The organism is Shewanella sp. SG44-2 (assembly GCF_014164215.1).
GTDB classification, from domain to species: Bacteria; Pseudomonadota; Gammaproteobacteria; order Enterobacterales; family Shewanellaceae; genus Shewanella; species Shewanella frigidimarina.
This window is the reverse complement of sequence record NZ_JACJEU010000031.1, coordinates 1-49,029: the sequence shown is the minus strand read 5'-3', so window position 1 is coordinate 49,029 and position 49,029 is coordinate 1. Positions and strand designations below refer to the sequence as shown.

Sequence of the window (49,029 nt, the reverse complement as noted above, 5' to 3'; positions counted from 1 at the left end):
GTTAGTGCTTATAGTTAGCGATATGGCATCCACAAGATAACTGATTTTATTCCCAAGCAAATTGAATTGCTAACCTTGAATGAGTTGATGAATGGCCGATAGCACCCAGCAACTATTGAAAAGTGTTTTTACAAATGGACCTATTGAGGGTAATGATACTTCGGTGTTATCACTGCTTAATCAAGCATTAGAATTAGTCTGTCAAAGGCTAGAATGCAGCGCTGCATTTGTGTTGACTAGTCAATATGATAAATTATTTGCCGTTGATACTGATATTATCGACACTTCAGAGCAACAATGTGTCAGTCATTTTGGTGCTTCACCTGCATCAGAAGCGCTGTTTAACCAGCATTTACAAGATAATTTGTCACTGTGCGAATCATTATTTAACAGCCATCAATCAATCATTTATCCCCATTCCCCAGAGCAATCATTTACCGCTGATGAAAATCGACTCCTTACACCGCTTTTAGACATCTTTAATCAACTCGATATTGATTGTAAGCATCTTGCTCTGAGTCCTGTTTTGCACGTTGGTAATGTCAAAGTTGTTTTAGGCACTATGTGTGCATCCGATGCTAATCCCGTTGTGAGTCAGCAAGACGATCCTTGTGCGTTTGTGCAAAAGTTACTCGATGACACCGCATACCAATTAGCCTCTTCACTTGAACTTCGTCGTTTATCCGTGCTTTTAGACAGTAAAGATAAACAGTATCAAGAGCTTTTTCAGTTACTGCCGATGCCATGTGCGCTGATTGATTTACACAATAATGTTGTATTGCAAAATGATGCGAGTAAACAAAATTTGCCCATTACAGTCGGGCAGAGTTTATTTTCGTTGTTACGAGAAGAAGATCATCCCTTGTTACTCGATACCTTACATATCGTTCGAGAAGGTATTTTACGCCAAGCCTGGTGTGAAGTACCGTTACGAAATGGGGTTCAAATTTACTGGTATAAATTCAGCTTTTGTCATGCGCTTAATAAGCAGCAACAGTTATTGTTAATGATTGAAGATGTCACCGAGCGTTATCGACTTGCCGATGAGTTATCGTTTCATTCAAATTATGATGTGCTAACCGGATTACCAAATCGATTGCAGTTCGAAAACATGCTTGAAGAGTTATTAAAAGATGAAGAGCATATACCTGCTTGTATTGCCTTTCTCGATCTCGATCAATTTCAAGTGGTAAATGATCTTAGCGGCCATCAAGCGGGTGATGTGTTGCTGCAACAAGTGGCTGTGCGATTAAAACAATTATTACGAAAAGACGATGTGGTTGCGCGTTTAGGCGGCGATGAGTTTGGCCTATTGATGCACTATTCAGATACCGCATCGGCGCAACAAGTGGCAAAAAGAATTTGCCAACAGTTGTTTGATCATGAATTTACTTGGAAAGGTATCAAGCACAATATTAGTGCCAGTATTGGTATTGCCAAAGTCGATTATGTTGACTCAGATATTTACGGCGTGATGAGTAAAGCTGATGCCGCTTGCCGCCTAGCCAAAGAAGAAGGCCGTAACCGTTGGCATTTTTATAATCCTGACGATCCACAAATGCACATGATGTATAACCAAATGTTGGCATCTGTGGATATTACAGGCGCACTGGCGTTAAATCAGTTTGAGTTATTTTATCAATTAATCGAGCCGCTCGATAAACCCGACACTGGTATCCACATGGAAATTCTACTTCGCATGGTACAAAGCGATGGCCAGTATGTATCGCCAGGGGTGTTTTTACCTGCTGCTGAGCGTTACAACTTAGCGCCTCGAGTAGACCGTTGGGTTATCGATAATTTATTGAAGTGGGGTGGTAATAATTTAGCCATATGGGAACAACTTTCAATGGTGTCGGTGAATTTGTCTGCGATGTCACTTGCCGACAATAAGTTCATGACTTGGCTCGAAATGCGCTTAATGGTTGAACCTGAACTGGTGAGTAAATTATGTTTTGAAATTACCGAAACCGCAGCGGTAAGCCAATTAGACCAAGCTACTGGGTTAATTGAGTTGTTACGGCCATTTGGTTGTAAGATTGCATTAGATGATTTTGGTTCTGGCTTTTCCAGCTTTGCTTATTTAAAGTGTCTTGATGTTGATTACGTTAAAATTGACGGCCAATTTGTGGTGAACTTATGCGAAAACCGCAGTGATAAAGCTATTGTTTCGGCGATATGTCAGCTCGGTAAAGACATGGGTTTTGAAGTTATCGCAGAGTTTGTTGAAAACACCGACATTGGTGTATATCTGAAAAATATTGGTGTCGATTATGCGCAAGGCTATGCCATTAATAAACCGACACGATTAGCTGAATTACAACACGGTTTACGGACTCCTTGGTTAACATAAGTTGAGTGAGTAAAGTAACTCAATAACTGAGAGCGGTTAATTGCTTTGTTAAAAAGGTAGTGAAATAGACAGTGAAATAGGCAATTAATGACACCTTGATACAATGTGGGTAAAATGAGCCGCAGAAAATAGCCGTAAAAGTTAATCGCGTTGACCTCAAAACAAGTTTTGCAGCAGCACCCATCATTGATGACCACGACATTGCCGATTCACGCGGTACTCGACTCGTTGCGTGTGCAGTTTTCGGCCCATTCACACATCATTATCGAAGCGCCAACCGGTGCAGGTAAATCCACTGCATTACCATTAGCGATGTTAGCCTGGCCCGAAATTCGTGGCAAAATTCTGATGTTAGAACCCCGTCGAGTCGCCGCCCGCAATGTCGCCAAGTTTATTGCCCAACAATTGGGCCAAAATGTTGGCCAGCAAGTGGGTTATCGTGTTCGCGGTGAGTCAAAAGTCAGTGCAGATACTCGATTAGAAATTGTCACCGAAGGTATTCTGACCCGCATGATCCAACAAGACCCTGAGCTTAGTGGGATTGATGTGATTATTTTTGATGAAATACATGAACGTCATCTTACGACTGATTTAGGCTTGGCTTTAGCATTGGAAGTGCAGCAATCATTACGTGACGATTTACACATTATTGCTATGTCTGCCACCTTGTCTGGCTTACCGCTAGACACGTTAATGCCCGATGCTGCGCAAATACACAGTGATGGCCGCAGTTTTGAGGTTGAGATTGCTTATCAGCCTTGCCCTGGACAACAGTTGTGGCTAACACACATGTCCCGCGTGATTATCGATACCATTTCAGATCCCAATCTAGCGCAATATCAACAAGGCAGCGTTTTGGCGTTTTTACCCGGTAAAGGTGAGATCCGTAAATTAGCTGGATTATTGCGTGAGCGTTTAGATGCATCATGGCTTATTTGTCCTATGTATGGCGACTTGTCGTCAGCGGAGCAAGATCAAGCCATTCGTGCAGCAGAACCGGGTAAACGTAAAATAGTTCTCGCGACTAATGTGGCAGAATCGAGTTTAACGATTGAAGGCATCACCCTTGTTATAGACAGCGGTTATCGACGTGAAGCGAGTTTTAACCCTAAAACCGGCGTGACACGCTTAGGGCTTAAGCGCATTAGCCAGGCATCGGCTATTCAGCGTAGTGGCCGAGCTGGGCGCTTAGCAGCGGGTTATTGTGTGCGTTTGTGGAGCCAAGAAGAACAAGGGCGAATGCGTAAAGTCGATGAGCCTGAAATTACGCAAGCAGAACTGACTTCGATGGCGCTTGATTGTGCTAATTGGGGTGCTAAATCATTTGCTGAATTATCACTGCTCACACCACCACCGCAGATCCATGAACAAGTCGCTTGGCGATTACTTATTCAACTGGAATTAATTGACCAGCAACATAAGTTAACGCCACTTGGCCGAGAGGCTTATGCATTAGGTTGCCATCCACGCTTAGCGCATATGCTGCTTAAAGCTAAGCAACTTGCCTTGCACGACAATCAGCCGCAACTTTGCCTACTGGCTTGCGTATTAGCAGGCATTATTGAAGCCCGTGGATTACCGAAAAAAGGCGCTGATATTCATCATTATTTGACCGAGGCTTTGCAGGGGCAGATTAAACAGCAAGTAAGGCAATGGCAACAATCTTTGGCGATATCGGGACAGGTCAATGAAGCAATACGGAATGCTTCTACTCGTGATATTAGTTATTTGTTAGCACTTGCTTACCCTGATCGTATTGCCAAAGCTCGTGGTCATGAAGGCTTTTTGTTAAGTAATGGTACGGGTGTGGTGATCAATGCCGAAGACAGTTTGGCTCATGAACCTTGGTTAGTGGTTGCTGACTTTCAAGAGACTCAAGGTCGTAATGCTGGGCAAATTTACCTTGCGGCAAGGTTAGATGAACGCTTGTTTACTGCAGAACTTGCCTCGTTAGTGACCACTCATATTCACGGTGGTTGGGATGAAGCAAAAGGGCGTTTCTTTGCTGAAAAACACACCAAAATCGGTGAGGTTATCATTAAAGTCGACACCGGTATTACACCTGAACGAGCACACATTACCGCCGCATTATTAGCGCAAATCCGTATAAAAGGGTTAACAATCCTTAATCGTGATGATCTATTAATCCAGTTACAATATCGGGTTGAATTAGCTCGATACTTTGCGCCAGAGCATGATTGGCCTTGTTTAAGCGATGAGTACTTGCTGGCTACATTAGAAGATTGGCTTGGGCCGCATTTAGACAACATTCGTTCATTGGCCGCATTGGCTAAAGTAGGCGCTTATGGATTGGTGAAAAATTTACTCAATTGGCAACAGCAGCAGCTATTAGATCAATTAGTGCCAACACATTGGCCGATGGCTACAGGCACTCGTGCCCCCATCCGTTACCAGATGCCACTTGATACAGACGGACATTTTTATCATAACAACGAACAGCAAGGCCGTGCGTTGCTTAGTGTACGATTACAAGAAGCATTAGGAATGGCGCAAAGCCCGACAATATTACACGGCAAAATGACGGTTACTATGGAGTTGTTGTCGCCAGCACAACGACCATTAGCCGCCACTGCAGATTTAGCCAGCTTTTGGCAAGGGCCATATATTGATGTAAAAAAAGAAATGCGCGGTCGTTATCCTAGGCATTTATGGCCTGATGATCCAGTGAATACAGTGGCAACAAAATTTACTAAAAAGAAAACTCCAGGCGTGTAAATAAGCCATCTAGCTTATTAATAACATGTAATTATTTCAGTGTTATATGGAAAACGAAACCATTATTTATGAGTAAAAAAACCAAAAAGTCTTCAGCCAGCACAAAAAAAAATGGCTCATCTTGGTGGCAAAAGCTGTGGTCGCTCACATGGAAATTATCAATCGTTGGTATCGCTGTTGTGAGCTTTTATGCCATTTATTTAGACCAAATTATTGCGCAGAAATTTGAAGGCCAAAAGTGGCATTTACCTGCCCAGGTGTTTAGTCGTTCTATGGCATTATACCCAGGGGCTGCGGTAAACCATCCGCAGTTAATGGCTGAGCTTAAGTTACTCGGTTATCGTAAAGTGTCTAATCCACGACAAGTTGGCGAATTTTCTGCTTCAAGTACTCGTATCGAATTATGGCGTCGACCATTTTTGCATCCCGAAGGCAATCAAGCCGAGCAACGAGTGATGATTAGTTTTGACTCTGAAGGCGTTAGCTCAGTTAAGCGGATGTCAGATAAACGGGAATTAGCGGTATTTCATTTAGAACCGGTATTACTTGACCGTATTATTGCCGGCGATGGCGAAGACCGTTTATTTGTGCGAACGCCAGAGATGCCTTCGATGATCATCGACGCACTTATTTTGGTTGAAGACCGCAGCTTTTATGATCACTTTGGGGTTAACCCATTGGCGATTGCACGCGCTGCCGTAGTCAACATTACTGCCGGTCGGACGGTACAAGGTGGTTCAACCTTAACCCAGCAGTTAGCCAAAAACTTCTTTTTAAGCAGTGAACGTTCAATTGTGCGTAAAGTGCGTGAAGCGATAATGGCATTGATTATCGATTTTCGTTATAGCAAAGATGAAATTCTAGAAGCTTATCTCAATGAAGTTTACATGGGCCAAGACAAGGCGCGTGGTGTACATGGTATGGGGTTAGCGTCACAATTCTATTTTGGTCGCCCCATTGGTGAGTTGACCGTGTCGCAACAAGCTTTTTTAGTTGCGGTCATTAAAGGACCTTCTTATTACAACCCGTGGCGTTATCCGGAACGAGCCCAAGAACGCCGTGATTTAGTGTTACGTTTGCTTATGGAAAACGATAAATTAACCGTTGCCCAATATAAGGCTGCAGCAGAGTCACCTATCGGTTTACGCAGCGCTAAAAAATCGGTACATCAGAAGTTACCAGCGTTTTTTGCTGTGGTAAAACAAGAGTTGCGCGACCGATATGGCGATTCGTTACTGAAGCAGTCGGGCGTAAAAGTGTATACCACACTCGATCCAATGGCCCAAGAAGCCGCAGAAAAAGCCGTGTTGTCTACCATGGCATCACTTGATAAACGGGCTAAAAACGTTCAAGTCGGCATGGTTGTCACCGACAAATATACCGGCGGCATTGCTGCGATGGTGGGTGATAAACAACCGAGTTATGAAGGATTTAACCGTGCCGTTGAAATTAGACGTCCAATTGGGTCGTTAATCAAACCATTCGTGTATGCCAGTGCATTACGCCAAGCAGATAGATTTACTCTAGCCACTCCCGTAGAGGACAAACCGATCACCCTTAAAAATGAGCAAGGGAAAACATGGTCACCTAAAAACGTTGATAAAAAGTTCAGTGGTCAAGTGCCTTTGTTAAACGCATTTAAAGATTCAATGAACGTTCCAACGGTTAACGTTGGTTTGGCTGTCGGCGTTGAAAAGGTTGCTGCCACATTGAAAAAATCGGGTTGGGAGGATGATATATCCCCTTATCCATCGATGTTGTTGGGTGCGGTGAATGGCTCACCATTAATGGTGGCTCAAGTTTATCAAACCATTGCTGATGAAGGACGCTATCGTAAGTTATCATCAATTACCGCGGTATTAGACAGTCAAAACCAAGCGTTGGAGGTGAGCCGGGTGCCATCGTCGATGGCGATCGATCCGGCGACCGATTACTTAGTTCAATATGCAATGAACCAGGTAGTACGTAATGGTACGGCTAAGCGTTTAGGCGCAGCATTTCCTGGGGTTCGTCTAGCGGGTAAAACCGGCACCAGTAATGATAGTCGTGACTCGTGGTTTGCTGGATTTGATGAACGTAACGTAGCGGCTATTTGGGTTGGTCAAGACGATAACAGTAAAACGGGCCTGTATGGCAGCAGCGGCGCAATGGCAGTGTATCAAGCCTTTTTACATCAACGTCCACCGCTCAGTTTACGTATGATGCCGGTTAATGGCGTAATTAATGGCTATTTTGATCGTACAACGGGTGTGGCTAAGAAAGGTAATTGTGACAATATTATCGGTCTACCAGCATTAGACGCAAGCTATCATCCGGTAGCTAATTGTGGTGAGTCATTATCTTGGTGGCAGAAGCTGGTGGGAGAGTAACGCGTTAGCTTAACCATTATGTAGTTGCCAACAATAAGCCCAAAGTAAGTGATTACTTTGGGCTTATTGTTTCATCTCATCGGGATAATAAACGTTTTTAAACAATTCATTGTCCCACAAACTATGCTGCATTAGCTTGCAGTAGGCTGGCCGTTGACGCTTCTAGTGATAAGAAACTATTCCTTGGTCGTCACTAAAATGGCTGTGAGATACTGCAGAGGCTATTTACGCTGATCGAGTTGATTGCGTAAAGTGGCAATTTCTTCGATCATTTGCTGCTGATTTTGTTCCATGCGCTCAAGTGCTTGTTCTAGCTTGGTATTGATTTCCGCTTTATGCGCTGCTTGAGCCTCTTGTGCTTCGTTACGTTCTTGCTCATCTGGTGCGACGAAAACAGATGCCATATAACCAGATATCACCCCGAAAAAGCTGACACCACTAATGATCACTAATCCACCAATGATATGTCCTACAGTACTGACGGGATAGAAGTCACCGTAACCGACGGTTGATATGGTCACTAATGCCCACCAAATGGCTTGCTCTGCTGTTTGGATATTTGCGCTAGGCTCTGTGCTTTCTACCAATAAAATAAGTACAGATGCCGTGGCTAAAATTAATACCATCGCCACCAGTAAACTGGCTAATGTAGATTGTTTTCGCTGACGTAATAACGGGATTAATAATGACCGGCTCATGCGGATTAATCGAATAACCCTTAATATTTGGAATATACGGGCGATACGCAGTGCTTCAATGGCCGGAATGCTGGCAACAAAGTCTATCCAATGGTGCCTAAAGTAAAAGGCTTTATTACGTGCTTTGAATAAACCATGGAAAAACTTGGTCATAAAAATAATGCAGATAGTCGTGTCGATATACAGCAACACTTTGTTGGTTTCAGCATCTAATTTACCAAACGTAATGGTGAGTACAATCACCACGGAGACCAATGATAACACCATCATTGCGAGTTCAAATGGGCTTGGACCATCGACATTTTTGATCGACCAACGTTTAGATTCGAGCATATATTAAGTCCGCTTACATTCGTTCGCCGAGAGGCTTTGGTAAGATATTGAGTTTATCATAACAAAAAACGCACAAGACAAGTGTCTAGTGCGTTGTTTTTAGTTGATGTACTGTGCTGACAAAGGTGTTTATTTTGACGATTTAGTATCTACGAAGTGAACCAAATCATCTAATACGCGCTTTTTGATTTCCAGCTGCGACTCTGATTCTAAGCCGTATTTCTGGGCTAAAATAACATAATCTTCAGCATTTAATGACACAGTTAAACGAGGGCGCTTAGGACGTTTGGATACAGATAGTCCAAGTATGGTCCTGATTTGGTCTGAAGGACTTACGCCTTTGTCTAAGGCTTCTTTTCGGATTGAGTATTGAAACTTCTCATCCAGATCAAAAGCCACTTGGGTTGCTTTTGCTGCTTGTTGGTTTTTAAGCCACTTATCTGGTAACGGTTTGCCTGAACTCATTAGAAAATCGTCTCCTACCTGTATCAGCTTGCTGGCCAGTACTCTCTAATATCGGTCAGTGGGCGATATAAAGTCAACATCACTTCAGTGTCTCCACTTTCGTAAACTTCAACATCAAGTGCGTGAGTATCATCCGAATTGGCTAAACTGTAACCTTCAAAACCTTCACCGCGAGTATCATCGTCGTTTTGAGGCGGCTTTAGATCGCGATAATCTTGACGGTGGAAGTAACCAAAAGCTGCAAATTCAACTTGATGATATTCATCACTGAGCCATTTATCGAACTCAGCCGCTAACTCGGCTGGAAGCGCCTGCAATGTCAGCGTTGCTTTGCCTGGTTCTTCAAATATTTCAGCAAATGCATCAAGATCAAACAATTGTTCAACCACAGCGCGATTGATTTTCATTGAAATACTTAAGTAAGATTCGTCTTCTTGCACGTAGGATAAATAGATTGCGGTGCCGCTATGGCCACGTAATAAGAATTCACAAAGCTGCGAGCGTTGGTATTCATAGGTATGAATAGCTTCAACCTTAAGCTGTTGCCCACGCAATTGCGTAGGCAAAGCAAAACTGTCATCAAAGGTGATCATATCACCCTTGAGCAGTTTATTAGGATGGTCAAGCTGACGCTTCGGGGCTTCTTTTTTGCCGAATAGGCCGCTAAGAAATCCCATAATAGCTTAACCTTTACGTGCTTTAATGCGATCTAGCACAGCATTAGCATTCGATTTTTGCTCGCCAATACCTGCTTCAGCTAACTTGGCATGTAATGACTTATCGCTATTCTCTTCTGCTAATGTTTCTGACGCTTTTAGGCGGTCATCAAACTGCTGTTGACGTGCTTTAATGCGCTCTAGTGAATCTTTAGCGTTAAGCAGTTTTGAATTGCTTGATGCAAATGAGTCTGTGATAGTCGCAGTGGCTTTTTGCACGCTTTCAGTGGTTTTAACCATAGTAAGTTGACGTTGATAATCATTTAATTGACGCTCAGTCTTCTTCACTAAATCTTTTAAACGCACTGCATGTGAGCTAAAGCTGTCATTGGCAGTTTGTTGTTCAGCTAATTCTTCGTCTAGCTGAGCAATCTTTTCAGCAATTTCAATCGCTAAAGCTTCATTACCTTTATCTAACGCTTGGGTTACATAACCTTCGTGCTCAACAACGCTACGCTTTAGGCGATCAATTTCGCGGCTTGCCTGCATTTCTTTGGCCATCACGTCAGTTAATTCACGTTTAGCGCGGGTTAAATGTTTTTCTGCATCACGAATTTCTTGTTCAAAAATTCGGGTTGAGTTTGCGTCAACGATATTTTGGCCAACTTCAGTTGCACCACCACGAAACGCTGTAAGAATCTTGTTTAGAATGCCCATAATTGGCTCCTTAAATTAAAAATTCGACGAGTTCGTCGATGACTTCCAGACAGTTGTCTGACAGTACTGCTAATTCTTGTTCAATTTCTTCCATGCTTGATTGCACAGACAATGCACCGTAAACCACATATTTATCATCGATTTTGGCAAACGATGATAATGGCATTGGAATGTTGAGCTCTAACATGGTCTCAAACATTTCAGCGCGGCGAGCCTGGTTTACTTCGTTTTCGCCCCACAAATAACTGATACACAATATTTGGTTGTCAGTTACTGATACAAACACCGGAATTTCTTCTCGGCCGACAATATTGACTTGTAACACTTCAACATCACCGTCAATTGGATAACAATCAAACTGAAAACCGGTTTTGCTTTGATCGCACAGTCCGTTTAGGTGACCTGCAATAGTATGGATGTTCATATTCGTCCTTAATTGACATATTATGTCTGTGAGTAAAGATAGCATCTAGACATAATATGTCAAGCGCTATCTGATCCAATTAAAAAAGATTAATTACTTCGTTTTCTGACCAAGCCGCTAAATGGTAGTGATACAGCTGTAGTGAGCCAATTTCATTGACTTTAATGTTGTCTATATCGCTATAGAAATGCTTTGGAAACTCAAATGAAGCGTGGATAAGCCCTGGGGTAAGCCACTCTTCTGGTACCGGAATTTCATCTATTGCAGCCAATCGTTGCTGCGGGTTTTTACCCATTTTACTGCCAATGCTCCAGCCCCATTCACCAAAGCTAGGGACATTATGGTGATACTGCTTTACATTAAATCCAGCCGCAGTCAGTGTTTTTCCGACCGACATAAATGCTTTTTGGGCATGGTAAGGTGAGGTTGATTGCACCGTGATCACGCCATCAGCGCTGAGTAACTCGTTGAGCTTGCGATAAAATAAATCTGAATAAAGTTTATTTAAGTCTGGATGACTTGGGTCGGGTAAGTCAACAATGATGGCATCAAACATTTTGCCATTTTGAATTAGCTTATCGACACCGTTAAACGCGTCGTCGACCATAAGCGTTAAGCGAGGATCGTTTAAGGCATCGCCGTTTAACGTCAGTAATGCATCTCTTAAGTGCTCAGGCATATCTGCCGGAGGCGATTTAAACAGTGCCAGCAAGTCTTTATCTAAATCCATCAAGGTAACGGCTTTTGGTTGCCATTTGAGCACTTGTTTTAGCCCCAAACCATCACCACCGCCAATAATTAACACGTTATCGTGACGTGCGCTGGCAGCTAATGTTGGATGAACTAAGAAGCTGTGATAAATATGCTCGTCGCTGCTCGAAAATTGCAGACGACCATTAATGTATAAATTATAAACTGGAGGCAATTCGCCACCGCGCAAACGTTCAGTAAAGTTGAGCTGCTGGAACCGTGTTGCTTTAGCGTAAACCACATGATCTTTATATAATAGATTATTAAAATGCTGTTCCCAGCTAGGGCCTTTAACCGCGAGTAAGCCAATCACAACGCTGGCAATAATGTGGCCTACTAGCAACCACTTAGCATGACGGATCTGTGCCCAAAATCGCCAAATAAATACTAGCCCAGCGAGTAAATTGACACTGGCGGTTAATGCCGCTGCTAATTGAATATCAATCGACAACATAAAACCAACCCAGATAGCGGCGCCGATACCAGCACCAATGTAATCGGCACCATATATGGTGCCGGCATTATGCAGTAAGTGTGCTTCAGATAAAGATTGCCGAACTCGAGCAATAAGTGGGATCTCCATGCCAATCATTAACCCAAGCAATACTCCCCACACATAAGGTAAGAATTCACTAAGGGTTTGCAGGCTGGCAATAAAGCCACCATTGGGTAAATGATCGGGCGGCAAGCCCAATGTATTGGCGATAGTTAATGGAAGTTGTTGACCAAATCCGATCACTGCAGCGGTAACGATAATGGCAAATGAGCCACACAGTGCCACGGTTAATTCGAGCATGGCAAAGCCTGTAAACGCGCATTTTATTTTACGGGCAGCAAATGCGCCCACACCCATAGACACAATCATTAACCCAATCATGGTGTAAATGGCAGCTTCTAGTGCGCCGAGAATTCGACCGGCATAGTGTGACAGTAAATATTCATAGATAAGGCCACATCCCGCCAGCGAAGCCATGATGCCGAGTAATAAGGCATCATCAAACTTCGATACTTGACGGGATGATAGAGGACTTTGCTGCGAGTCCCCCGGTGTTGTATTGGTGGGAAGTTCATCGAGCAAAGGTGTTGTCATAAATTAAGCCATTAACGCCGTAAGAATAAGAGCAACGGCAATACTAATCGCCATTTCAACGGCTGCAATACCTATGTTGTGTTGTTTTTCGACTTCCTCAGCAAGATTAATTCCGGCTAACACCAGTTTTTTCACTAAGGCGATCAGCAGCGATAATACCACTAGCATTATCAATGAGAATACACACCAACCGATAATGTTGGTTACATAGGCCGTTGGGTCATAAACAATAAAATGGCTTGCCGCATTGAAGCTTAACGCCATGGCTATCATGTAGCCGCTATGGCGCAATGCTAATGCCGTTTGACCTTGAGTTAAGGCTTGCTGCATTGAGGCATCTTGATTACGTTTAGCGTAACGTTTTTCACGTAATCGAGTGAGTATCACTAACATCAGTTGTGAGATCAAAAAGGCACTAAAAATAGCAATGAAGGTATCTAAAGTAATGTCTTCGGCCCACATTAAGACCGCGCGAATGATAATTGCTGTAGCAATAGCGGCAGCGGCATCAACCACGGCAACAGACACATTACCTTTAAGAATTTCAGCGTTTTTAGCAAATTCATTTAAGGCGATTTTATCATGCAAAAAACGACCTAATTTAATCAATACTAAGCCAAACAAGCCGTAAGCGGACATGCCAATAGCTTCGGTTAAATAAGACGGTGCAGCCTCGCCGGTAATGGCGCCTGTAAGCACAATACCTAATGCAGCAATTGCACCAGCGGTACTGATACCAAATGCAAAATTGTCACGTTCTGCTAGCTCTGCACTGCTGTTGACTTTAATACTCCAACCTTGCAAATAACGCATTAGCGCCAGTAAAACGATGGCGATGGTTAAATCAATGGCTAAAATAATCGCCAAATGTTGAGTTAAACCATATTCTTGAAAAAATGTCATGGTGAGTCCTTACCTATTTTCCACGGCTAACACCGCGACTAGTGCGGCTGCTTGAGTTACGGAAACTGCTGTCTTTTGAATAGCTCGAACGGAATTTACGACTCGCGCTCTGAGTGGTACTACTGGCTTTAGGTGCGCTAGCACTTTGACGCGACAAGCTTGTAGAACCTGTTCGAGTTTTTGCATAAGGGCTGTCGAATCGCTTCCCTTGGCTGTTAAAACGTTTCTTGGTTTGTTCAAAGGTTTTGGCTTGTGATGTCGCTTGTTTAGGTGAGGTATAACGGTAACGTCCTACATCATTATAATAGCTGTAACCACGATTTCCCGACCAACGGTCGTAACCTATTGGGCGAGTGAAGTTAGAAAACATCGCATACATGCCATACCAAGCCCAAATCGACGTGCCACTAGAATTGTTTTGCCAGCTACCATAAGCCGGGTTACCCACAAGCTGACTGCCTGCACCGCTACCGTCGGTCCCATTAGCAAGCGCTTCAGCTTCACGACTGATCGCATTCACTCTGGCGAGTTGCCCTTTAGACATATCGGCAACAACATTGACTGGGTCGGACAGCATATCGTTATACAAGCTGGTGTCAGCGGCTTGATAAATATTCTGTGCTTCAGCTAACTGTTGGTCTAAATCAATAAAATTAGCGCTGTCGTTTAAGTCTTTGTAACGACGCGTTAATGACTTAAACATTGGTCCTTCAGTGCTGGCATCTTTAGCCAATTCTTCGAGTAATGGGGTTAAGTCGGATTGACGCTGAGCGAGAACTCGAGTGTATTGTTTGAGTAACGTCGCATTGCGTAACTGATTGTTGTCGAGCGAACTAGCCAACAGATCAAGTCGTTGTTGGGTCAGTTGCTGGTACTTAGCAATTTGTTCCGGTCTATCGTCACCGCAACCGCCAAGGGCTAGCATGACAAACAATACCGTTATCAATGTGAGTACACGGGGGAGGTGACCTACCATGTTTTCTCCAAAATGTAGATTTTTCATGTGCTAATTCAATATGACACAGGTTATAGTAATCTTAGTGTCAATGATATTAATCTGATCATTTGACTGACTGATAGATATACCATTCACGACATAATATGTCCAATGTTCATTTTCTTTAGGGGTCATTATTGCCATGCAAAACCAAGGTAACAAAGTATTATCTGCAGCGATGTTAGACAGCGCAGATCGTTACTGGTTAAGACTCTGTGACGTTTGGCCGGAAGCTAAAACAGTACTGACAGCCATACAACAGCAAGAGTTAACGGCCGTGTTTGGGTTAAGTGACTATATGGGTGAGCAGCTTTGTCGTCATCCAGAATGGATTGTGCAGTTATTTGATGGCCTATTAGATGATGTAGTGCGCAGTGAGTTTGATGCGCAGTTACATTCGCTGATAGCGGACTTAACACAAGAAGAGCAGGTTAAGTCTGCCTTACGTCGTTATCGTAATCTGCAAATGGTGCGCTTAGCATGGCGTGACTTCTTAAATTACACCCCAGTAGAAGAATCACTTCTCGACTTATCTGCACTGGCTGAAGCATTGGTGATTGCTGGGCGAGATTGGCTGTATCAAGAGATGTGTCAGCAATACGGTACGCCAACAAGTGCTGAAGGTAATCCACAACCGTTGCTGATTTTAGGCATGGGTAAACTGGGTGGCCGTGAACTTAACTTTTCATCAGACATCGACTTAATTTTTACCTTTCCAGAACATGGTGAGACCGTTGGTGGTCGACGCACTCAGGCAAATCAGCAATTTTTCATCCGTATGGGTCAACGCTTGGTGAATTTACTCGACCAAGTCACCGTTGATGGATTTGTGTTCCGTGTCGACATGCGTTTACGACCTTATGGTGAAAGTGGTCCTTTAGTGGTCAGTTTTAGTGGTTTAGAAGACTATTACCAAGAACAAGGCCGTGATTGGGAACGTTATGCCATGGTCAAAGCGCGAGTACTTGGACCTTGGTCTGGCTATTGCGATGAGTTGCATGATTTACTGCGACCTTTTGTTTATCGTCGCTATATTGATTTTTCTGCGATTGAATCATTGCGTAAAATGAAGCAACTTATTGCCCAAGAAGTCAGGCGTCGACAATTAACCGACAATATTAAACTCGGTGCCGGCGGGATCCGTGAAGTCGAATTCGTGGTGCAGAGTTTTCAGTTGATACGTGGTGGACGCGAACCTGCATTGCGTCAGCAAAGTCTATTTGGTGCTATTGATACCTTATACAGCTTAGGGCAGTTGGAATACTTAGCCGTTGATGAGCTTAAACACAGTTATATTATATTGCGCCGAGTGGAAAACTTGTTGCAAGCCATTGACGATAAACAAACGCAAACTCTGCCTAATAATGAGCTCGATTGGCAGCGTTTATGTTATCCGCTAGACATGGCTGATGAAGTCGAACTTCGTCAAAAAATTAATCAAGCAATGGTCACTATTCATGGCCATTTCAATGCCACGGTCGGTGGTACTGATAGTCATGAACATAATGACCATTGGACTGCTTTATTTTGGAATGTGCAGCAAGATGAACATGCCAATGCATTGCTGCAAGAGCAACAAGTCGATGATGCAGAATTATGGCAGCTGCTGAGTGAGTGGCGTCAAACTGTGTCTAAACGTTCTATCGGACCGCGAGGGCGTGAGACTTTAGACAAGTTAATGCCTAAGTTGCTTGAAGAGTTAGTGACTCAAACTAAACCGAGCCAAGCGTTTAAACCGGTAGCCAAAGTGCTGGATAAAATTTTAACCCGTACCACCTATCTAGAGCTTTTATGTGAAAACCCAGGTGCTAGACAACAATTAGTGAGTTTGTGTTGTGCAAGCCCTTGGATTGCCCGCGAGCTGGCTAATTTTCCAATGCTGCTCGATGAGTTGATTGATCCGTCGCAATTGTATGACATTACCTCGATTGATGATTACCCGAGCGAATTACGCCAGTATTTGTTGCGTGTACCCGAAGATGACATGGAACAGCAAATGGAAGCGTTGCGGCAGTTTAAACTGTCTCAGCAGCTGAAGATTGCGGCCGCTGATGTTACTGGGGTATTACCGGTTATGCAGGTTAGCGATCATTTAACCTTTTTAGCTGAAGCCATTATTGAACAAGTGGTGTTACAAGCTTGGCATCAGGTGGCATCTCGCCATGGCATACCGGCAGAAACGAGTCCAAGTAACATGGGATTTGCCGTCATTGGATACGGTAAGTTAGGTGGGATTGAACTGGGTTACGGTTCTGATTTAGATTTGGTTTTTTTACACGGCCACACAGGTTCGGGTACCACCGATGGTAAGCGTCCTATTGATAATGGCCATTTCTACCTGAAGTTAGCTCAGCGTATTGTGCATTTATTTGCTACCCGCACAACATCCGGTGAGTTATATGAAGTAGACATGCGTTTACGTCCGTCTGGTGCTTCTGGTTTATTGGTGAGTGAGATTGAGCATTTTGGTGCCTATTTACAACAAGAAGCATGGACCTGGGAGCATCAAGCATTAGTGCGGTCACGTTTTGTGTTTGGTGATTATTCGCTTGCAGGTCGTTTTAGTGATTTACGCGCGCAAGTATTGCAAATAGAGCGTGATAAACAGGTATTGGCTAAAGCCGTCAAAGACATGCGCATAAAAATGCGCGAGCATTTGTTGCAAGTGGAACCAGGGCAATTTGATCTAAAACAGAGTGCTGGTGGTATTGCCGATATAGAGTTTATTGCTCAATACTTAGTGCTAGCGAATGCTCATCAATATCATGAATTAACTATTTGGTCTGATAATGTACGCATTTTTGAAGTGTTGGCGGAGCTGGAGTTATTGCCTATCATGCAAGCCCAGCATTTAACCCAAACCTATTGCTGGCTGCGTGACGAGAATCATGAACTGACATTACAACAGTTGCCTGGCAAATTACCCACACAAAGTGTGCAGCAAAAAACGGACAGTGTAATTGAAATTTATAATGAAATTTTAGCGATTTAAACATTAATAAAAAGAGCATAGGTTGATATTTAGTCACTTAACTGCTTTGATTATAGGACTATTATTTTGATTAAGTAGGTTGTTTAATGCTGCTGGCACCGATACCTGACAATGAATACACTCGACTCGAAACACTTCGAGGGCTGAACGTACTCGACACGATCGCTGAAGAGCGTTTTGATCGTATCACTCGGTTGGCTAAACGATTGTTTTCAGTATCGATTAGTGTGGTGAGTTTAATCGACTCCGAGCGCCAATGGTTCAAGTCTGTGCAGGGGTTGGATATATGTGAAACACGGCGTGATATTTCATTCTGTGGCCATGCTATTAATCAACAACATGTATTAGTTGTGCCAGATGCGCTAAAAGATGAACGTTTTGCCGATAACCCTCTTGTGTTGGCGGCACCTAATATTCGATTTTATGCCGGCTATCCGTTAACTATGCCCAATGGTGTGAGGGTCGGCACTTTGTGCATTATTGATGACAAGCCGAGATCCTTCTCTAAAGATGATGAAGCTGCTTTAGAAGACTTGGGTAAAATTGTCGCAGAAGAGCTACTGTCGATACAGCAAAATACCTTAGATGCGCTAACCGGTATTTCTAATCGTCGCGGCTTTGAATTACTTGCTCATAAAGCGATTGCTTACGGTGATAGGCTTGGTTTTGAAACGTGTTTAATTTTCTTTGATTTAGATTATTTTAAAGCAATTAACGACCAGTTTGGCCATGAAGAAGGTGATACTGCCTTGAAGACTTTTGCTGGCTTATTGATCGACAGCTTTCGCGAATCGGATATTATTGCACGCTTTGCTGGTGATGAATTTGTGGTCATGCTGAGCCAAAGTGATGAAGTCAGCGTTAATAGTGTATTACAACGTTTTCAACAGTGCATTAATCAACATAATTTGCACAGCGGTAAACCATACCATTTAACGTACAGTAAGGGCGTAGTACATCGACAAGCCAGGCAGTCATTATCGTTAAATGATTATTTGGCAAAGGTTGATAAAGCCATGTTTGTCGATAAAGAAAAACATCACCAGAGAACTCAAACTGATGTGAAATAGCAATGATTCGGCTGATGATATTGGTTTACTTATCATCCATATGAAACTTACTCAATAAGCAATATGAACGCTGAGCTGCTGCAGATAATACACTTGCCGCAACCATTATTCATTTACACATCCGTCGCGAATTAAATCAACGCTAACAACCATCGTTGACAATAGCCGTTAACCGCAACCGTTAACAACAGCCGTTAACATCGATTTACCAGCACGGTTATAAGTGTCTTAATGTTCAACTAAGTATCTGTTCTATCCACATTTGATAGATAGGTAAGCCAATTAATACGTTTATCGGGAAGGTTATTCCCAGTGATGCCAACATCGCTAAACCAATATTAGCATCTGGTATTGCAGCCTTAATTGCAGCCGGTGCTGCAATGTAAGACGCACTCGCGCTAAGGCCAGCAAGCACCAATATACTGCCAGATGGTAAATCAAGTAACACCCCTAAGCCGATACCCGCCCAAGCTAGAACAAATGGAATTACCGCAGCAAATACCAATAAGCGCCATTGTTTGTAAGGGATGGGAAAGCATACTTTGGCGGTACTAATCCCCATTTCTAATAAGAACAGCGCTAATAACGTTTTAAAACCACCCAATAACATTGGTGTGAGCGGTGCCATGCCACTAGTGCCATATATCCAGCCTATGATCACTCCTCCACAAAGCAATACGACTCCGCGGCTTGTCAGTGCTTCGTGCAATACGCTACCAGCCGAAGAGTGCTTGCTATCACCAGCTACCTTCGCTTGTAGGTAGCGGTGTAGCCATAGCATGATAATAATCGCAGGCAATTCGAGGAGTACTAGATATAGCGTGGTTTCAGGTCGTAAAGGCCACTGAGATTGATCGACCATAGTCATCACCACAGCAAATGTTCCCGCACTCACTGAGCCGTAATGGGCTGCAATACTAATGGCTTCTTTTTGCGGTAATTGAATTAATTTTCGCAGTAGAGGATAAAGACTAAGCGGGATAATGAACCCAAGGGCAATAACAGACAGTAATTCGGAGATCGCTAAATTGGCTGTTTCACCATGCAGTGCCATGCCACCTTTTAGTCCTAGGGTCAGCATAAGCAAGATCGATAGAGTTTCGTAGGTTGCTTTAGGGACTTTTAAATCAGACTTTATTAACCCGGCAAGCAAACCGAGGGCAAAAAAGGCAATCACAATATCAGGCATGGTATAGGTTCTGTCTGTTATAAAGTATCGCGATTCTGCCTTGTTGTGCTAACAAAGGGAAATGTTTTCAGCGAAAAAATACTGCCGAAGTCGACTGACCGACTCAGGGTTGATTTATTGTTTTGTGCTTTGCTGATCTATTATGTTGTTCTTCGCTGATCTATTAAGTGCAATTGGCGTATAGTATCTTTGAATGACAATGCAAAACATTAATAGCAGAGCATTATATGAAAAATGAAATTGATATTCACCGCGCATTGAAAGTGTTTAACAAAGTTACGCAATATGGTGAAAAACGGGCGCTTGAAGACGGTCATCATGGTCATGATTATTGGTTATGCGGTATTAGTGCGCAAACGGATCACGATGGTTATACCATTACCTTAGCTGATGCTCAGGTTAGCTTGACGGTATTTTTTCACAATAAGTATCAATTCGATTATCCAACCAATGATGCTCTTGACAACTTTTTACGTCGATTTAGTGACGTTGAAAACTATCAAGCAGCATAAGCTACATCACAGAGTGGCCTGTTAAGCACTTTATTTCAGTACTGCAGGCCTATTTACGCCCATTGTTGCATTTCAATCAGGCGACTATAAGTGCGTCTGAATTCAAATTGTAATGCCCCGTCGACATATAAATCTTCTAAGTTGCAGTCGCTATTGAGGATTAACATCACTTTTTGATCGTACAATTCGTCCACTAAGCTGATAAAACGTCGAGCCGGATCGTCTTCACTGGCATATGCCAGTTGTCGCTCGCCAGTGGTGGTTGCTAGTGCGCCATCTTCAGTGCCGCGAGCTTTAATCCAACTGCGTACTTCACCGCCTAATCTAGGCACATTGCTGAGTAATACATGGCTAAATTGTCCGGCTAATTCAATGTAATCCAATGCCGAGCGCGGCCCTTGGCACAACGCTGAAAATTCAAACCAGGCAAGTTGTCCATATTGAGCCTCAATGGCAATAGCGCGCTGACAAATTTCAATTGAGTCAGGTGTATTTGCTATGCTGGCATCAGCTTGTGGGTATTGTTGACACAAAAGTGTAAACATCGCTTGAGGGGTTATTGTCGACGGTAATGTTAACCAGTGGGCAGATGTTGTTGACGTTGCGGCGCGAGAGTGTAAGCGATGATCGATTTTACCGTCTAAATGAATCGATTGGGTATATTGCAAGAGCAGATCGATAGTGGGCAAAAAACGATCGCGCTGTAAACCATTTTTATACAAGTCAATAATCGGTACATTTGAGGTTGCGACTAAGGTGACGCCTGATTGAAATAAGGTTTCAAATAATCGACCGAGTAAAATAGCATCACCGATGTCTGCAACAAAAAACTCGTCAAAACAAATAACAGAATATTTAGTCGCAATCTGCTTAGCAATGTAAGTTAATGGATCTCTTATCCCCGATGTTTGATTTAATTGCTGGTGGATCATGGCCATAAAACGATGAAAGTGCAGGCGTAATATGGTTTTATCTGCTTGAGGCTTTGAGTTAGGGATATTTTGATCGCACAGACTCAGGCTACACAAGCTTTAATAGAACAGATCCATCAAAAAGGTTTTCCCTCGGCCGACATCGCCCCATAAATATAAGCCACGACTATTTTGACTAACCGATAGGCATTGTTGATAAAGCATATCTAGCGCGAGTATGGCTTGCTGCTGCGCAGGATCATCAACAATATTTTGCTGAAGACGTTGTTGGTAAGCTTGTAATGGCGACATAGCACTTAGGGTAAATTGTTGATCTGGGTAGTATACCATTAACGACTTACTTTATTATGAAGTGTATTTCCTTTAAGCTCTGGTGATAAAAATAACAATCGATTAACCAAAAGTATTAACCTAGAGTACTACCCCTAACAAGGACCCAAAATGAATAATAAAAATAAGGGCATGACCTATATTGGTGTCGATATGGCGTTGGAAGGTGATATGCACCTCCAGGGTCCTGCAATGATAGCGGGCCAAACTAAGGGTAAAATCAGTTCAACCGATCAAATAAAAATTGAGCCTAGTGGTGTTGTTGAAGGTGAAGTTTTTTGCCAAGAGCTGCGAGTGTCTGGTTTATTTAAAGGTAAATTACATTGTAATAAACTCATTATTGTCAGTTCAGGTATTGTTGAAGGTGAGGTGTCGAGCCATCAAATGGAGATTTATGATGGCGGTCAATTTATCGGCATGCGCACTAAAGGGCCTGAATCGTCGGGGTTACCTCAAGTTGATAGCGAGCGTTTAGCCAGTCAAGGGAAAACGTCTTCAATGTCGGATAACAAAACGCCAATTTCTAGGGGTAAACTTAGCTTGGTGGCGGCAGCTGCTATTGTGATTATTACCGCTATGATTATGCAGCCGACAATCAGCTCTGCGTTAAATCGCACTCAAGCAGCATCTACTGACATGAATCAAGCAAATACCCAGCAATATCCGTTTGCAGAATCGAGCGTGACAGAAGAAAATGCCGCCGCGTTACTGCAAGAAATGGATCAACAGACTTCATTTGCTGAACAAGCCGAGGAGCTAATTAATGCTGGTCAGAGTGATATTAACGTTGCGATGGAAGACTTACATGCATTAGCACAAACCAGTGAAGCATTGGGGGATAGCCAGAATGTGAGTGATAGCGATAATATTGAGCAGAATGGGTCGACGATAACTACACCCGATAAGTAACCAGATTTCTTATTTCGATTTCAGAATAACTATCAAGCTAATATAAAAAATGGCTTTGTTAATCACAGTGTTTACTGAATTAACAAAGCCATTTTTTGTTATGTTTGCATAAATCCAAACATCTTTATGTCTTATGGATTAATGCTCATGGATTAATCCGAGTTGGCATTCCAGTACGTTGCTCAAGTAATCGCTTTAATGTAAATGAGTCAGTATCTGGATGAGCAACAAAGCGAGTCATGGCTTTATCGAATGATAGTGCTACTGGCTCTAAAGAATCAAATTCAGCTTGAGTACGTGATAGTGGCTCATGCACTTCTAAGTAGCGGTTACCATCAGGTTCTTCCGTGGCTTTAATCGGTTGGTTAATAAATTCAACACGAGTACCAACGGGGACGGTATTAAATAAATGCTCAATGTCCTCATTGCGTAAACGCACACAGCCAGAGCTTACTCGTAAACCAATACCAAAGGTTGCGTTAGTACCATGAATCGCATACAGGTTGCCTATATAAAGGGCAAATAAACCCATCGGGTTATCAGCACCTGCTGGCCATACTGCTGGTAATGTTATCCCTTTTGCAGCGTATGATTTACGTATATTAGCTGTCGGTGTCCAAGTTGGGTTAGCGCGTTTACGTTGTATTGTAGTCACCCATTTTTCAGGGGTATCTTTACCAATTTGGCCAATACCAATAGGCAATACTTCAACGATATTTTTACCCTTCGGATAATAATACAAACGCATCTCGGCAGAGTTAATGACCATGCCTTCTTTTTTTGTGTCGGGTAGGATCAGCTGATGTGGGATCAGTAACGTAGTACCCGGTTTAGGTAAGAATGGATCAACATCTGGGTTAGCTTCTAATAAATTAGTGAGTCCTAGCTGAAACTGTGAGGCCACTTGCTCTAAAGTTATCTTCCCTTCAGGAATAACATAGTATTGATTTTGACCGACTAAATTACTGCCTTCAGCAGGTAGACGATATTCAACTGCAGCACTCGAAAAACTTAACACAATGGCTGTCGCAGCAAGTAAAGTAGAGCGTAACGAATTTATCATAAGGATTATATCATTCCAAAACAGGCGTCATATTAGTCAGACTACAATATCTTGCTAAGTTTGACTATTTAGTACAAATAATTAGTACAGATCATTTGTATAGATGGTTAGGGCGCATCGTCACTTATTACGGCTAATATTTCAACTGATTTTTTTCACTTTGTTTATTTTAATCCTAAGCGTTTAGCTAGCCTATGTAAGTTACCCGAGTCGATTTGCAATTGGCGTGCGGTTGCAGCCCAATTACTCCCTTGTTGACTATATATCTGTTGGATAAATTGGTTTTGAAACTGGTCTGTTGCATCGCGTAAGCTTGTTTGTGGTAAAGATGTTACCGGCTGTTTAAGCAGAATATTTTTGTTTGAATGTATAGCAGTGGACGATGGCTGTGCAAATTCAAAATGACTATTTCTAATGATGCATATACCGTCTTTTTGGCTTTGTGATTTGGCTAGTACCGCAGCTCGATGGATGGCATGCTCAAGTTCTCTAATGTTACCAGGCCAATCATATTGCTCGAGTAATTGTAGTGATGAAGGCTCTAACCCCAAATGGGCTAAGTGTAATTGTTGTCGATAGCGCTCAATAAAGAATCCTGCTAACAAATGGATATCTTGTTGACGTTCTCTTAGCGGCGGGACCATAACCGGGAACACGCTTAAACGATGATATAAATCAGATCTAAATCGTCCGGCTAATACTTCGCTTTTAAGATCTTTATTCGTTGCAGCAATAATACGAACATCCACTTTTAAGCTACGATCATCACCGACTTTTTGTAAATCCCCGTATTGCAGTACTCGCAACAATTTAGCTTGTAAATTAAGTGCTAATTCGCCAATTTCATCTAAAAATAAGGTGCCTTTATCGGCCATTTCAAATTTGCCGCTACGATGGCTAATTGCGCCTGTAAAGGCCCCTTTGACATGACCGAAGAGTTCGCTTTCGGCAACGGATTCAGCCAGCGCGGCACAATTTAAATATACTAGCGGCTTATTGGCTCGCACAGAGTTTTGGTGGATGGCTTTAGCTATTAGTTCTTTACCGGTTCCGGTCTCTCCTAAAATCAATACATTGAGCTCTGTTGCTGCGACGACATTGACTTCATTAAGCAGAGATAGAAGGTTATCCGCTTGACCGATGATTTCAGTTTCTTCGTGCAGTTGCCCTGATGGCTTAGTATCCGGAATCGTAAAATTGTTGGCTTGTTTTTCGAGTTTATCTATCAGTAATGCATTGTTTAAAGAAACTGCAGCAATAGCACTAAAACTGCGTAAATCATTATTGGTGAATTGATCAAATTTGTTTGGGTCGAGTGCATCGATGGTGAGTGCGCCAATGAGTTGCTCGTTGGCGAATAACGGTAAGCCGATACAGGCATGCACTTTTAAGTCACCGTCGACATTGGGGATTAAGCCATCGTAAGGATCCGCAAGCTCGCTATCGGAAGGGAAACGGACAATATCTCCTGCTCGGGCAATGGCTTCAAGCCTAGGATGTTCGTTTAAAATAAAGCGCCGTCCAAGTACGTCAGCACTTAACCCATCAATTGCTAAAGGGGTAAATTGATGACCTTGGAATGATAATAGCGCAGCAGCATCGCAATCGAGCGTTTCTCTTACCGTGGTTAATAAACGTGAGAAACGATCTCGATTAGATAAGTTAGCGGTAATATCAAGTGCGATACGGGTTAAGTCTGCTTGACTCAATGCCATGTCAAACTCCAGTTAACAACAAGTTGATGTCATTATGACAAGTGTGAATATAACAACAAGGGCAAAAGCCAAATTGCAGATAAAAAAGGGGCCATAAAGGCCCCTGATGATGTTTATTAAAGTCCGTTTATCAATGCATTACTTAGTTAATCGTTAATGCACCAGCTTGCTTCGCTTTAGCGCCTTTACTGACGATGGCCTTCTTAATAAGGTCAAATAAGAACGCCGCCATTAATAATCCACCAATACTGAAGATAATGTCGCCGAACATTCTCATCCATACGAGGTTTTCAACTAAGTCGCTATGGATAACAGCAGGTGAGCGGGCATACCAGTAACCGTGATCGATAGCAGCAAAGAACTGCACAATACCCACTGGCAATAGCGACATAAACACCATAGCGGCTAAACCTATGTTTAAGGTCCAAAATGCGCCTTTAAGGTATTTGTGGTTCCATTGCATATTGCCTGTTAATCCGCGTAAACAGAATAACATCAACCCTATACCTAGCATGCCATACACGCCCATAAATGCCGCATGAGCATGGGTTGCAGTGGTGTTTAAGCCCTGGATAAAGTACAGCGAAATAGGTGGATTAATTAAGAAACCTAATACACCAGCACCTATTAAGTTCCAGAACGAGGTCGCCACAAAGAACATAATCGCCCAGTGATAACGCTCCATCCAAGGGCTGGCTTTACGTAAACGATAGGTTTCCATCGCTTCAAAACCAATTAATGCTAACGGCACAACTTCAAGTGCTGAGAATATCGCTCCCCAAGCAATGACTGATGTTTGAGTACCGGTAAAGTATAAGTGATGTAAGGTACCGATTAGGCCACCGGTTAAAAATACCACAGTTGAGAACAATACTGCACCATTGGCACTTCGAGCGCGGATAAGCCCTAAGCGAACTAACATTAATGCAATTACAGATGTCGCAAATGTTTCAAAGAAGCCTTCAACCCATAAGTGGACCACCCACCAACGCCAGTATTCCGCAATCGCTAGGTTAGAGTGTTTGCCCATAAACAAGCCAGCACCATAAAATAAGCCAATGGCGACACAAGAAGCGTATAGCACCCAAATAACCGGTTGCATGTCGTTGCTGACTTTTAACGCTGGGCGCATTGAAGCAGTGACTAACGCTAACCAAATTAATAAACCTGCCAGCAGTAATACTTGCCATACACGGCCTAAATCGATGTATTCATACCCTTGATGACCAAACAAGAAGTTCATGTCCAGATCAAAATACTGCTGAACACCCAACCACTCACCGGCCATAGAACCAAGGACGATAATAACTAACGCGCCCCAAAGAATGTTTACCCCTAGGCGTTGATACTTCGGCTCGTAACCTGAGAGTGCCGGGGCAATGTATAAGCCAGTGCCTAACCAGGCTGTGGCTATCCAAAATACCGCAAGTTGAGTGTGCCAAGTTCGAGTGACCGAATAAGGCAGAATTTCAGATAATGGGAAACCATAGAACTCTTGGCCTTCAACCGCATAGTGTGCCGTAATTCCACCAACCAGTATTTGCAGTAAAAACAGTCCAATCGCAGTGACAAAGTATTTACCTACCGCTTTTTGCGATGGCGTCGGTTTAGTGAAAAATAATGGGTCATCTTTAGCGGGTTCTGGTAATGCTTCTTCTTTGCAACAGGCATGGTGCCAAATCAACATAGCAATACCAAGAATCAATGTCACTACGCTCAACACTGACCAAACTATGTTATCTGAAGTCGGTAAATTACCTATCTGTGGATCATATGGCCAGTTATTGGTGTAAGTATAATCGTAACCAGGACGTTCGGTTACCGCTGCCCATGAGCCCCAAAATAAGAAAGCATTTAGCAGTTCACGATGGCTGGCATCGGTGATAGTGCCTTCTTTCATTGCATATTGTTCGCGCAGTGATGACAGTGCAGGATCGTCACCAAAAAGTGATAAATAGTGTTGAGTCACTTCATTTATCGCCGCAACTCTGGTGTTTGAAAGCGTAACATAGGTTTTATTCTCTGCACTTTCGACAACCGTATTATGGCGCATATCATTTCTGAGGGCTTTTTCTAACCCTGCTTGCTGCTCTGAATCGAGTTCTGCGAAATCACGATTGAAACGTGCTTTAGCCGTAATAGACAACCAAGCTTGTGCTTCACGGTGTAACCAATCAGCAGTCCAGTCTGGTGCCACATAAGAACCATGACCCCAAATTGAGCCTAACTGATGCCCGCCCATTGAGCGCCATACAAGTTGCCCTTGCTCAATATCGTTTTCGGTAAATATGGGGTGGCCACTGGTGTCAGTAAACGCCGCTGGAATAGGCGGTTTTTCTCGGTATATACCGCTGCCTAAACTAAGTAATACAGTGAAGGAAGCCACAAGCACGATTAATAGTGCAATGCCGGTGAGTTTGTTTTTGCTCATAAGTCCTCTTAGCGCAAAGTCATTTTGATACCGATGACATTACACAAGACGTGCCAACTTTTAATTTTTAAATAAGATATTGATTAATATGCTATTAATGGTTTTGGCGATATGCATTAAATAGTCTTATTGACACATAATGCATGTGTCAATAAGACTATTTAATGTCGAAATGACAGCGGTATTATATTTACTCTGTTATTTCATCGTGGTTTATCTTATTCGATAAAGCTATTTACTTAGCATGCTAACTAGTTATAATGGTTAGTACGCTAATTAAGTGAGTGCTAATCATGTCCCAAGAATTAGAAAGATTAAAAGAACTGTCTCTAGCTGAAAATTTAGGTCGATTGCACCGCTTATGGCGAACGGCTGCCGATGCAGAATTAATCCCGCTAGGTCTTACTCATCCTCGCTGGACAGCATTGTGGAAGTTATTGCGCTTAGGGGACAACGTCAGCCAAAAGGTGCTTGCAGATGCGTTAGAAATTGAATTGCCATCATTAATGCGCACCCTTAATCAATTAGAAGAGCAGGGCTATATGCAACGCCATTGCTGCGAAAAAGATAAACGGGCACGCATTGTCAGCTTAACCCCTGATGGGATTGAGATGCTTAAGCAGATGGAAAGTAAAATCATGCTAGTGCGACGTAATTTATTAGCCGGCATTAGCAGCCAAGAATTAAGTGAATTTGAACGTGTCATCAGTCTGATCAGTGATAACGCTCTTGCTGTGCTGCATAAGAACACTGAACAAGACGACAAAATTCCCAAATGAGAAAGAATATGACTCCAGATCAACAATTTGCACGACTCGTAAAAGTATCTATATTCCTGTTTGTATCAGTGTTTGGCTACTTTATGTTTGCCGACGCTGTGATGCCAATGACGCCACAAGCCATGGCAACACGAATGGTCACTAAAGTAACACCGCAAGTCAGTGGTAAAATTGCTTCTATTGCAGTCGAAAATAACCAATTAGTGGTTAAAGGTGATGTGTTATTTAGCATCGACTCAGCCCCTTATGAGTTAGCGGCTGAGCAGGCTACATTGGCGTTAGAGCAAGCAAAACAAGATAACGCCGAACTTGATGCATCGATACTTGCTGCCAAAGCAGATGTTCAGGCAAATCAAAGTAGTGCACAGCAGAGAAACAGTGAAGCAAAACGCCTTGATGCATTGTACGCTTCTCGAGGTGTATCGCAGCAGTTAACCGATCAAGCTCAAAGTGATGCCGTTACGGCAGAGGCTAACTTACTTGCCGCCAAAGCACGCTTAACTAAGCTAGTGGTAAGCCGTGGACGCAATGGCGAAGATAATTTAAAAGTGCGTCAAGCTCAAAACCGTTTGGCTCAAGCAGAGTTAAACCTGTCTTACACTCAAATTCGCGCCGATCAAAATGGGGTGGTAACCAACTTACAGTTAGAAGTCGGCAGCTTTGCCACTGTCGGTCAGCCGCTATTGGCTGTAGTGTCAGAAACCGTTGATATTATTGCTGACTTTAGAGAAAAAAGCTTACGAGGTATTGAGCCACAATCAACTGCACTTATTGCATTTGATGGTCAACCAGGGCGTTTGTATCATGCCAAAGTGAGTACCGTAGATGCTGGTGTGAGTGCCGGGCAATTTGATGCAAATGGCCGTTTAGCAGATCCGCAAGAGTCTGTACGTTGGGTACGTGACGCTCAGCGTTTACGTTTACACCTTGAACTTGACCACCAAGGCGTTAATGCATTACCTGCTGGAGCACGTGCAACGGTGCAATTAGTCCCCAATAGTGGTTTGCTTGGCTTCTTAGCTAAGGTTCAAATCAAGGTTATCAGCACACTGCATTATATTTATTAACGTCGCCATTAAGCTCAATATTGCTTGTTACTAATCACTATATCAAATCACACTCAAGACAATGCAGCAGGTTATTCATTTAGCGTGCTGTATCTTGTATCAATACCCTAGGTTGTTTATATGTTACTACGCCATAGTCCTTTGACTCAAAACGATTTACGTCAATGTTTACGCATTGCAACAGGCGCCACGCTAGGGTTTGCGATATGTAAGTTTTTCGATCTCAGTTATGGTGTGTTTTTTACCGTCACTCCAATGTTATTACTCGGTTTAGTCCCTGTGATGAATGCTCATGCGATGAGGCAATTGTTGGCATCATCTGTAATGTCTGGAATTGAAGTAGGTATTTTAGGCGGTTTATTTGGTGCTCATCCAGGGGTGATATTACCTATTGTGTTTGTGCTTTTTTTGTATCGTTTTGCTGCAATGTCACGTGGCAGCTTGTTTTTATTTGGCGCTAATGGGGTTATTAGCTTAAGCATTATGCTGCACTTTGCCAGTTATCCAAGTGTCGATATTAACAATCTCATTTTTAGTAACTTTTGGGCAACGGCAGCATCAGTCGTCATTGCTTATGCTATGACGGCTCTATGGCCCGATGTTGAACCAAGAACGCCAGTTGCTGCCGTGGTTAAAGTGCCTAACCGTATGCGCCATGAAGCGCTACTCGGAGCATCTATTGCAACTGCATCATTTGTGGTTTTTCAGGTCTTTAACTTACGTGATTCTATGTCTGCTCAAGCTACTACCTTGTTATTGTTATTCCCAATGCATTGGAATGGTGCACTCGGTTACGCGCGCAAACGTGCCATCGGTACCTTGTTTGGCGTGACTTTTGGCTTAGTGGGACAAGGGTTACTCTATGATTGGTCCGGATTATTGATTTTTGTGATACCACTATTGTGGATAGGCTTAATGTTGTTTAGTCAAGTACACGTGAGAGAAGCGAGTGGTTCAGGTGTGGGATTCGGTGCTATGACTACCTTAGGGATATTATTCGGTCAATACTTAACCCCAGATAACGACTTAGTTTTCAGTGCTTTGTACCGAATAAGCAGCATCTTAGTCGCTATCGTGGCAACATTATTACTGTGTTATGTGGTGCATCGGTTATTGAATCGATTTGAAGCAACTCGATTTGGCTGAACAATTGATGTGTGCGGTAAATTGATCTAATTTGAGCATATTCACCAGCCGTAGGCTGATTTCAATCGTAATTGGCAAGTGGATATTATTGGAGTATTAGATTGCTTTGCAGAATAACTTGATAATTGATTGATAATATTAGATATAACGTACGGTTAGTTTTATAGACATAATTACTATAGACATTTTGCATATAAATGCTAATAGTAATGAATCGTATATAAAAAGGACTTAACATGATGAAACAAAATGCTATTATTTTGAGCTTAATATTAAGCTTTCTCGCTTTCGCTCCATTTAAAAGCCAAGCAAACCAATTGCCTGAGTGCAACACGTCTGAATGTATTGAATACTTTAAAGCCTACCGCATTTTAACTAAACGAGGTCACTCCTCTGCAATGGCCATGTTAGGTGAATTATATTACTCTGGTTATGGTACTGATAAAGATTTAGACATGGCGTTGAAATGGTACCGACGTGCAGGTAAGTATGGTGTGTTGGACGCAAAATATAAGGCGGGTGTTTTGTATTTACAAGATACTCCTTTGAAAGATGTCGACGAGGGTATCGATTTTTTAAAGTATGCTTCAAAACTGGGTCACGCACAGTCGTCATTTTTGCTAGGTAAAATATATTTAGGTGGTGGCATGGTAGAACAAGATTTGGCACTTGCAGATCAATACCTTGCTAGAGCTTATGAAGAAAATAATTTAGCAGCCAGAAATTATGGGCAAATACTTTACTTACATGAATCAACTAAAAATTTACCGTTTAGCAAACTTTACGCTTTGATTTCGCAGGATGTTGTTCAATTAAATCCTCAAGGTACTGATAAAAATATACAAACGGCAGCGGTTGTTTTTCCTCAAGGTGAAATGGAAACCATTGACGTGCAGATGGATACATTTGAAGACATGTTTGGCTCACATATCGCACAATTAAATCATATGCTACCTGACACTTCAAAAGGTACCGGATCAAATATCGCTGGGCAGACGTGTGCTAGAATGTGGGGGTGCAGCAGCGAAGGCGATGGCCAACGAATTCAGGATGTAATGTTATCTGATTGGGGTTTGGAAACGCTACAGTTCAGATTAATAGAATAGAAATATTAAGGCCGGAATAAGCCTACGCTCATGTATTAACAACTAATGCGATATTATTGAAGTGACTCAAGACTAACTGCTTGAGTCACTTTTTTATTACAAGTTAGCATTACGAACACCATCGTTTACAGTAGATTATTGCCAGCCAATTTTCCACAGTTGCGGATCTTTAAGATCGCGCCAGTCAATTGAAAATTCTTCGGCATTCATTTCTGCACGGATAAAACATTCAACCACGTTTTGTTGCTCGTCATACTCCACTTTAGCCACAGTAAAATGCTTCAATTTTTGAACCACGTTAACTTTGGTCCACTTACTATTCAATAAATTTTTAGGGTGAATTGGGTTCATATTCATATTCATATTGTGTGACTTTTAAGTATTATTAACGTTATTACTGGCGTTAATCGCTCGTTGAGTTATTGATTAATAATGTCTGCAGTTGGCTTAATTCTTCGATGACTATATCGGCTAAATATTGATAATCACGTTCAATGCCATGATTAATTAAACAGGCAATCATTCCCGCGTTATTAGCCGCTTGGATATCGTACAAGTAATCACCAACATAGATAATATGCTGTGGATGTATTTGCCATTGTGTTGCAATGGCCAGTAACGCATCGGGCGCCGGCTTTGCAGGGAAGTGCTCTCGGGTTAACACATGGTCTATGGCAATATTATTTTGTGTTACCTTCATGGCACTGGCTGCAAGGCTATTACGAGTCACTATGGCTGTGGGTAATTTGGCCGCTTCAATAGCGTTAATCAGTTCGGTCATGCCTTTGATTGGTTTGGCACTCATAGCATCTTGATATTCATGCTCAAGAATAATTTTGTTTGCGTTGGCTTGAGTGGCTTTGCAACTTAACTCGTCGACGTATTTAAGGAGGTCTATACCATTAGGGCAACCAATTTGTTGGCGAATTAAGTCAAAGTCTAAACTGGACTCAACTAAGGTGCCGTCTAAGTCGAAAATAATGCCTTTTATGTGTATTGGTAAATTCAATGAATACCCTTATGTATTAACGCATTTATCGGTCAAACTGTACCGAGTGTAACTCAATTATAAATGGACCTTGTTGTTTTTGTGCAACAAGAAAACCAATACGATCAATATCTTCAAAGTTTAATGATGGTGCATTCGTGACCTTTCGCCCTCTAAAGTTGACTGTAAAGTCTGCCGGGGTAAAAGTATGTTGAGTGAGTGTATTAGCTTGAGTATTAACGTTAGCCACATAGGCTTCACCATAAGACAAATTCGGTGTTTTTAACCGGATTTGATATGTTTTTCCATCGCCTTTAGCCGTGAGAGTGAGTAAAGATGTACTGGCAATTTGATGTAAAAAGGTTGATTCTGTCGATGCAAATCCGCCATTATTTGCCAAGGAAACATGCCCAGAAAATATTAACGCTTGCTGCTTATTCTGCTTAATCTGGCTTTGCGAAATACCGCCCATCACAGTGTCATTATTGATGTTCCACTCTGTAAAATGGCTTGGATCAGTAAAGTGAAATAGCATGTTGTCCTCACTGGCACTCCAAACGGGTTGGCCAATTAATGATAAAACCCCAACAGCGGTAGCAATGCCTACTTGTATTGTTCGGCAGACATGCCGGTTCTTTGCATTGTGTGACACCATCATATACTCCTATTCAATATAGTTCGATAAGCACATGCGCTATAAACAATGCCGTAAAAAAATGGCTTATCAGGGTGAGGGATAAGCCAAAAGGGTCTTACGGAGGATGATTGTATTAGTACATCGGGTGTTACTTTATCGGATCAGCTATATCGGGGATAGTCAATCAGATATCACTTAACGTCTAACTATGATGCATTACGCGTATTTGTGAATGTAGGTTCAGTTTTTTTAGGTTATTTTGTTTATGTTGCATTATTCCAGGTTGAGGGGAGTTAAATTCGACAAATAACAATGTTGTTAGTACCCTTAATATAAGTTTTACAGAGAGCAAAATATTTTGGACCTAAATGATGTATCAACCGCTTCATCATCTGAACTTACATTCAGTGTTGTCAGTATTAATTTATTTAATTTTATCGAACCACCTTACGCTTACTACGATTTTGAAAACATCTACAGTGATAAGCAATGGCAAAAAAAATGTGCATGGTTAAGTGAGTTTATTAGCCACAACCAACCTGACATTATTGCTTTCCAAGAAGTGTTTAGCCCTGATGCATTAGCTAGGTTGACTGAGTCTTTAGGTTATAAATATTTTGTGGCGCTAGATTTACCAGAGGTCGTCAGTGACTATGTGTATCGTAGCCCAGTGGTCGCGATAGCATCGAAGTATCCTATTATTGATTCGGCTAATGTTAGCCCCGATCCGCAATGGATCAACCAGTTAGGTCTAGCTGAGTCATTTAGTTTTAGTCGTAAGCCGTTAAGAGCAACCATACAGTTACCGGTGTTTGGTCCATGCGATTGCTATGTCATTCATCTTAAGTCTAAACGCAGTGGCGTGAGTCGTGACGATATCAGTGAAAGTGGCTTACATGGCGGTGCTGATTTTGTTGCACGGCAAGTCTTAGGACGTTGGGCATCCAGTTTACAGCGCGGCAGTGAATCAGCATTGCTGTGCCATCAAATGCTGATGAGACGACAACAAACTCAGCAGCCTTTTATGCTGATGGGGGATTTTAATGACACCATGGGCAGCGAACTGTTAGCGGCATTTAATAATCAATTACGCGTGTATCGCAGTGATATTGAAGACCCTGGGCTGGCTAAGCTGGGTGAAACCTCATTGATGGCTGAGTTACAGCAAAGCAGTTTGTTTGACAGCTATGAGTTGTTTATCGACGCGACCAAATGTAATGCAACATTGGCCCAAGATGAATTTGAGTCAAGCGCATTAGTGGATGAGCAACCGCATCCAGCGAGACAGCCGACACATTACTATGGCAACAGTGGTTCGGTGCTCGATTATATATTAGTCTCAAGTGAGTTTAATCCGACTCAGCAGCAAAACCTCGCTCATATCATTGATTATAAAACATTTGATCGTCATCTAGTTCGGCCTGACTATGAACGCGACAGCGACAGTACCGACCATGCTCCAGTGATGATGAGCTTTTGCGTGCGCACTTAGTGAGTGGTAATGGTGATGCTTATTCATGAGCTATTGAACTTGATGGCTACTAACGCGCAGTGCGATGAGCCCATTCTATAAATGCTAATAAAAAGCGCTGATAAATATCAGCGCTTTTTTGGTTTAACTCAATTGATTTACCATTGTTTTGGATAAGCTTACTGTAATGTTTGTTTGATCTTCACGCAGCGTTGTTCTTGTTGGCGAGTTTCAAGTAGCGCACGTCTTGCCAGTTTTGATAAACCTGTTTGTGTATCTAAAACCTGACTAATAGCATCTATATTTGCTGCACTACAATCGGTTGGAATTAATTGCGCCGCAAAACTGCGCATAAACACCGGACCTTTATCGTCCATTAACGCTAGGTTGGCAAAGCGTTGCTCTGCGGTTGCCGCACTTAATAGCTTTTGTTCAGCTGGATAGATATTGTACATTGCGACACGAATTTTCGAGAACGCCATGCTTTCATTGTTTTCAATGGTATTTAACCACTGGCGTTTAAGCGATGACTGCGGACGGATAACCTCGGCTGCAATCGCGGCTTTTTCACCAGAGTCAGATTGATCAAGATGCTTTTCCTTGGCAAGTAGCGCCTGAGCATCACCGTAATCATAACGGTTTAACTGGCGGATCATCGCCCAGCGTAAGTCTTGATCTATGCTTAACCCTTTAATATGGCTCTTGCTTTGTAGTAACGATTGGATATGTTTTAACGCATCACCATGGCTAGATAAACTAATATAAGCATCGAACCAGCGGCGTTGGAAATCACTATTACGGTAGCTTTCCATGCTCATCCGCAGGCTCATTTGGCTAAGCGCCTTAGATAACTTACTGTTGTAAGCGGCATTAGCTGGCGCCATTAAATCGAGATAGTTCTTAGCACGCTGCAGATTACCAAGTACTTGACCTAAAATAGTGTAGTCTTTTTCAAGTGGCGCATTAATTAACGCGATATTTAAAAACTGATCCAATGATGTATTACCATCAATGACGCTGTCCCACATGCTTTGCCACAACATAGAGCGTAATAGCGGATCGGTAACTTGGCCTAGAGACTGTTTGGCGGTGTTAAATGAGCTAGAGTCTAGTGCTACTTTCACAAATCCCCAGTCATCATAGTTTGGATAAACTAAATCAGGACAAACCTCGCCAATTAGCTCATCAACCCCGGTATAAGCGCCTTTGTATGTCACTGCAATCACTTGTTGTTTTTCTAGTCCATATCGAGTTTTATTGAACAACCCTAGTTGTACTCGTTGCTCACGTAGTGTTGGATGTTCTTCATCATCAGATGTTTGCACTAAACCAAATGAGTCAATTTGACCTCGCTGACATGTGTACTGAGCTTTGATGGTATTCACCCCCGCTGCGTACAACCATTCTTTGGTCCATAAAGACAAATCACGGCCACTGGCTTTGGCTAGACTGTCGATAAAGTCATTAAGCTCAGCATTTTGATAACTGTATTGTTGTAAATATTGGCTCACTCCACGGCGGAAGGTTTCTTCGCCGAGTAAATGACGCAATTGTTTGATAGTCGATGCGCCTTTTTGATAAGTAATGGCGTCGATATTATCAAAGGCATTTTGGCTGGTGGCCACAGGCACTTCAATTGGATGAGTCGTGACTAAGCTGTCTTGATGATATGCAGCTTGTTTACCAGAGGCATAAAAGGTGCGCCATGCATGACTAAATTCAGTGGCTTCACTCGTAGCAAGGGTGCCCATAAATGAGGCAAAGCTTTCATTTAACCATAAGCCATTCCACCACTTCATGGTGACTAAGTCGCCAAACCATTGGTGCGCCATTTCGTGCATGATAACGCCAGCTAAACGTTCTTTTTGTTCGGCCGTCATCTTGGCATTAAATAAGAAACGGTCTTCAGAAAAAGTGATTGCTCCTGCGTTTTCCATGGCGCCGTATAAAAAGTCTGGCACCAATACTTGGTCGTATTTTTTAAACGGATAAGCAATGCCAAAGTAGCGATCAAAAAAGTCTAAACCTTGTTTGGTATAGGTAAACCAATCTTGAGGGGTGACTTGGTTGGCAACAGACTGACGCGAAAATAAACGCATCGGATAACGGCCTGAGTTATCTTCCCAAACATGATATGGACCAGCATGCATAGAGAAGTTATATGGGCTTAATTTGGGTGTAGCAGGGAAGGTCCATAAATTAGTATCGCCTTGGTCAACCACATTGGTTTCACGCATGGCGCTGATTACTTGCCAATCTTTGGGTGCATGGACATTAATTTGATAACTTGCTTTAAGATCCGGTTGATCAAATACTGCAAACATTTGTTGAGCGGCTGCTGGTTCAAAATGTGAATACAAATAAACTTTACTGTCTACTGGGTCGACAAAACGATGTAAGCCTTCGCCATTGGTGCTGTGTTCTCTAGTAAATTCAACTTCTACAGTGTTGTGACCATCAACCAATAGACTTTGATTTAACACAATATAAGCGCCATTGTAATTAGGATATACCTTGGTTCCGTTAACAATAAATTGCTTAATATTGGCTTTGTTAAGGTCGAGGGTGAGTGATTTTGGCACGTTGTTTAAGTCAAAGTGGACAATTGACTTTGCACTAAATTGACTGTGCTCACTTAAAAAGAAAGTCAGTTCATATTGTGCATTTGATACTACGCTGGATCTTGCTTGTGCTTGCACCTGGCTGATATAGGCAGAGCCATCCCGTTGTAAGGATGCTGTTGAAAGTGAGCTGCTACAGCTGACAACGCTAGCACAACATAATGCAATGAGACTGGTTTTGATGACCCGAGGACTAAACAATTCAGTGGATAACAATTTCACGTTAGTGTTCCTAACTTTTTATTAGATGTATGAAAAAGCCGACAACAATGTCGGCTTTAGTGCTATGAGTAGTGATTTATAAGCCTAAAAAAGACTTTGATTTCATTTTACGGATTTCTTTTTCATCTGACCATTCAATTAGGCCCGTTTCAAGATCCATTAACCGCATGGTCATTTTGTAGTAAACATCTTTGGTGCTGCCATCTTGTTTAACGATGCTTGATAAGTTGCCATAAAGCATATATTGCGCACCAATTTGACGGCCAAATTTAATTGCCGTAGATGGGTCTACCATGCCAGCATTGTTTTGATAATCAAGTTGTTTACGTACAGTATCAACCTTAGTCATATCAATAAAACGGAACTTACCAGAGCGTAATAGCTTATTGCTGATGGTGTCGGTCACTGATTCGGTATCAATATGCTCAGAAGTTTTATTTTTAATTTTATCCACAAATACAATCGGGCGGTTGCTCTGTGTCATTACCACTACTGGTGGGAATGCCATCATGCTGTCGACCATTTTTGCGGCGATGACTTGCAGATCAGTTGAACCGAAGTTTTCGTTAACGGTTTCGACTTCAGTCGCGTCACCATACTCTACTTTAGATTGACAGGCGCTCAGCCCCATTACTGCAGCTAATACAAATATCAGTTTCAAATTTTTCATAGTAAATTCCATTGGTGATGAGTGACAGTTGATAAGCAATTATCATCTATCAGATGATTATCGAATAAAAACGGGTACGATTTCCAGTCTCTATTGCCCAAATTAATGTTGTACGGTTTGGTTTTACGTCAATATTTACATTTTGGCTGCTATTTAAGCGAACATTATAGCTGCCGGCATCGATAAATTGTCGAGCAATTTGAGCCTGGCGAGGCAGGGTTAACCAACTTCTACGGTCGGCTTGCTCGGTGATAACATTAAATATTTGCATTACCATCGCAGCAGCATCTACTTGATTGTTGGCTCGTTGGCTGCTGCTTTGTACACTGCGATTCATTTGGTATTTAGCATAAATTCTTGCTGCTTGTCTAAACAGCGCAGCAGGTAAATCTTCTTTTAATGCATTAATTGCTAGCGCGTCAATGTTAGCAATGGTTTGTGCTGTTAGTGGCGTGCCTAATCCTTGGATTTGGCTGTTATTCATTAACAGACGTTGTGGCTGATAGGTCGCTAATGACGCTGATTGAATATTACCGTTAAGTGGAAAAGGTACCGTAATACTCTGTTTTTCTGGTACAAAATCACGTTCAATAATAAATACAACTTGGCCTTGATCGGGTGTAGGCATTACCGCCTCTCCCCAACGACGTTTAAACTCGTCGTATTGAGGCATCCCCAGTTGTTTAGCTAAACGGACTAAATCTTGCTGTAAATACACATTGTCTGGGGTAATTTGTGCTGCTTTTCGGTAATCAATAAACGCATCATTAGGCTCGCTGGCGAGTTCGTGCAACAAACCAGTAGTGTAATAGCTGTAAGCGTTTAGAAATGAACTGGTGACATTGCCGGCTTCTTTGCTTAATTGGGCTACTTGCGCGTCAATGGTGCCATTGGCCATGTCTTGCACTGACTTTTGTGATTTCTGATAGCGTGCTTGTTCCATGCTTTGCAGTTCATTACTTCGGCGAACTTCTACTAATGCCCCTTGAGCATCACCACTAAATAAATAATTAAACGCCTGATATTGATGCAACATAATGCGCTCATAACCTGGGCCTCGGTAAGGAATGGCATTATCGTTGAGTAAAATACTGCTTGCCCCAGCGCCTAACTTACTCGCACTCACGATGGCTTTATCATCGAAAATCTGGTAATCGTCAATGGCTAGCTGGTAATAGGTTTTACTGCCAGTAAAGTCACCCGCAATCTGCATAATACGCCCAGATTCTTGGGCGTAAAGTAAGCCATCATTGCCGCTAATATTGTCGGCCAAATCAGTGATTTTTGCTGTTGGTGAATCGCTATTGAGTTGTTGCTTGTATGGCGCTATTTGCGATGGATAGTTAACAAACACACTATTAAAGGCACAACCAGATAGGCCAAGACTGATAGTCAACCCAATACAGAATGTTCTTAACATTGTGGCACCAGTATCTGAGGTGTCATGATGTTGACCCGTTCAAGTAAAGTAATACCCTGCAGGTGGTCATATTCATGTTGAAAAATACGCGCAACAAATCCCGTTAATGTTTGTTGATGTAACTGACCATCAAGCGATTGATACTGAACTTCTATTTCGCTGTGTCGTGCAATAGATAACCGCTGACCTGGAATGGATAAGCAACCTTCTACATCAGCTTCTGTTGCGGCAGATGCCGATAGAATCTGTGGGTTTATGACTACCGTTGGAGGCATTGATGGCGCATCGGGATAACGTTCGTTTGGATTTGACGCCATGATAAACATTGCTACGTTGCTGAACACTTGCGTTGCCGCAATACCGACGCCATTTGCATTTAGCATAGTGCTGAGCATGTTATCGGCTAAGGTATGTAATGCGTCGTCAAACACTGTCACTGGCTCAGCAATTTGAGTCAGTATCTGTTCGCCTGTAGTAGCAATGCTGAGTAGTGGCTTTGGCTGCATAGGTGACGGCTGTCCTTAGTTATTTACGTTAGATGACGACCTAGAATAATCTAATTTATGGTGTAAATCGTTATGGGCAAGCAAGGTTATTGCTTGCATAGTCTCATGCTATCGTACTGACTATTCACTTGGTTTAAATGACAGTCTATATCATATTTGCTGAATATCAGCTGAATATGATGACAGCCAAAATATCCTAAAATATGTTTTATAGTCGCAAGGCTTTAGTAATGGGGTGGCGGAGTCTCTTCGGCAGAAGACGCCATGTTACTTGGCTCAATAGAATGCAGTTTATTGACCATTAATAGCATTTGCTGTTGCTGTCTGGCAACTAATGCATTGAGTTTGATCACTTCTTGGTTTAACTCTTCAATGGAGATATCTTGAAATGATAGTTTCATTTCAAGATCATCAATCTTTTGTAAAACGCTTTCCATGTTGACCTCTTATTACTTAATTTATTACTGAGTTATTACTGCCAATATTCAACTAAACCTTGGCTGCTAATACTGACGATTGAGCCAGGCGCTATCATTGCGGCAGAGTATACTACAGCGCCTTTGTTTTGGGTGTTTTTACTCAATTGAACTTCCCAGCGAGAAAGTCGTTTACCGGTGTCTATTTGCCATAAAAATATTTCTCTTGATGGGGTACCTGTGAGCAATTGCTGGTCATTATCCACAAAGCGAGCACTTGAAAAATTCATTTGGCGTCGATTAATATCGAGATGACTTATTGGATTACCTGTATCCGACTGCCACAGGGTGGCATTTCCGGTGATATCGCTTGCAAAACTGAGAGTCGCTGAATCGTTAATCGCCACTTTTGTGATGCGGGACGCTAGCTGCCATTGTTGTAATGGTTGACCGGTTTGGGCTTGCCAAAGTAATACTTTACCATCATTACCGCCGCTCAATGCGGTGTTGCCATCGGCACTAATGGACACACTATTCACTTTTTCATGATGGCCTAAAAACTGAATTAAGCGTGATTTTTCAGGTGACAATGACATCACAGATCCATCGACTAAGCCAACGAGGGTTTGCCCTGTATTAGCAATTGCGACACTTTGCGCATAAGAAGGCAAAGACCACCATCCAACAGATGAACCATCGGTTAATCGCCATATCGCAAGTGAGTGGCTGCTAATGGTTGCGGCATACAGATTATTAGCTGATATCGCGGTATCAATGACGTTACTGGTATTTTGTTGTTGGCCTTGGAGCCATTGGTAAGACAACGTTGAGTCAGTAAGATCCCATACCTGTACGCCATTATGAGCCGTGCTAACCAAGGCAATGGTTGCATCATTTGACAGACTTGCACTGTAACTGGCATCGGTAGTGATGACCTGAACTTTAGTTGCTGTTGGTTGGCATGCAGATAATAGGCTTACTAAGACTAAAGTTGGCCAAAAAAACAGCATTGGAACGCGTATCATGAACTTGCTCCTTGAATTATTGTCCTAAACCTTGTCATATAAGGTTTACCCAATGGTATAACCGTTTTAACTAGTATAAAGTGGCGAAAGAACATGACCACTTAAACATCTCATTGATTGAATGTATTAAGGTTATTGTAACCACTATAGGATGCTGAGGAAGCTTTAATGAAATCTATTTACAAATTATCGTTAGTTGCATTAGCCGTTGTTGGCCTTACTGCGTGTAATCAAGAACAAGACGTTGCTCAAAAGAAAGTTGAATTAACAACTGACGTTCAAAAAGAAGCATATAGTGTTGGTGGTTCAATTGGTAAGTACATGTCTGGCCACATTAAAGAGCAAGAAGAATTAGGCTTTGCTGTTGACCGCGCTATGGTGATTAAAGGCTTTAGCGATGGCTTAGGCGAAGAAATGCAGTTAACTGAAGAAGAAATGCAGACTGTATTACAAAACCTAGATAAAAAACTAAACGATAAGCGTTTAGAGCAAGCTGAAACTTTAGCTGCTAAATCAATTGCAGATGGCAAAAAATTCTTAGAAGACAATAAAGCCAAAGAAGGCGTAACCACGACTGAGTCTGGTTTACAGTATGAAGTATTAGAAGCTGGTAGTGGTGACAAGCCTGCCGCAGAAGATACCGTTGAAGTTCATTACCGTGGCACGTTAACTGATGGCACTGAATTTGACAGTTCATACGCACGTGGTGAAACCGCTAAGTTTCCACTTAACCGTGTTATTCCTGGTTGGACTGAAGGCGTACAGTTAATGCCTGTAGGCGCTAAGTATAAGTTTGTTATCCCATCAGAATTAGCTTATGGCGAACGTGATACTGGTACTATTCCAGCTAACTCAACATTGGTTTTTGAAGTTGAATTAATTTCAGTAGAGAAAACGCCTGCAGCAGTAGAAACCAAGTAATATCTACATTGCTTCAGTTGTAAAATGACTGATAAATAGAGATTAAAAAGACGCTTTAGCGTAATGCCGCTCACTTAACGTGAGCGGCATTTTTCGTTTTAGCACTGGGTGTTAATAGCATTTTTCGTTAATGGATTAAAGTGCTCGACCAACAACATCGCTTGAAATTTCTCCATAATGATCAATTTTCAGGGGCTTTATTCATTTATTCACGTTAAGCTAATCTTCTTGTCACTTAGCGCGTTAGCGTTATCAGTGCAGCATAAGGAGATGACAGTGCAGAATAAGGAGATGATGTGAGCGCAACCGAATCTATCAGTGTGACTACCACTAAAACCAAATCATTTTTAGCGGGCGGGCTTGCCGTTATGCCGCTAACAATAGCAGTCATCCCTTGGGGGATTTTAGCAGGCTCGTTCGCCCTTGAAGTTGGCCTTACAGCCGTTGAAAGCCAAGCGATGTCGGCCATTATCTTTGCTGGCAGCGCCCAGTTAGTTGCGCTCGGCATGATAAAAGCTGGTATTGGTATCGGCAGTATTCTGATAACTACCTTACTAATTACTTCAAGGCATTTATTGTATGCCATGGCCATGCGTACTCATATTAGCCCGTTGCCGCTAAAATGGCGTTTAGGGCTGGGTTTTTTACTCACAGATGAACTCTTTGCTATTGCTAATCAAGCTCACCATGGCGATAAACCAATCCAACACCAGTTTGATCGCTGGTACGCTTTGGGTGGTGGGCTAACTTTTTATATCGGCTGGAATATTGCCACCTTACTCGGCATTGTCGCAGGGCAGTCTATCGATAATTTAGGCGAACTTGGGCTCGACTTTGCCATCGCCGCCACATTTATCGCCTTAGTAGTACCGACAGTAAAAAAGCCGTCAATATTAGTCTGCGTTTTAGTGTCGCTTACGTTAGCAGTGGTGTGCGCAGTGTTCGCGATCCAAGCAGGGCTGTTAATTGCGGCAATATCGGGTATGGCAGCAGGCATGGGCTACGCTAAATTTACCAATGAGGACAGTAAGGTATCAGCCGCCTCTAATTCAAAGAATGATCATTCAGACAGTGCTAGTTCAGAACACGCTCATTCGGTTACAGCGCATTCAGATACTTCGCGTTCGGTAGCCGCGCATAAGGATAAAAACGTATGACCTGGTTGATTATTTTATCAATGGCGGCAGTGGTATTTGTCAGCCGACATTTATTGCTAGAACCTAAATTGCCTATTCGCTTAAGTAAAAACACCTTAACGTTTTTAAGCTATTCAGCACCTGCGGTATTAACTGCCATATTAGCCCCTATTGTATTTGTACCAGAAGGCCAGCTAGCTATTAGTGTGCATAATCCTTATTTAACTTGTGCGCTGGTGGCCACAGTGCTGGCTTATGTTACCCGCAATACCTTGCTCACAACCGTACTCAGTATGGGACTGTTTTTTATTTTGTATTAGCAACAGACCCTAGATTAATTTCAATCATTGTTAACTGACATTCTGTTGCACAATAGATTAGAATAACCGCCATATTACGGATCAATTAGAGTTAAGTATGCACGTACACATTTTAGGTATTTGTGGCACTTTTATGGGCGGTTTAGCCCTACTTGCCCGCGCAATGGGCCATAAGGTGACCGGCAGTGATGCCAACGTTTATCCACCGATGAGCACCCAGCTTGAGCAACAAGGTATCGAGTTAATCCAAGGTTTTGATCCAGCTCAATTAGGTAAAGAAGGCGACAATCAACCAGACTTAGTGGTTATTGGTAACGCCATGAGTCGTGGTAACCCGTGTGTAGAAGCGGTACTAAATCGCGGCATAAAATATACATCTGGGCCGCAGTTTTTATCTGAACATATTTTGCAAGACCGTTGGGTATTGGCTGTAGCGGGTACACACGGTAAAACTTCTACTTCCAGCATGCTAGCGTGGGTTTTAGAATACTGTGGTTACGAGCCAGGTTTTTTAATTGGCGGTGTGCCGCAAAATTTTGGCGTGTCAGCTCGTTTAGGTAACTCAGTATTTTTTGTAGTAGAAGCCGACGAATACGACAGTGCCTTTTTTGATAAACGTTCTAAATTTGTTCATTACCATCCTCGCACCTTAGTGATCAATAATCTTGAGTTTGATCATGCCGATATTTTTGCCGACTTAGCGGCGATCCAACGCCAGTTTAATCACGTTATTCGTACTGTGCCGGGCGAGGGCAAGGTGATTTGGCCTCGCGAAGTTGAAGCCGTGCAACAAGTGATTGATATGGGCTGTTGGAGCGAGCAAGAAATCTATTCTAAAGCCACAAGCTTAACCACTGGTTTAGCCGAGCATTCTGTTAATGTTTCAGCGAACCAAGGTGAACCCAATGCTTGGCAGTCGCGTACTATTGCAGACGATGGTCATGAGTTTGAAGTACTGTTTAAGGGCGAGTCGCAAGGGATAGTAAACTGGGCATTAATAGGTCAACATAATATTGAAAACGCCATAATGGCAATAGCGGCTGCTCGTCATGTGGGCGTAGCGCCAAGTCATGCTATTGAGGCGTTGGCACAATTTAGCCCACCAAAGCGCCGTTTAGAACTATTAGCGACCGTAAATGGCGTGTCTGTGTATGACGATTTTGCTCATCATCCCACCGCTATTGCCACTACTTTACAAGGCTTAAGAGCTAAAGTAGCTTCCAGCGACAATCCTAATGGCAACATTATAGTGGTGTTAGAGCCCCGCTCAAACACCATGAAGAGCGGAGTACATAAAGATACTCTTGCCAACTCGATGGTATTAGCCGATGTGGGCTACTTATACCAAGCAGACAATATTGACTGGGACATCAAAGCCAGTATGGCTAATGCGCCAATCCCTGTGACTGTGTTTAACAACATTGAAGATATTATTAGCGCAGTTGCCGCTACCGCAAAGCAAGGTGATACAGTAGTTATCATGAGTAATGGTGGTTTTAATGGTATTCACCAAAAAATGATTAAGGCTTTAGCCTAACGGCTTTAACCGATAGAGGATACAACATGGCCTATGCCAAAAAAGCCAAAGCAATTAGCCTAGCCTGGACGGGCGCATCTGGCGCGCCTTATGGCATTAAATTGCTTGAATGTTTGCTGGCTGCCGATTACCAAGTATTTTTAATGATATCCAGTGCCGCACGGGTGGTGTTAGCAACGGAACACGGTTTGCAATTAAGCGCGAACCCAGACAAAGCGAAAGCACAATTACTCGAACAACTGCATAACGTTGATGAACCGTTAAAAGGTGAATTAGTGGTATTAGGCAAAGATGAATGGTTTTCGCCGCCAGCATCTGGCAGCGCTGCGCCTAAACAAATGGTCATTTGTCCATGCTCAACAGGCACATTGGCTGCTGTTGCCACGGGTATGAGTAATCATTTGCTCGAAAGAGCAGCAGACGTAGTATTAAAAGAAAGAGGGCAATTGATTCTTGTTCCGCGGGAAACTCCTTTTAGTGCCATACACTTAGAGCATATGTTAAGCCTAACCCGTAATGGCGCGACTATCATGCCAGCGGCACCAGGCTTTTATCATAATCCCAAATCAGTAGAAGATCTGGTAAACTTCATGGTTTCCCGAATACTTGATCATTTGGGAATTGAACACGACTTAACGAGTCGCTGGGGATATGGACATACTCAGTCACACGACATCGACAATTGAGAGATTTATGAAGCACACCATTGAAATGATGATTTCTGAACAAGAAATCAATAAAACCCTAGACCAGTTAGCTGAACGTATTAATGCCCATTACGCCGACAGTGAACGCTTATTAATGGTTGGCCTTTTAAAAGGTTCAGTAGTGTTTATGGCCGATTTGTGTCGCCGTATTAAAGGCCATGTTGAAATCGATTTTATGTCAGTATCGAGCTACGGTAATACCATGAACAGCTCGCGTGATGTGAAAGTGCTTAAAGATGTACAGTCTGACATCGCCGGTCGTGACGTATTAATCGTTGAAGACTTAATCGACTCAGGTAACACCTTAAACAAAGTGCGCGAGATGTTATTACTGCGTGAGCCAAAAAGCCTAGCGCTTTGTACGTTATTAGATAAACCTGAACGCCGTGAAGTAGACGTTTATGTCGACTTTATTGGTATTACCATCCCAGACGAGTTTATTGTAGGTTACGGTATCGACTACGCAGAGCAGTATCGCAACTTGCCTTACATCGCTAAAGTAGTGCCATTAGATTAAGTGGAGCTTTTTATTGGTAGACTCCCGCTATAGGCGGGAGTTTTGTTTTAAGTGTCTAAATATTTCTGCGTCTTTTTCATTTACATTACGTCTTTAGAAGCACGTATTAGAAAATGTTTGATTCGCAATTCATGGATTAGAGGTATGACAATGAGCAACACCAACAATGCATTGGTGATCGAAAACCTTAAAAAAACCTATAAAGGTGGCGTAGAAGCCGTAAAGTCGATCAGTTTAACGGTAAAGCAAGGTGACTTTTTTGCCCTGCTTGGCCCCAATGGTGCGGGTAAATCTACCACTATCGGCATTATCAGCTCGTTGGTACAGAAAACCGCAGGAGCAGTGTCGGTATTTGGTTTTGATATTGATAAGCAGCTCGAACATGCCAAGTTATGTATCGGGTTAGTGCCGCAAGAATTTAACTTTAATCAGTTCGAAACCGTGCAACAAATAGTCGTTAACCAAGCGGGTTATTATGGCGTGCCAAAAGCGGTTGCATTAGAGCGCGCTGAAAAATATCTCACCCAACTTGATTTATGGCAAAAGCGTAACGCCCAAGCCCGCGAACTGTCTGGCGGTATGAAACGCCGTTTAATGATTGCCCGCGCGTTAATGCACGAACCTAAATTATTGATTTTAGATGAGCCAACAGCTGGCGTAGACATTGAGCTGCGTCGTTCAATGTGGGAATTTTTAAAACAAATCAACAAACAAGGCGTGACTATTATTTTAACCACTCACTACCTTGAAGAAGCCGAAATGTTGTGCCGCACCATTGGTATTATCGATACCGGTTTGCTGGTGGAATGCACCACCATGAAGGCATTGTTGAGCAAGCTAGATGTTGAAACCTTTATTTTCGATTTACGACACGATCTCGACGTAGCACCACAATTGAGCAACATGAATTGCCGTTTAACTGACGCTCACACATTAGAAGTGGATGTGGCCAAATCGAACAACATTAATGAATTATTTACCCAGTTAACCGCCGCCAATATCGAAGTGTTGTCAATGCGCAACAAAGCTAACCGCTTAGAAGAATTATTTGTAGAACTGGTCGAAAAAGCCAAGGAGTCAAAATAATGAACAGTCTGTATTTTGTGGCTTTTAAAAGTATTTTAACCAAAGAAATTAATCGCTTCACCCGTATTTGGATCCAAACATTGGTGCCGCCAGCCATAACCATGACTTTATATTTTTTAATTTTTGGTAATTTAGTCGGCAGTCGCATTGGTGAAATGGGCGGCGTTACCTACATGGAGTTTATCGCCCCAGGTTTAATCATGATGTCGGTGATAACTAGTTCATACTCTAATGTGGCCTCATCGTTTTACAGCGCCAAGTTTCAACGTAACATTGAAGAAATCATGGTTGCCCCAGTGCCACATTACGTGATGATAGCCGGTTATGTCGGCGGCGGCGTCGCCCGTGGGTTAAGTGTTGGTTTAATTGTTACCACAGTGGCGATGATGTTTGTTGATATCTCGTTACATCATGTTGGCTTGGTGGTGTTAACCATGTTTTTAACCTCAGTGTTATTTTCACTCGGCGGGTTAATTAATGCGGTATTTGCTAAAAGCTTTGACGACATCAGTATTATTCCGACCTTTATTCTCACGCCGTTAACCTATTTAGGTGGGGTGTTTTACTCGTTATCGTTATTACCATCTTTTTGGCAAGGCGTATCAGCCTTAAACCCTGTGGTATATATGATCAACGTATTCCGCTATGGATTTTTAGGTTTTGCTGACTTAAGCGTACCGTTATCAATAGCTATTATGATTGGTTTTTGTGTCAGCTTATGGACACTGGCTTACTATTTAATATCGCGTGGAATTGGGTTGCGTAGCTAGATCTCGCAATAGCTAAACCGCTCACAAACCTGTTGTGACAATCTACGTGTAAAAGGGCTCGCAAGAGTCCTTTTTTGTGGGCGTTATCTATCGATCTATTGGTCTAGTGGCATGACTAAAACGAGAACCTATAACATGGGTATAGATTTCAGTTGTTTTTAAGTCGGAATGGCCTAAAAGCTATTGAGCAGTATAGATTAACCTTGACGTGGTTTAATTGATACGACTAACCCAGTTAAGACATAATTGATTTAACTGGAGATTGAAATGACTAAACGTAAAACCTATTCAAAAGAGTTTAAGCTTGATGCCATTGCGCTGGTAAGA

The 49,029-nt window shown here is 42.4% G+C and carries 41 protein-coding genes and 1 pseudogene; 20 read left to right on the top strand and 22 right to left on the bottom strand.

The window, feature by feature from the left end; all coding sequences use genetic code 11:
- Positions 1 to 91 precede the first annotated feature (91 nt).
- The 3 genes from H5181_RS17660 to mrcB all read left to right on the top strand — a co-directional run bounded on the left by H5181_RS17660 (position 92) and on the right by mrcB (position 7,458).
- Positions 92 to 2,353, top strand: coding sequence for a bifunctional diguanylate cyclase/phosphodiesterase (locus tag H5181_RS17660; protein WP_182751645.1), 2,262 nt, complete (start codon positions 92 to 94; stop codon positions 2,351 to 2,353).
- Between the two features lie 189 nt (positions 2,354 to 2,542).
- Positions 2,543 to 5,089: an ATP-dependent helicase HrpB gene (hrpB, locus tag H5181_RS17655; protein ID WP_182751646.1), complete on the top strand. Its 2,547-nt coding sequence runs from the start codon at positions 2,543 to 2,545 to the stop codon at positions 5,087 to 5,089.
- A 68-nt stretch (positions 5,090 to 5,157) separates the two neighbouring features.
- On the top strand, positions 5,158 to 7,458 hold the full coding sequence (mrcB, locus tag H5181_RS17650) for a penicillin-binding protein 1B (protein WP_123883384.1): 2,301 nt from the start codon (positions 5,158 to 5,160) through the stop codon (positions 7,456 to 7,458).
- 221 nt (positions 7,459 to 7,679) lie between these two features.
- On the opposite strand, the gene H5181_RS17645 is transcribed toward mrcB, so the two are convergent.
- The 8 genes from H5181_RS17645 to H5181_RS17610 form a co-directional block, all read right to left on the bottom strand.
- Positions 7,680 to 8,489 carry an ion transporter gene (locus H5181_RS17645; protein WP_182751644.1) on the bottom strand — a complete coding sequence of 270 codons (810 nt, stop codon included), beginning with the start codon at positions 8,487 to 8,489 and terminating at the stop codon, positions 7,680 to 7,682.
- Between the two features lie 129 nt (positions 8,490 to 8,618).
- Positions 8,619 to 8,954, bottom strand: a complete 336-nt coding sequence (locus tag H5181_RS17640) for a hypothetical protein (protein WP_011638707.1) — start codon at positions 8,952 to 8,954, stop codon at positions 8,619 to 8,621.
- A 23-nt stretch (positions 8,955 to 8,977) separates the two neighbouring features.
- On the bottom strand, positions 8,978 to 9,631 hold the full coding sequence (locus tag H5181_RS17635) for a hypothetical protein (RefSeq protein WP_182751643.1): 654 nt from the start codon (positions 9,629 to 9,631) through the stop codon (positions 8,978 to 8,980).
- A gap of 6 nt (positions 9,632 to 9,637) precedes the next feature.
- Entirely contained in the window at positions 9,638 to 10,327 is a 690-nt protein-coding gene (locus H5181_RS17630; RefSeq protein WP_011638705.1) for a PspA/IM30 family protein, read from the bottom strand.
- Positions 10,328 to 10,337: 10 nt separating this feature from the next.
- Positions 10,338 to 10,751 carry a YjfI family protein gene (locus H5181_RS17625; protein ID WP_011638704.1) on the bottom strand — a complete coding sequence of 138 codons (414 nt, stop codon included), beginning with the start codon at positions 10,749 to 10,751 and terminating at the stop codon, positions 10,338 to 10,340.
- 79 nt (positions 10,752 to 10,830) lie between these two features.
- The gene (locus H5181_RS17620) at positions 10,831 to 12,591 is read right to left on the bottom strand and encodes a polyamine aminopropyltransferase (protein WP_182751642.1); all 1,761 of its coding nucleotides are present in this window, start codon (positions 12,589 to 12,591) and stop codon (positions 10,831 to 10,833) included.
- Between the two features lie 3 nt (positions 12,592 to 12,594).
- On the bottom strand, positions 12,595 to 13,494 hold the full coding sequence (locus H5181_RS17615; RefSeq protein WP_059746645.1) for a DUF350 domain-containing protein: 900 nt from the start codon (positions 13,492 to 13,494) through the stop codon (positions 12,595 to 12,597).
- A 13-nt stretch (positions 13,495 to 13,507) separates the two neighbouring features.
- Positions 13,508 to 14,470, bottom strand: a complete 963-nt coding sequence (locus tag H5181_RS17610; protein WP_182751641.1) for a hypothetical protein — start codon at positions 14,468 to 14,470, stop codon at positions 13,508 to 13,510.
- A gap of 163 nt (positions 14,471 to 14,633) precedes the next feature.
- Here H5181_RS17610 and glnE point away from each other — a divergent pair, with 163 nt between their 5' ends.
- Positions 14,634 to 17,483 (top strand): bifunctional [glutamate--ammonia ligase]-adenylyl-L-tyrosine phosphorylase/[glutamate--ammonia-ligase] adenylyltransferase, encoded by a 2,850-nt coding sequence (glnE, locus tag H5181_RS17605; protein WP_180957046.1) that lies wholly within the window; start codon positions 14,634 to 14,636, stop codon positions 17,481 to 17,483.
- A gap of 86 nt (positions 17,484 to 17,569) precedes the next feature.
- On the top strand, positions 17,570 to 18,553 hold the full coding sequence (locus H5181_RS17600) for a diguanylate cyclase (protein WP_182751640.1): 984 nt from the start codon (positions 17,570 to 17,572) through the stop codon (positions 18,551 to 18,553).
- A gap of 235 nt (positions 18,554 to 18,788) precedes the next feature.
- Here the strand turns inward: H5181_RS17600 and H5181_RS17595 are convergent, their stop codons facing one another.
- Entirely contained in the window at positions 18,789 to 19,742 is a 954-nt protein-coding gene (locus H5181_RS17595; protein ID WP_011638698.1) for a sodium-dependent bicarbonate transport family permease, read from the bottom strand.
- Between the two features lie 227 nt (positions 19,743 to 19,969).
- On the opposite strand from H5181_RS17595, the gene H5181_RS17590 reads away from it, so the two are divergent.
- Positions 19,970 to 20,254 (top strand): DUF3081 domain-containing protein, encoded by a 285-nt coding sequence (locus H5181_RS17590; protein WP_011638697.1) that lies wholly within the window; start codon positions 19,970 to 19,972, stop codon positions 20,252 to 20,254.
- Between the two features lie 53 nt (positions 20,255 to 20,307).
- On the opposite strand, the pseudogene zapE reads toward H5181_RS17590, so the two are convergent.
- Positions 20,308 to 21,516, bottom strand: a pseudogene (gene zapE, locus H5181_RS17585) (cell division protein ZapE).
- Between the two features lie 111 nt (positions 21,517 to 21,627).
- Between zapE and H5181_RS17580 the strand changes: the two are divergent.
- A complete protein-coding gene (locus H5181_RS17580; protein WP_182751639.1) occupies positions 21,628 to 22,425 on the top strand; it encodes a polymer-forming cytoskeletal protein in 798 nt (265 codons plus the stop codon).
- Positions 22,426 to 22,570: 145 nt separating this feature from the next.
- On the opposite strand, the gene H5181_RS17575 is transcribed toward H5181_RS17580, so the two are convergent.
- From H5181_RS17575 to H5181_RS17565, 3 genes are all read right to left on the bottom strand, one after another.
- Entirely contained in the window at positions 22,571 to 23,485 is a 915-nt protein-coding gene (locus tag H5181_RS17575; RefSeq protein ID WP_310734289.1) for a L,D-transpeptidase family protein, read from the bottom strand.
- 167 nt (positions 23,486 to 23,652) lie between these two features.
- Complete coding sequence (gene norR, locus H5181_RS17570; RefSeq protein ID WP_182751637.1) at positions 23,653 to 25,203, bottom strand: nitric oxide reductase transcriptional regulator NorR; 1,551 nt, start codon at positions 25,201 to 25,203, stop codon at positions 23,653 to 23,655.
- A 142-nt stretch (positions 25,204 to 25,345) separates the two neighbouring features.
- Positions 25,346 to 27,634 (bottom strand): nitric-oxide reductase large subunit, encoded by a 2,289-nt coding sequence (locus H5181_RS17565; protein WP_182751636.1) that lies wholly within the window; start codon positions 27,632 to 27,634, stop codon positions 25,346 to 25,348.
- A gap of 293 nt (positions 27,635 to 27,927) precedes the next feature.
- Between H5181_RS17565 and slyA the strand changes: the two genes are divergently transcribed.
- The 4 genes from slyA (at position 27,928) to H5181_RS17545 (ending at position 31,732) form a co-directional block, all read left to right on the top strand.
- Entirely contained in the window at positions 27,928 to 28,413 is a 486-nt protein-coding gene (gene slyA, locus H5181_RS17560; RefSeq protein WP_182751635.1) for a transcriptional regulator SlyA, read from the top strand.
- A gap of 8 nt (positions 28,414 to 28,421) precedes the next feature.
- Positions 28,422 to 29,480, top strand: coding sequence for an HlyD family secretion protein (locus H5181_RS17555; RefSeq protein WP_182751634.1), 1,059 nt, complete (start codon positions 28,422 to 28,424; stop codon positions 29,478 to 29,480).
- Between the two features lie 120 nt (positions 29,481 to 29,600).
- Positions 29,601 to 30,626, top strand: coding sequence for a DUF2955 domain-containing protein (locus H5181_RS17550; protein ID WP_011638689.1), 1,026 nt, complete (start codon positions 29,601 to 29,603; stop codon positions 30,624 to 30,626).
- A gap of 236 nt (positions 30,627 to 30,862) precedes the next feature.
- A complete protein-coding gene (locus tag H5181_RS17545) occupies positions 30,863 to 31,732 on the top strand; it encodes a tetratricopeptide repeat protein (RefSeq protein ID WP_182751633.1) in 870 nt (289 codons plus the stop codon).
- Positions 31,733 to 31,867: 135 nt separating this feature from the next.
- Here the strand turns inward: H5181_RS17545 and H5181_RS17540 are convergent, their stop codons facing one another.
- From H5181_RS17540 to H5181_RS17530, 3 genes are read right to left on the bottom strand one after another with little or no spacing between them, the layout of a single operon-like run.
- On the bottom strand, positions 31,868 to 32,083 hold the full coding sequence (locus H5181_RS17540; RefSeq protein ID WP_182751632.1) for a TIGR02450 family Trp-rich protein: 216 nt from the start codon (positions 32,081 to 32,083) through the stop codon (positions 31,868 to 31,870).
- Positions 32,084 to 32,135: 52 nt separating this feature from the next.
- The gene (locus H5181_RS17535; protein WP_182751631.1) at positions 32,136 to 32,741 is read right to left on the bottom strand and encodes an HAD family hydrolase; all 606 of its coding nucleotides are present in this window, start codon (positions 32,739 to 32,741) and stop codon (positions 32,136 to 32,138) included.
- Between the two features lie 25 nt (positions 32,742 to 32,766).
- Positions 32,767 to 33,378 (bottom strand): CIA30 family protein, encoded by a 612-nt coding sequence (locus tag H5181_RS17530; RefSeq protein WP_182751630.1) that lies wholly within the window; start codon positions 33,376 to 33,378, stop codon positions 32,767 to 32,769.
- 337 nt (positions 33,379 to 33,715) lie between these two features.
- On the opposite strand from H5181_RS17530, the gene H5181_RS17525 reads away from it, so the two are divergent.
- On the top strand, positions 33,716 to 34,849 hold the full coding sequence (locus H5181_RS17525) for an endonuclease/exonuclease/phosphatase family protein (protein ID WP_182751629.1): 1,134 nt from the start codon (positions 33,716 to 33,718) through the stop codon (positions 34,847 to 34,849).
- Positions 34,850 to 35,007: 158 nt separating this feature from the next.
- On the opposite strand, the gene pepN is transcribed toward H5181_RS17525, so the two are convergent.
- The 6 genes from pepN to H5181_RS17495 all read right to left on the bottom strand — a co-directional run bounded on the left by pepN (position 35,008) and on the right by H5181_RS17495 (position 41,708).
- Positions 35,008 to 37,671 carry an aminopeptidase N gene (pepN, locus tag H5181_RS17520; protein WP_182751628.1) on the bottom strand — a complete coding sequence of 888 codons (2,664 nt, stop codon included), beginning with the start codon at positions 37,669 to 37,671 and terminating at the stop codon, positions 35,008 to 35,010.
- A gap of 76 nt (positions 37,672 to 37,747) precedes the next feature.
- Complete coding sequence (gene lpoB, locus H5181_RS17515) at positions 37,748 to 38,341, bottom strand: penicillin-binding protein activator LpoB (protein ID WP_174839654.1); 594 nt, start codon at positions 38,339 to 38,341, stop codon at positions 37,748 to 37,750.
- A 49-nt stretch (positions 38,342 to 38,390) separates the two neighbouring features.
- Positions 38,391 to 39,761, bottom strand: a complete 1,371-nt coding sequence (locus tag H5181_RS17510; RefSeq protein WP_182751627.1) for a COG3014 family protein — start codon at positions 39,759 to 39,761, stop codon at positions 38,391 to 38,393.
- Positions 39,755 to 40,267, bottom strand: coding sequence for a peptide deformylase (gene def / locus H5181_RS17505; RefSeq protein WP_123776539.1), 513 nt, complete (start codon positions 40,265 to 40,267; stop codon positions 39,755 to 39,757). The genes H5181_RS17510 and def overlap by 7 nt, the downstream gene beginning before the upstream one ends.
- Before the next feature lie 224 nt (positions 40,268 to 40,491).
- Positions 40,492 to 40,704: a SlyX family protein gene (locus tag H5181_RS17500; RefSeq protein ID WP_011638679.1), complete on the bottom strand. Its 213-nt coding sequence runs from the start codon at positions 40,702 to 40,704 to the stop codon at positions 40,492 to 40,494.
- A gap of 35 nt (positions 40,705 to 40,739) precedes the next feature.
- A complete protein-coding gene (locus H5181_RS17495; RefSeq protein WP_011638678.1) occupies positions 40,740 to 41,708 on the bottom strand; it encodes a WD40 repeat domain-containing protein in 969 nt (322 codons plus the stop codon).
- A gap of 168 nt (positions 41,709 to 41,876) precedes the next feature.
- Here H5181_RS17495 and fkpA point away from each other — a divergent pair, with 168 nt between their 5' ends.
- The 8 genes from fkpA (at position 41,877) to H5181_RS17455 (ending at position 48,702) form a co-directional block, all read left to right on the top strand.
- A complete protein-coding gene (gene fkpA, locus H5181_RS17490; protein WP_011638677.1) occupies positions 41,877 to 42,629 on the top strand; it encodes an FKBP-type peptidyl-prolyl cis-trans isomerase in 753 nt (250 codons plus the stop codon).
- A 296-nt stretch (positions 42,630 to 42,925) separates the two neighbouring features.
- The gene (locus tag H5181_RS17485; RefSeq protein ID WP_011638676.1) at positions 42,926 to 43,786 is read left to right on the top strand and encodes an AzlC family ABC transporter permease; all 861 of its coding nucleotides are present in this window, start codon (positions 42,926 to 42,928) and stop codon (positions 43,784 to 43,786) included.
- Positions 43,783 to 44,085: an AzlD domain-containing protein gene (locus H5181_RS17480; RefSeq protein WP_059746143.1), complete on the top strand. Its 303-nt coding sequence runs from the start codon at positions 43,783 to 43,785 to the stop codon at positions 44,083 to 44,085. Before H5181_RS17485 ends, H5181_RS17480 begins: the two co-directional genes overlap by 4 nt.
- Positions 44,086 to 44,182: 97 nt before the next feature.
- The gene (gene mpl / locus H5181_RS17475; protein ID WP_182751626.1) at positions 44,183 to 45,622 is read left to right on the top strand and encodes a UDP-N-acetylmuramate:L-alanyl-gamma-D-glutamyl-meso-diaminopimelate ligase; all 1,440 of its coding nucleotides are present in this window, start codon (positions 44,183 to 44,185) and stop codon (positions 45,620 to 45,622) included.
- Positions 45,623 to 45,648: 26 nt separating this feature from the next.
- Positions 45,649 to 46,308 carry a flavin prenyltransferase UbiX gene (locus tag H5181_RS17470; RefSeq protein ID WP_011638673.1) on the top strand — a complete coding sequence of 220 codons (660 nt, stop codon included), beginning with the start codon at positions 45,649 to 45,651 and terminating at the stop codon, positions 46,306 to 46,308.
- A 7-nt stretch (positions 46,309 to 46,315) separates the two neighbouring features.
- Positions 46,316 to 46,846: a hypoxanthine phosphoribosyltransferase gene (hpt, locus tag H5181_RS17465; protein WP_011638672.1), complete on the top strand. Its 531-nt coding sequence runs from the start codon at positions 46,316 to 46,318 to the stop codon at positions 46,844 to 46,846.
- Positions 46,847 to 46,996: 150 nt separating this feature from the next.
- On the top strand, positions 46,997 to 47,932 hold the full coding sequence (locus tag H5181_RS17460; protein ID WP_182751625.1) for an ABC transporter ATP-binding protein: 936 nt from the start codon (positions 46,997 to 46,999) through the stop codon (positions 47,930 to 47,932).
- Entirely contained in the window at positions 47,932 to 48,702 is a 771-nt protein-coding gene (locus H5181_RS17455; RefSeq protein WP_011638670.1) for an ABC transporter permease, read from the top strand. Before H5181_RS17460 ends, H5181_RS17455 begins: the two co-directional genes overlap by 1 nt.
- Positions 48,703 to 49,029 lie beyond the last annotated feature (327 nt).

Bases quoted from the DNA above. Each gene is read 5' to 3' on its own strand.
- H5181_RS17545 (WP_182751633.1), top strand. From the start codon at position 30,863: ATGATGAAACAAAATGCTATTATTTTGAGCTTAATATTAAGCTTTCTC.
- H5181_RS17500 (WP_011638679.1), bottom strand. From the start codon at position 40,704: ATGGAAAGCGTTTTACAAAAGATTGATGATCTTGAAATGAAACTATCA.
- H5181_RS17590 (WP_011638697.1), top strand. From the start codon at position 19,970: ATGAAAAATGAAATTGATATTCACCGCGCATTGAAAGTGTTTAACAAA.
- lpoB (WP_174839654.1), bottom strand. From the start codon at position 38,341: ATGAAAAATTTGAAACTGATATTTGTATTAGCTGCAGTAATGGGGCTG.
- glnE (WP_180957046.1), top strand. From the start codon at position 14,634: ATGCAAAACCAAGGTAACAAAGTATTATCTGCAGCGATGTTAGACAGC.
- H5181_RS17625 (WP_011638704.1), bottom strand. From the start codon at position 10,751: ATGAACATCCATACTATTGCAGGTCACCTAAACGGACTGTGCGATCAA.
- fkpA (WP_011638677.1), top strand. From the start codon at position 41,877: ATGAAATCTATTTACAAATTATCGTTAGTTGCATTAGCCGTTGTTGGC.
- H5181_RS17620 (WP_182751642.1), bottom strand. From the start codon at position 12,591: ATGACAACACCTTTGCTCGATGAACTTCCCACCAATACAACACCGGGG.
- mrcB (WP_123883384.1), top strand. From the start codon at position 5,158: ATGAGTAAAAAAACCAAAAAGTCTTCAGCCAGCACAAAAAAAAATGGC.
- H5181_RS17495 (WP_011638678.1), bottom strand. From the start codon at position 41,708: ATGATACGCGTTCCAATGCTGTTTTTTTGGCCAACTTTAGTCTTAGTA.
- norR (WP_182751637.1), bottom strand. From the start codon at position 25,203: ATGGCATTGAGTCAAGCAGACTTAACCCGTATCGCACTTGATATTACC.
- H5181_RS17645 (WP_182751644.1), bottom strand. From the start codon at position 8,489: ATGCTCGAATCTAAACGTTGGTCGATCAAAAATGTCGATGGTCCAAGC.
- mpl (WP_182751626.1), top strand. From the start codon at position 44,183: ATGCACGTACACATTTTAGGTATTTGTGGCACTTTTATGGGCGGTTTA.
- H5181_RS17635 (WP_182751643.1), bottom strand. From the start codon at position 9,631: ATGGGATTTCTTAGCGGCCTATTCGGCAAAAAAGAAGCCCCGAAGCGT.
- H5181_RS17660 (WP_182751645.1), top strand. From the start codon at position 92: ATGGCCGATAGCACCCAGCAACTATTGAAAAGTGTTTTTACAAATGGA.
- hpt (WP_011638672.1), top strand. From the start codon at position 46,316: ATGAAGCACACCATTGAAATGATGATTTCTGAACAAGAAATCAATAAA.
- H5181_RS17480 (WP_059746143.1), top strand. From the start codon at position 43,783: ATGACCTGGTTGATTATTTTATCAATGGCGGCAGTGGTATTTGTCAGC.
- H5181_RS17595 (WP_011638698.1), bottom strand. From the start codon at position 19,742: ATGCCTGATATTGTGATTGCCTTTTTTGCCCTCGGTTTGCTTGCCGGG.
- H5181_RS17640 (WP_011638707.1), bottom strand. From the start codon at position 8,954: ATGAGTTCAGGCAAACCGTTACCAGATAAGTGGCTTAAAAACCAACAA.
- H5181_RS17630 (WP_011638705.1), bottom strand. From the start codon at position 10,327: ATGGGCATTCTAAACAAGATTCTTACAGCGTTTCGTGGTGGTGCAACT.
- H5181_RS17460 (WP_182751625.1), top strand. From the start codon at position 46,997: ATGAGCAACACCAACAATGCATTGGTGATCGAAAACCTTAAAAAAACC.
- H5181_RS17565 (WP_182751636.1), bottom strand. From the start codon at position 27,634: ATGAGCAAAAACAAACTCACCGGCATTGCACTATTAATCGTGCTTGTG.
- slyA (WP_182751635.1), top strand. From the start codon at position 27,928: ATGTCCCAAGAATTAGAAAGATTAAAAGAACTGTCTCTAGCTGAAAAT.
- H5181_RS17470 (WP_011638673.1), top strand. From the start codon at position 45,649: ATGGCCTATGCCAAAAAAGCCAAAGCAATTAGCCTAGCCTGGACGGGC.
- H5181_RS17540 (WP_182751632.1), bottom strand. From the start codon at position 32,083: ATGAACCCAATTCACCCTAAAAATTTATTGAATAGTAAGTGGACCAAA.
- H5181_RS17580 (WP_182751639.1), top strand. From the start codon at position 21,628: ATGAATAATAAAAATAAGGGCATGACCTATATTGGTGTCGATATGGCG.
- H5181_RS17610 (WP_182751641.1), bottom strand. From the start codon at position 14,470: ATGGTAGGTCACCTCCCCCGTGTACTCACATTGATAACGGTATTGTTT.
- H5181_RS17550 (WP_011638689.1), top strand. From the start codon at position 29,601: ATGTTACTACGCCATAGTCCTTTGACTCAAAACGATTTACGTCAATGT.
- H5181_RS17455 (WP_011638670.1), top strand. From the start codon at position 47,932: ATGAACAGTCTGTATTTTGTGGCTTTTAAAAGTATTTTAACCAAAGAA.
- H5181_RS17510 (WP_182751627.1), bottom strand. From the start codon at position 39,761: ATGTTAAGAACATTCTGTATTGGGTTGACTATCAGTCTTGGCCTATCT.
- hrpB (WP_182751646.1), top strand. From the start codon at position 2,543: ATGACCACGACATTGCCGATTCACGCGGTACTCGACTCGTTGCGTGTG.
- H5181_RS17555 (WP_182751634.1), top strand. From the start codon at position 28,422: ATGACTCCAGATCAACAATTTGCACGACTCGTAAAAGTATCTATATTC.
- H5181_RS17530 (WP_182751630.1), bottom strand. From the start codon at position 33,378: ATGATGGTGTCACACAATGCAAAGAACCGGCATGTCTGCCGAACAATA.
- def (WP_123776539.1), bottom strand. From the start codon at position 40,267: ATGCAGCCAAAGCCACTACTCAGCATTGCTACTACAGGCGAACAGATA.
- H5181_RS17615 (WP_059746645.1), bottom strand. From the start codon at position 13,494: ATGACATTTTTTCAAGAATATGGTTTAACTCAACATTTGGCGATTATT.
- H5181_RS17600 (WP_182751640.1), top strand. From the start codon at position 17,570: ATGCTGCTGGCACCGATACCTGACAATGAATACACTCGACTCGAAACA.